We start from the raw sequence: 57,671 nt of genomic DNA, 5'->3' as shown, positions 1-57,671 counted from the left end.
ATTGGAGCACCTCTCCGAGGTGACACCTACGGATCTTGCAACCGCCAAGATTATTCACACACGGCGCGACAGCAATTTTTTTGGACAGCTTTCAAAAGCCTTTCAAAGCGCCAACGTCAAACTGAATTCCCACATCGAAGTCAGGCAGTTCACGGCGGCATGTGAATTGGCTGTAAAAGGTGTTGGGATTTCCGTGGTCAGCGAGTTGGACGCCGTCCAATATGCAGACAAGGGATTGAGCTACCGACCGTTCAAACCGCTCTTGTCACATACGCTTTCCCTTGTGCGTCCGATTTTGAAGCAACCGTCACTGGTGACGCTAGAGTTCATCGAGCAGTTCCAAGAGAGCCTAGCCCCGTTCAAGGCAGGTAAACTCCATCACTGATTGTAGGGCGGTAAACGCTAACGTTCGCTGCCTGCAGGCCTAACATTTTCTATCTTCATAGCTTGAAACCAATTCTTGAGCATTTGGAATAGCCCCCAAGATCGATCTCGCCTTATCAACCACAGTGGCGAAAGACCGAGTAGTTTTGCCGTTGAGCTTGGATAATTTAGCTCCTAATCCTAGGACACTCTAGCGCCCGCTTCGTCCCGCATTTGGTGAGTTCATAACACTCTGTATATTGCCCGTGCAGCGAACGGCAGTAATGTGGGCTGCAAACGCAGCATTCGAACATAGCGCTCAAGGTCGGCAATGGGCCGACTATACCCGTCCGCTCTTAGGCGATTGCGGAAGACACAGCAATGAAGCGGATATCAGATCGATCCCCCCAAGAAGAGGTCGGATAGTAAGATGCTAACCCAATTGAGGCGTGTTCTTTCTAGGCGCGCGAGAGAGCTTTAACCCTAGCACTGCAATCAAGACGTATGGCCAGATGAAGAGAGCGATCTGTCCAATTGTGGAAGCTGATCGCTCTTTCTCCTTCTCAATTTCGTCGGTAATTTCTCCGCTTTTGGACCGAACATCGTCGATTTTTTGTTTGAGGACGGTTTGTGCCTCTTCAAGGGCAGTGATGTGCTCTGCCATAGAAAATTCGCCGCTAAAGACCGCAGACGCTGTTCCTATCGTCACGCTATACCCGCCGAGCTGTACCAAACGTTGGGATATTCCTCTCTCTTTCAGCACGGTTTGCTCGATATCGCCGAACCTTGTCGCCAGCGGATAGTTTTCGACAAAAATGGCCCGCTCTTGTTCGATTCTCGTTCTTGCTGCAGAGCACATTTGTTGAGCAAATACGCGCTCCATTTCTTTTTGATGGTCATCAATGATTGCATCAACACCAGAGGGCTCGTCTAGGCCGAAGTCGGTAGCCCCAAAGTTAAAGCCGCTTCCAATTAAGCATGCGTCCAGTTCTGCTGCGTTCAACTCGATTTGAAGCGAACGAAACTCGGCAATTTCACGACTAATCTCGCGAACTGACTGCTCTTCGTTCTCTCGGATGAATCGGGCCGCGCCCGTTCCATTTTCGACATCGATCTCAAGCCGATCCACGGTCGACTGAGAGTCCTCTAGCTGAGATCTTAGTTCGGCCAGGTCTCGATACCCGAGAAACTCTGTGCGCTCCACTGACTGCGCGTAGAAACTGCGCGTAGAAATAGAGACAAGCTCCCAATATAGCCGATGTGTAGTAAGTTCGGTCGACGGCTTCTCCGTTCAGAGGGTTGGTTTTCGAGATCGCGAGAGAAGCCACAAAAACTGAAACGGCGACAATCACTAACGCAGTTGGGCTTCCCCCAAATAACGCGGTAAGTAGCGCGCCCATACCAAGAATTACTGCGACAAAAGCAATGCAATTTCGATAGTGAATCATGAAATTTCCTTGCTTAAAGCTCTTTTTCAAAACGAATTCGTGTGGTCTTTACCTGCGTGGTATTCGCGATGTTATTTTGACGGGAATGTGCGACTGTGTCATCATCTGAAACTGGCGATAGCCTCGCGAAAACGACTGCAAAGTCCGCTGTGAGCCCGCAGTCTAGAGTTTCGCGACCACCAATTTCGAGCATATAGAGCGAAGGTCGGCAATGTGGGTTGCTGGCGCAGCATTGAGCAACACCACTAAACGGTAGCTAAGAACCGCCTTGTTGGTGCGGATGGTTTTCCACGAGTCAGATAGTGCGGTGCATCCGAGGTCTGGAAAGAGCACAATCTGCCGGATGCTGCGCCTCGAACGAATGTCCGCTCAAAAGCTATGAACGATACCAACGCTCATGACCTGCCTAATGAAAGTTAAGGTCGATTAACTCGCAGATTTGGCGTGCTCAGCTGCCGTATCGGCGAAGATTCCAGCGAAGTCCGTCGCTTCGCGTTCCGTCTGACCGCCACTTTTCAGGAAGGCCTTGATAATCGTTTGAGTCTTTCGATTCAGCTGCATCTGCCCTGGCTGGCATCGAGCTGGTCAACATGATCCGCAAAGGTCAATTCACACCCGGACTCTCCCTGTTTCAGCAGTTTGTTCAACTGGTAAGATAATCAACCCGCCTGCGTTGCCTTATCGTCCTTCAAAGGAATTTGCGACAGAACCGTTTCGGGGAACGGGGGTTTGTGCTGGCCTCACTCGCGCCACTGTCGGGGCGAGGTTTGGATGTGCCGGATGGGCTGAGTTATCAGACACCCGATGTCTGGCAGGCCGTACAGGTGTTTGGTGCCGATATGGACCGCGTTGCGGCCAAGCCCAACACGCTGCAGACCCATGTGCTGGCGGGGTACTACTTAGACGGGTGGGACTATTGGTTCCGCTGAACTGCGGCCCATACCGGACTTTGTGATCGCATTTTTCAGATGGTCACTTGAAGTCTTAGAAAAATTAGTATACCGCCGCATACAATTCGATACCGGCAGTGGTCAGCCCGCTGAAAACCCGGTAGGCACCCACACGAAACGCTAACAGCCGGAACAGCCATGAGCCTTTATACAGATTACCTCAGCGAGATCGAAACCCGCAAAGGACAAGGGCTGCATCCTAAGCCCATCGACGACGGCGCATTGGTGAAAGAGATCGTCGCCCACATCAAGGATGTGGCAAGCGAACACCGGGACGGGGCGCTGAACTTTTTCATCTATAACACGCTGCCTGGTACAACCAGCGCTGCCGGTGAAAAGGCCAAATTCCTGAAAGAGATTATTCTGGGCGAAGCTGAGGTCGAAGAGATCTCGGTTCCTTTCGCGTTTGAGCTGCTGTCGCACATGAAAGGTGGTCCTTCGGTTGAGGTTCTGCTGGACCTGGCACTGGGTTCGGATGCCTCGATTGCGGATCAGGCCGCCGAGGTGCTGAAATCGCAGGTCTTCTTGTACGACGCCGATACAGACCGTCTCAAGGCGGCCTATGAAGCTGGAAATATTATCGCGAAGGACGTTCTGGAGAGCTATGCCAAAGCAGAGTTCTTTACCAAGTTGCCAGAGATCGACGAAGAAATCGAAGTCGTAACCTATGTCGCGGCCGAGGGTGACATCTCGACCGACTTGTTGTCGCCGGGCAATCAGGCGCATTCGCGGGCTGACCGGGAGTTGCACGGCAAGTGCTTTATCTCGGATAAGGCGCAGCAGGAGGTCGAAGCACTGAAGCTGCAGCACCCCGACAAGCGTGTCATGCTGATCGCGGAAAAAGGCACCATGGGTGTGGGCTCGTCCCGGATGTCGGGCGTGAACAACGTGGCGCTGTGGACCGGTAAGCAGGCCAGCCCCTACGTGCCATTCGTCAATTTCGCGCCGATCGTTGCGGGTACCAACGGCATTTCACCGATTTTTCTGACCACCGTGGGCGTGACCGGCGGTATCGGTCTGGACCTGAAAAACTGGGTCAAGAAGGTGGATGAAGACGGCAACGCGATCCTGAACAATGACGGCAACCCGATCCTTGAAGAGAAGTACTCGGTCGCAACCGGCACGGTTCTGAAGATCAACACCAAAACGCAAAAGCTTCTGAGTGAAGATGGCGAAGAACTGGTTGACGTGCCTTCGTCCTTCACTCCGCAAAAAGTAGAGTTCATGAAGGCCGGCGGATCCTACGCCATCGTCTTCGGCAAGAAACTGCAGGCACTTGCGGCCGAGACGCTGGGTGTTGAGGCACCTTTGGTGTTTGCACCGTCGAAAGAAGTCAGCCACGAAGGTCAGGGCCTGACCGCGGTCGAGAAAATCTTTAACAAGAATGCCGTGGGCTCAACCCCAGGCAAGACCCTGCACGCCGGTTCGGACGTACGTGTGAAGGTCAACATCGTCGGTTCGCAGGACACCACCGGCCTGATGACCATGCAAGAACTTGAGGCGATGGCCGCCACCGTCGTGGCACCCAGCGTTGATGGAGCCTATCAGTCGGGTTGCCATACCGCGTCGGTCTGGGATGCCAAAGCTCAGGCAAATACGCCTCGTCTGATGAAGTTCATGAACGACTTCGGCCTTGTCACTGGTCGTGACCCGAAAGGGGTCTATCACTCTATGACGGACGTAATCCACAAGGTGCTGAACGATATCACCGTGGATGACTGGTCGGTGATCATTGGCGGCGACAGCCATACCCGGATGTCCAAAGGCGTGGCCTTTGGTGCCGACTCGGGCACTGTGGCACTGGCGCTGGCCACCGGCGAAGCCTCGATGCCGGTTCCGGAATCGGTCAAGGTGACCTTCAAGGGTAAGATGGCTGAGCATATGGATTTCCGCGACGTGGTGCATGCCACCCAGGCGCAGATGCTGGAACAGCATGGCGACAACGTGTTCCAGGGCCGCGTGATCGAAGTGCATATCGGTACGCTGTTGGCAGACCAGGCCTTCACCTTCACCGACTGGACGGCCGAGATGAAGGCCAAGGCTTCGGTCTGTATCTCGAATGACGAGACCCTGATCGGTTCGCTGGAACTGGCCAAGTCGCGCATCCAGATCATGATCGACAAGGGTATGGAGCATGAAAACGGGATGCTGCAAAAGCTGATCGACATCGCTGATGCACGCATTGCCGAGATCAAGTCGGGTGAAAAGCCTGCTCTGACACCCGATGACAACGCGAAATACTTTGCTGAGGTTGTTGTCGATCTGGATCAGATCGTCGAGCCGATGATCGCCGACCCGGACGTCAACAATGCCGACGTGTCAAAGCGTTACACGCACGATACGATCCGTCCGATCTCGTATTACAATGCCGAAAAACATGTTGATCTGGGCTTTGTCGGATCGTGCATGGTGCATAAGGGTGACATCAAGATTGTCGCCCAGATGTTGAAAAACCTGGAAAAGGAAACCGGTAAGGTCGAATTCAAGGCTCCGCTGGTGGTTGCGGCACCGACTTACAACATCATCGACGAGTTGAAGGAAGAAGGCGACTGGGAAGTGCTCGAGAAATACTCGGGCTTCGAATTCGACGACCTGTTCCCGAAACAGAAGGCGCGCACCGAGTACGAAAATATTCTCTATCTTGAGCGCCCCGGCTGTAACCTGTGCATGGGCAACCAAGAAAAAGCCGCTAAGGGTGATACCGTTCTTGCCACGTCGACCCGCCTGTTCCAGGGCCGCGTCGTGGCAGATGCACCGGACAAAAAAGGCGAGAGCTTGCTGGCATCGACCCCGGTTGTTGTCCTCTCAGCGATTTTGGGCCGGACGCCGAAGATCGAAGAGTACAAATCCGCCGTGGAAGGCATCGACCTGACAAAGTTCGCACCGCCCGTCGCGCCGGAAGGGACCAAGTCGGCCCATTTCTAAGTTCTGCACGGCCGGTTCACCTGTCGCAGGTTGGGCCGGCCCGCTTCTTTACCAGATATGACGTCCGGGATGCTCGGCTAGCTTAGGGCGGCCGTGCGCTCAGGAACAATGTCGTGCAATCCGGGCCAAGCAATAGAAGTGTTGCATAGAATCAGGAAGTGCCTGACCAGTCCGCCCCGCAAGCGCCGGTCAAGAATCCATCGCTTAGGCGCAGGGCGGGGTCTTCCGTCGTGATCGCTTTTGCAACACCGCCTTGGGGCAAGGTCTGATCCAGACGCTGGCGGTACAGTATACAAAGTTTCGCAAACCCCTTGGATTGTGGCGACAGACGCAAGGCTGACACTCCGACCCAGCGCAATTGGTCAATTTGATGGTCGGTGCAGGCATAGCTGTCGGATAAGGTCTGTACCCCGTTCATTGCCATGAAGGGCCTGCCGTCGCCGGTCAGAACCTCGAGCCCGTCGGGGTCGTCTTCGCAAGCGAATTGGCAGTTGTCCTTGGTGCGCCCATGTAGGCGAGCGTGATAGCAGCGGCCAGAGATGGCCAGCGGTAACCGGCCGTGGCCCCAGACCTCGATCGCGATATCCAGGTCATTGGCAACCCGCGTCAATGCCTCAACTGATTCCAGGGGCAATTCCGGCGGCAGACAGACTCGATTTGCGCCGCGGGCTGCCAGCCAGTTCAGGGTGCCTTCATTGTAGACATTAACCAGCGGTCCTACCGTGAAAGCGCAGCCCTTGGGCAGATGGGCCAGGGCGGTCAAATCATTGACCTCGACCGTCACACCCATTTCGGCCAGTTCGGCGGTCAGTTTGCGTTCGCGTTTCAGCGTGATCAGCGCAAGACTGGTGAGGGAAACCTGTTTCCCGGCCTCGATCAACGCGGAAATCACATCGGGGATGCGGTCCTGGTAGAAGGGCAGGCGTTTGGAACAGACCAGCTCGCCGATCACCACACGATCGACCGGAGACTGGGTTAGGTCCTGATAAAACCCAGTCCAGAAATCGGCGGGCCAGAAGAACTGGCTGGGCCCGACTGTCAGTTCCATCGCGTTATCTCCATGTTTTCTTGTAGGCGCCGGTTGTCATGGCCTGCCCCTCGGACAGGCGGGCCAGCATGCCCTCGGGCATCGGGCGCCCGGCCTCAAGCGCATCAACCGCCGCGCGGAAATTGCGCACCACTTGCGCGACATAGGATTTCGACCGCTGCCGCCCTTCGATCTTCAGCGCCGTAACGCCCGCTTTTTGCAATTGCGGGATCAACTGCTCGGCATTCAGGCTGACCGGATCTTCGAACAGATGTCCGGTTTGGGATCCTGCGGTGAAACACCCCTTGCACAGGGTGGGGTAGGGGGCCGGTTCCCCCTTATCGACCCGGTGGATTAGATAACCGCCCAAACGCGCATCCAGAACGCCCTGATCTTCCGAGTAATCCACATGGCTGGCGGGTGAGCAGACCCCGTTCATGTTTGGTGACAATCCGGTGGCATAGGAAGAGAGCGAACAGCGTCCTTCGGCCATCACGCACAGGCCGCCGAAGACGAACACCTCAGTCTCAACCTCGGTTTCGGCATTGATGGCGGCAATCTCGGGCACGGACAGAACGCGTGGCAGGACCACACGTTTGACGCCAAACGTGTCTGCATAGAAATTGATTACATCGGCATTGGCAGCGGCGGCCTGCACAGACAGGTGCCGTCGCAATCCAGGGTGGGTGCGGGCGGTGTGGTCCAGCAGTCCAAGATCGGCCAGGATCACCGCGTCTGCGCCGCAAGTTTTGGCATCTGCTACGGCGCTGTGCCAGATCGCCTCATCCCCTGCGCGCGGGAAAGTATTGATGGCAACCAGCACTTTTGAGCCGTGTTGATGGGCGAAACTTACAGCATCGCGCATTTCGCTGCGATTGAAGTTGAGGCCCGGAAAGTTTCGGGCGTTGGTTTCATCGTTGAAACCGCAATAGACCGTATGTGCCCCCGCCTTAACGGCGGCCCGCAAGGCGGCAGGCGTTCCTGCCGGGCAGACGATTTCCATCACCATATTACTGCGTCCTCGGGTCGGGTCAGGCAGAGGCCGGTTTGACGCTCGGCCAGGGCAATCAGCTGCTGTACCGGACGCGCGAATGGCCCGGTAAGTCTGGCCGCTTCCTGCGCCAGGTCCAGTTCGGCATCGTCCACGGCATTGCGCAGGGCGAGGGCGGCGCCGGTATCGCCCTCAACCACCAGATCGCGCGAGAAAAACAGCGCATCGCCATCAAAGGCCCCGTGTACCAGACCAAGCAAGGCCGCAAGCGGACCCGAGATCCGGGCCACTCCTTTCCCCCGACCGCGAGTCAGGGTCACCTTTGGTCGACCATCGTTGGGATTGAGACACAGAACAATCGGCAGGTCGACCGGGTCGAGTACAAAATCGGTCTGCCTGTATTCGCCGAGGCGCTGAAACAGGCCGGGTGAGGTGCGGGCGATCTTGCGCGAAAAAACCGTCAGCGACAGGGACAGGGGTGCAAGCGGTACCAGTCGAAGCGCCGCCGCCAGAGGGGCGGGGCAGTGCGGTATTGTTATGTGAGGATCGGACAAACTGACCTCCGGCGGTTTAGCAGGTCCTGCTGTCGTAGGCGGGTGCAGGTGCCCGTTAATTGACTGTTGTCAATTCTGCGCGACAAAATCGTTGTTAGGGAAAGGCAGATTACCGGAGCTGTCCCATTCGCACCTTACCGAAATTTCCCACCCTTCGTGATTTTCTTGTTTGGAGCGAAAGCACCGGCCAATTCCAGGCGGTGTCCGAACCCATCTCTTTGCGCCACCAGATGACGGCCGTGCATCGCGCTGTTTTGGAAGCACAAGGGCCGGTTCTGCGGTTTGATCACCCGGTAACGGCGCAGGGCGACCGATTGGATTTTCCCGTCGTAGTCAACCTGTTCGGCACAGCCCGGCGTGTCGCCGCCGGGCTGGGCGTTACGCCAGATGGCCTGGATGAATTGGGGTCCTTTCTGGCGGCGCTGCGCAGCCCCGCGCCGCCGGATGGGTTGCGCGATGCCCTGTCACACTGGCCGATGTTGAAGGCGGCGTTGGCAGCGCGCCCAAAAACCGTTCGGTCGGCGGCGGTTCAGGATGTTGTCCACACCGGGACAGATGTCGACCTGTCTGCATTGCCGGTACAGACCCATTGGCCGGGCGATGCCGGGCCACTGATCACTTGGCCCGTGGTGGTGACCCGCCCGTATGACAGCGATGCCGGGGATGTCAGCCGCTACAATGCTGGCATCTACCGTGTGCAGGTTCTGAACCGGAGCCGATTGATCATGCGCTGGCTGCCTCATCGCGGCGGGGCGGGGCATCATCGCAGCTGGGTTCAGCGTGGTGAAAAAATGCCTGTTGCCATCGTTTTGGGTGCTGATCCGGCAACGCTGTTGTCAGCGGCGTTGCCGCTGCCGGAAACCGTGTCAGAGTTGAGTTTTGCAGGTGCCCTGAACGGCACACGACCCCGGATGATACCTGCCAAATCTGTGCCACTGTTGGTGCCGGCCGACGCCGAGATTGTGTTGGAAGGCTGGGTTTCTCCAACCGATACCGCCCCCGAAGGACCGTTTGGCGACCACACTGGATACTACAACCCGGCCGAGCCGTTTCCTGTGATGCATGTCACCGCCGTGACCCATCGTGAAGCACCAGTCTACCTGTCCACCTATACCGGTCGCCCCCCGGATGAACCTGCCATCATCGGCGAAGTGTTCACCCGGCTGTCTTTGCCTACCATCCACGCGCAGATTCCCGAAGTGCGTGACCTCTGGCTGCCACCTGCCGCTTGTTCGTATCGCATGGCGATTGTCAGTATCGACAAACGCTATCCCGGACAGGCGCGGCGAGTGATGATGGCGCTTTGGGGGATGTTGCCGCAATTCAGCTATACCAAGATGATCGTGGCTGTGGATGACGATATCGATCCGTCCAACTGGGACGACATCGCCTGGGCGCTGGCCACCCGCATGGACCCTGTGCGCGATGTGATGTTGCTGGAGAATACCCCCATGGATTACCTCGACTTTGCCTCGCCCCAACCCGGATTGGCGGGCAAGATGGGCATCGATGCCACCACCAAGATCGGCTCGGAAACCTCGCGCGAATGGGGTGAGGTCATGCGAACTTCGGATGCCGATGCGGCCTTTGCTGCTGATCTGTTGGGCCGGATCATGCCGGGGCTGAGCCAATGAGCGCTGCCCGTGTCATATTGGGGGTGTCCGGTGCATCGGGCGCAGCGCTAAGCCTTGCTGTGGCGGCCAATTTGTCGGGGTTGGGAGTTGAGATTGATCTGGTCGTCAGCCCGGCGGCCAATCTTACGTTGGCGCAGGAATGCGGTGCAGATGCTTTGGACGATCTGTGCAAGCTGGCGACCCGACACCATGCCACCGGCGACGTCGGGGCAAGTATCGCTTCCGGCTCAGTCCCGGTTGCGGGCATGATTGTTGCGCCTTGTTCGATGCGCACGCTTGCCGCGATTTCGTTGGGTCTGGACGACAACCTGCTGACCCGAGCAGCCAGCGTGCAGCTTAAGGAACGCCGCCCTTTGATCCTGCTCACCCGCGAAGCGCCGTTGACGTTAGCGCATCTGCGCAACATGACCTCTGCAACGGAAATGGGGGCCGTGATCATGCCGCCTGTGCCCGCCTTTTACCTCAAGCCGCAAAAACTGAATGACGTGATCGATCAGATTGCTGCGAGGGCTGTTGATTCCCTGCGTTTGAGTGCCCCCACCGCCGCGCGCTGGAATGCGGGTGCCTGAACAGGGCGCGATTTGGACGTTACGGAATCCATAATTCTGCCACTATGGTGCAATCTATTGGCGAGTATTGGATTTTTGGGATTCTCTTATTGTGAACGCTCTTTTTCCTGACATTTCGGCAGCACCAGTCAAAACACCCATTTTTAACGTTGAAACCGAATTGAATGGCGCCGTTCGGTCCGAGCTGCGCCAATTGGAGGCGCGCAAGCAGTTTGCGCTGAACCTGCTTTTTGCCCTGGCCTTGAGTGTCTGGGCTGCCATTTTCCTTGCTGAATCCGTGGGCACTTTCTTTGTTTTATGGCATTCGAATCTGGGCCTTTCGGCGGCTGGTGAACAACCTTGGACCGCGTTGTTCGTCGGGCTGCTATGCTTGTTCTTTGCGCGGTCGAGCGTGTTGAAAGCAGGCAGTTTCTGGGCGATCTGGACGGGCCGCGCGCCTGTTTTTCTTACCCCAACTGAGCGTGTGCCCGAGGCAGTGACTTATTCGATTGAGCAAGACCACGTCATCGCACGAGAGAAGGATTTCACCGAATCTTGGCATTTTGCGCATATCTCTAAACTTGAACGCAATGGGCGGTTCGTGATGTGGCGCAGCCCCGATATGCGGTTGCTTTTTATCCCCTTGCCGACCGAGCAAGATGCCCAACACCTGCTGCGCAAACTCAAACAGGAAAGTCGTTCGGGCAAAGGCAGTTTTGCGCTACAAGACGCACCGGATGCGGCGTTGGTGCAGAATATCTCGGCCCGGGACGCGTTTGAGGCGCTTGAAGGAGTCGCAAGGAAAACAGGAACCAAATGCCCCAATAAGTTGGATTCTGTTTTCAACTATTTGACCTTCCTGATCCTCACCGGGTTCGCTGCGCTTGGCCTGTGGTCCCTTGTGTCGGGTAATACCGTGCAGGCAGGTTTTCCGCTGTTCAATCAGCTGTGCGTCGTGCTGTTGGTCACCGCACTGATGGTGCATGCATCGTTTTTTCGAAAGCATCTGCCCCGTCTGCGGCATCTGCACTTTGCTCGGTACGGGCTTGTGCGCGGCATCGCCTGGGGACCGACCGCCGTGACCTGCGACACGTCAGGGTTAGAGATCTGGCGGGAAGGCAGGGTTTTGCGCATCGGCTGGAACATGGTGCGCGCGGTATACTGCGAAAATTATCTGACTGTTGTTGAGCTGACCGACGATCAGGTTTTCGTCATCCCTGAAATCCCCTCGGCGACAAATCTGTTGGCTGCCCACCGTACATCGCGAGGATTGGGCGCATGGGATGGCGCCAGACATGCCACCGTACCGAAACAGGGAAAAAAGAAACGGTGGTGGTCGTTCCTGATCAGCGGCGTGGTCTGGTTGGTTGTTTTCGTGACGATCTTGGGATTCATCGGCTGGCTTCAATCCAAACCCGCCGCAGCCGAGATGCTGCGAAATCCAACCCTGCCTGTATGGTACGAAGAGGTTTCGCCACAGGATCGACGGGCCGCTTTGGCAGCAGACAGATCCGTGAGCCAACCCCTGTTTGATGAGAAAATGCGGGTCGAAGAGGCCGGGTATGAAATCGTCAGACAGGGATTTTTTGTTGTTCACGACCGGTCCAGTCTTGAGGATTTCGGTGAGGTTCGCCTGACGGTGGATCCGATTTTCGAACGCGCCACATTGCATCGGCTGCGGATACATCGGAAGGGAAAGACATTTGACCAACTCGACTTGCCGTTTCGAGAATTGAGTCTGGAGCGTGAACTCAAATCCGGCGTGATGCAGGGCGATATAGAATATTTCGGCCAGATCTCCGATCTGCGCGTGGGGGATGGCCTTGAGATCATCTGGTCGAAAAAAGCGACAACACCGGTTTTTCCTGATCAGTTCCACTATTGGGCAGACAAGCCCAGAGTCAGCAGTTGGACGGAGAGGCGGATAAGCATCGACCTGCCAGCGTCGACCCGTTTTGGTCTAAATCATACCGAAGACTTCTCGATCAACCGCTACGAAGCCAATGGGCGCACGGTCTTGTCGTGGGCCTTTGGCGAGATTGAGGAGGAAGACGGAAACCTGCATGCGGCAGAGGCCTGGGATGTCTCGAATGACGGGATGCAGCTGTCCACGTTTCTCGATTGGGGGCAGATCGCACAGCGCTTTGCGACAGATTACCGACCTCGTCCTGATCTTTTGCCCGATGATCTGATCGCGATACTTGAAGAGATCGCGGCGCAATCGGACGACCCCGAATGGCGCGCGACCCAGGCCCTGCGGCTGGTTCAGGACCGTGTGCGGTATTTCAGTGTTTCCATCGGGGAAGGCGGTTGGATACCCCGTACGCCGAATACGGTCTGGTCCACAGCTTACGGGGATTGCAAGGATAAGGCGCTGTTGCTGATTTCGATGCTGGCGCATCTGGGTATTCAAGCCGATGCGGTCATCGTGGATCATGAAATCGGACCTGCCTTGCCACGCATGTTGCCGTCGCCCTTTGTTTTTGATCATGCGATTGTTCGCATTCGCGATGTACAGGGCGATTGGTTTGTTGACCCCACCGACTTGTTGCAGGGCGGAGTCGGCCGGGCCATTTCGCTGACCGATTTCACCTGGGGGCTGCCGCTGTCACCGGACAGCACCGAACTGGTCGAGATTGTGCGGCATCTTCCAGCTGAGCCCACGTCCGAAGTTCTGCAAGAGTACACTTTGTTGGATGAAGGTCCGGTGGCTGCCATTCTGGATGTGACCGAAACCTGGCGCGGTGTGAACGCAGATTACAGGCGGTGGCTTTTTGATCGTCAGGATGAGGAAAAGCGGCACAAGAATTACGAAGATTGGTATGCGGATCGCTTTCCCGGTGCCACGCATCCCGATGCGATGGTTGTTGAGGATGATCTTGACGCCAACGTCATTCGGCTGGTGCAGCGATATTCCCTGCCGCGCGACGGGTTCGAAGAAGATGGCCTTTGGACGGACCTGAGCCATTTTGGCTATGTGGTTTCGGATCAGCTTTACGAGCTTGATGATGACGCGGCGTTGGCAGGGCAATCGCAGGTTAATAATCCGATCCACGCTGTACACACAGTGGTCATGCGCAATGTGCCGGCATCCTTGAACCAACCGGTCGGTTACAGCTTTGAAAACCGCTTTGTCGATTTTGAAACCAAGGGCGAGTGGAACGAAGTTGAGGCGTCCTTGCGCTATGAGTGGGTCCTGAAAACCAAGAAAACCACACTAAAACCCGGAGATGAAGACGCCTGGCGTGAGGCGGCTGATTACGTTGAAAATCATGACATTTACAACGTCAACCTGCATCAAAACCTGTTCGGCCTGGAATTGGATAAGCCGGTCTATCTGGGGATGAACGGAACCCAGCTGATGGTTCTTCCCCTGCTTGTGTTGGTGGCCATGATGATGTTTTTGATGTTCCGCAGCGGTGTCAGAGCTGAAGTGGCAGCCAGCCGCGCAATGATGGACGCGGACCGGCGCTAACGCCCGCCCCGCCCTTGTTATCCCTCTTGCCGGGAAGACAGGATCCAATCCCGCACAATCTCGGCCTTTGGTGTCAGGGGGCGAGTTTTGGACCACACCAGATAAAACCCCTTGCCCGTTTTCCAGGCCCATTCAGGACGCGCCGCCAGCATGCCCTGCCGCACCAGCGGAGCTACGACATGATGCCAGCCAAAGGCAAAGCCCTCGCCCGCCATCGCGGCCTGCAAAACCAAGGCATAATCGTTCAGCCGCAGACCGGTACGAGGGGTGACCTCGGCGATGCCAAAGGTGCGAAACCACTGTTCCCATGTGGGGCGTTCACGGACCGGCTCCTCTAGGTGAATAAGCCGTTGATTCAGAAGGCCGGGCACATTCTTGAGCGTGACGGCGGCGGCCATGACGCGAGGTGAAGCGACGGGATAGATCACCTCATCCGATATCAAATGCGCGTCGCAATCGGGCCAATTGCCATCGCCCAACCGCACGGCAAGGCTGATAGTTTCCACATTCAGGTCCGGCTCGCGATCGCTGGATTGCAGGCGCAGCTCAATATCGGGATGATTTTGCTGAAACGATGCTATTCGAGGCATAAGCCAGTAGTTGTTGAATGCCGAGGAAGCGCTGAGTGTCACGTGATCATTGCTGGCAAATTGCCGGATCGAAGCTGCAGAATGCGACAGCAGCTCGAACGCGCGGGTGACATCTGAAAACAGACGGTTTCCTGCATTGGTCAAAGTGATCCTGCGATGGCTGCGCCGAAACAATACGACGCCAAGTGAGGTTTCCAATTGCTTGATCGAGGCACTGACGGCGGGTTGCTGCACATTCAACTCCTCTGCCGCTTTGGTGAACGATCCCGTGCGTGCGGCAGCTTCGAAGACGACCAGATGGCGAGGAGAGGAGAGGAGGGACCAGGGTTTTTGCATAACTTCAGATTATGCTAAACATCAATATTTTCAACCGTCACAGAGATGTGGTTGAGCGCTATGGTTCTTGAAGAAACATGGCGATGAGGGTTTCAATGGCACGGCGCGCTCGGACATCCAGAAAACGGCAGGACACACATATCGCTGTGCCCGCCTCACCCTTTATTCAGCGCCAGGCCCCGTTTTACGATCTGCTTGACGAGGAGCAGGTCGTTCGTCTGGAACGTCAGGTGGATTGGTTTTTGCAGGACGTCGGCATCGCCTTTCGTGACGACCCCGAGGCGCTTGCGCTATGGAAGTGCGAAGGGGCACAGGTCGACGGTGATATCGTGCGCGCCCCTGCAGATTGGATTCGCGCCCTTTGTGCCAAGGCACCGCGTGAGTTTACCCAGTTGGCCCGCAATCGGGATCGATCGGTTGTCATCGGCGGTCGAAATCAGGTTTTCGCTCCGGTCTATGGCGCCCCTTTTGTGCGTGATCTGAAAGGTGGGCGGCGTTATGGCGATCTGAACTCCTTTGAAGACCTGGTGCGCCTTACCTACCTGCACCCAAACTTGCATCACGGGGGTTTTGTGACCTGCGAGCCGTGTGATGTTCCAGTCAGCAAGCGGCATCTGGATATGTTGCTGGCCCACATGACGCTAAGCGACAAACCGCATCTGGGCGCAATTACCGAGATGAGCCGCGCTCAGGACAGTGTCGACATGGCCGAGATCGTATTTGGCGCGGATGTGATGGCGGAAAACTGTGTCATCATGGGCAACGTGAACACCAATTCACCGCTGCTGGTGGATCGGGTGGTGACGGAATCCGCGCGGGTCTACAGCAGCCGGGGGCAAGGTATGATGGTGGTGCCGTTCATCCTGTCCGGGGCGATGGGGCCGGTGTCGACCGCCGCCTCGGTGGCCCAGGCATTGGCCGAGGCGATGATGGTCTGTGCATATATTCAGCTTATCCGTCCCGGTGCGCCTTTTGTACTGGGGAACTTCCTGTCTTCGATGTCGCTGAAATCCGGCGCGCCGACTTTTGGCATGCCCGAGCCGGTGATCTCGAATTATGCGATCGGGCAACTCGCGCGACGCGTGGGCCTGCCTCTGCGCTGTGGCGGATCGCTGACAGCGTCCAAGATCGAAGATGCGCAAGCCGCGTATGAAAGCGCGGATACGATGCATTCGACCATGTTGGCCGGGGCGAATTTCGTGCTGCAATCGGCGGGCTGGCTGGAAGGTGGACTGTGCGCCGGCTTCGAAAAGCTGATCATGGATGCGGACCGGCTTGGGTCTTATCAAAAGGTTCTGGACCTGGGGCTGGACACATCAGACGAAGCGCTGGCCAGTGACGCCTATGAGGAGGTTGGTCCCGGCGGTCATTTCCTGGGCTGCGGTCACACCATTCGTAATTATCAGGATGCGTTCTATGAACCCGCGCTCAGCCACAGTGAAAACGTCGAAAGCTGGGAGGATGAAGGTGCCAAGGACATGCGCACGCGGGCTTATGAACGCTGGAACCAGATGCTGAAAGATTATGAGGCACCTCCCATCGACGTGGCGTTGAAAGAAGAGTTGGAGGCATTCGTTGCCAAACGCAAAGAAAGCTTGCCCGACGCCTGGTACTAAGTTCCCCGACCTTTCACCTATGCCGGTCAACCAAGGAAAACACGTATGCCCGAGATTCAAAAAGACGAAACAGCCACCGGCAAACCGTTGCCGTCCCACGCCAAGGTCGTTGTAATTGGTGGCGGTGTCGTTGGCTGCTCGATCCTGTTTCATCTGGCCAAATTCGGCTGGAAGGACGTGGTGCTTCTGGAACGAGATGAGCTGACCTCGGGTTCAAGCTGGCATGCGGCGGGGCAGATTCACACGATCAGCTCGGACCCGAATATCAGCCGTCTGCAAAGCTATACCATTGATCTGTATAAAGAGATCGAGGAGACCTCGGGCCATTCGGTTGGATTGCATATCACTGGAGGTTTCTACGCGGCCTCGACCAAGGAGTGGTACGACTATCTGAAACGCGAGCGGTCCAAGGCGCGCTATATGGGCCTGCATCAGGAGTTCATTTCTCCGTCCGAGTTGGCCGAACGGCACCCGCTGGTCGATCCGAAACACTACTATGCAGCGCTGTGGGATGATCAGGACGGCGATCTGGACCCGTCGGGGGCGACCTATGCATTTGCCAAATCTGCGCGCGTTTATGGTGCGCAGTATTTCACCCATTGCGGTGTCACCGCGATGTCGCAGCGACCCGACGGCTCGTGGGACTTGACCACGCCCAAAGGTCAGATCAATGCCGAACACGTGGTGAATTGTGGAGGGCTGTGGGCGCGCGAGGTCGGGCATATGTCTGGCATTCACCTGCCGGTTCAGCCAATGGAACACCATTATCTGATCACCGAGAAAATCCCTCAGATTGCTGAGCGGATGGAGATCATGGGAGAGGCGGGGCGCCTGCCCGCCGGGATCGACTATGAGGCCAACATCTATTTCCGGCAGGAACGGCAGGGGATGCTGCTGGGCACGTATGAACCGAAATCAACCCCTTGGAAGGTGAGCGGCACGCCGTGGGATTTTGGGCATGAGCTGCTGCAACCTGACCTTGACCGCATTGCCGATCGGCTGGAGATGTCGTTTGAACGCATTCCTACCATTGGTGAGGCTGGGATCAAGGATATGATAAACGGTCCCTTCACGTTTGGTCCTGATGGCAACCCAATGATCGGCCCGGTGCCGGGGATGAAGAACTATTGGGTCGCAGTGGGCGTCATGGCGGGCTTTTGCCAGGGTGGCGGCGTCGGCCTGACCATGGCTGAATGGATGATCGACGGAGAGCCTTCGATCGACGTCTGGGCCATGGATGTGGCGCGGTTTGGCGAGTTCGCAACGCCAGACTGGGGCACGATCAAATCCTCGGAAAACTACGAACGCCGTTTCGTGATGACGTTTCCGAACGAAACGCTACCCAAGGGACGGATGCAGAAAACCACCGCGCTTTATGATCGTTTGGTCGCAAAAGGCGCGCGGATGGGGCAGGGCTTTGGGTTGGAAAACGCGCTGTGGTTTGCCGATGGTCCTGAGGACGCGCATGAAGACCCGACTTTTGAGCGCAATCGCAGTCACGACTATGTCGCGCGTGAGGTGAAAGCGGTGCAAGAGGCTGTTGGTGGGATCGAGATTGCCAATTTCGCCAAACATGAATTCAAAGGCGCGGGTGCGCGGGCCTATCTGGATTACGTGCTGGCCGGGTATGTGCCCAAACCGGGGCGCCTGACGCTGACACCGATGTTGACGCCCAAGGGTAAGCTCTTTGGTGATTTGACCGTGGCCTGCTTGGCCGACGATCACTTTATCCTGTTTGGTTCAGGCGCCATGCAAGAGGCGCATCGCCGCTGGTTCGAAAAGGACCTGCCGGATGATGTGAGCTATGCCAACGTGTCGGACGATTGGCACGGAATCGCATTGTCTGGCCCCAAATCCCGCGAGTTGTTGGCGCGGCTGACGCGAGAGGATGTCTCGGCCGAGGCCTTCAAGTTCCGTGATCTTCGCCAGACCTTTGTGGCCGGTGTACCGGTGATCCTGAATCGCATCTCGTTCAGCGGCGAACTGGGCTATGAGATTTATTGCAAGCCGCAATACCTGTTGCGTCTGGCCGAAGCGATTGAAGAGGCCGGGGCCGATCTGGGCTATCGCTGGTATGGGGCCCGCGCGTTGATGTCGATGCGGCTGGAGAAAGGGTGGGGTGTCTGGACGCTTGAATTCCGCCCGGATTTCAATGCAGTCGAAAGCGGCATGGAAGCCTTCATCAATTGGAACAAAGAGTTTGTCGGCAAGACGGCGACCGCGGCGGCCCGCGCGGAAGGCGCCAAACAGAAGCTAGTGACCATGACAATCGACGTCGACGGAATTGATGTGTCGAATGATGAGGCGATCGTGAAAGACGGCACTGCCGTCGGTTATGTCTCGTCCGGTGGCTATGCGCATCGGGTCGGGGAGTCGATGGCCATGGGGTATGTTGCCGCGGACCATGCCGCGCCGGGAACGATCCTACAGGTGGAAATCCTTGGCGCGTTCTATGACGCCACGGTTCTGGGTGCACCAATTTACGATGCCAATGGAGCCAATATGCGCACCTGAGTAGTTGGTCGAAAAGCCATCCGCGCACAGGTTACAAGACCGTCATCATTTTGTTGGCTTGTAACCTGGCCTGCCATCAGCGTTCGTCAAAAGCGTTGTTCACGGTGTGATGCACCGGCTTCAGCATATAGGCGAGCAGAGTATTCTCGCCTGTGGTCATCTCTGCCACCACGGTCATTCCGGCCTGAAGAGGACGTTCATACGCGCCGCTGCCAATAGATTTTTCGGCCAACTGTATCGAAGCCCGGAAATAGGTTTCGCCTGTCATCTCATCGACAAGCGACACCGAATCCAGCCCGCCTGAGCAGATTACGATCGTTTTCATATTTTGAACCCTTGTTTTGTTACCCGGGTAGGCTGCGACCGGGATGCACCCTGTTACACACGGGGGCTAGGCGTGCCAATCCTCCATTCTCGCAATCACGCGCTTGTGGTAGATGACCCGTGGGTCGTACGGCGTGACCAGATATTCACTTGCTGTGTTCAACACCGGGTAAACTAATCGGCATGATCCTTGAAACTATCTGGAAACAAGAAATTGCACCCTCTAATCTTCCACTGACATTTGGCCGATCAACCCCGGGTTTAAGCCACCAGCAGCCGTTTTGGACCACAAGTGCGAGTCAGCGTAGGAATTGCCGTATCAATACTTGTCGCGCTTTCAATCGGCGCGTCGACTTTTGTGGTGCATTCGCTGTGGTGGACGACCGCGAGGGAAAACAGTCGGATGTTGGCGGCCGAGATCAACAGTCAAATCGCCAACACGGTGCGGATTGAAGTTGGATTGACCCTAAGATCTGCCGAAGCGGCCTGGGCCGCGGTCCGGACAATATTTGTCCAGAATGTGATTCAGACACAGCAAGCCGACAAGCGAGAGTTTGTGTTTCTGTCGCAATTGCAGGCGCAGCCCAACATATCGTGGATTACCTTCGGCTGGCCTGACGGGGACTTTTTCGCCGCCCACCGTTTAGGCGACAGTGGGCTGGAGATGATCGAAATCAACGACGAGATCCGGGATCGGAGCCTGCGTAAGGACCGTTACATCTTTATTCCGGGGGACATCCAATTCGAAGACCGCTCGTTTTCGCCAACCCAATATGATCCGCGCGATCACGCCTGGTACGGTAATTTCATTGATCGCGATACGCCGGACTGGATCGAGGTGCGCGACCTGCCGGGTAGCGACAAAACGGTCTATGCCTTTGCCGGGGCAATCGACGTGAACCGCAGACGCCAAGGCGTGTTGACGGTGGCCATTGAAACGGATCGCCTGTCGCGCTTTCTGGGATCATTGCGGCCGGGTGAGTTTGGCGCGGCCTATATTCTGAGCGCGGATGGCAAGGTGATCGCCGTACCGGACCCGGATGCAGATGAGGTCACCCCGGCGCGGATGGGTGAAGGTGAGCTGTACGAAGTTGCCAAGATGTCTGGGGAAACCCTTTTGGCGACCTCTGGTCCGAATGTCGCCGGCAGTTTGACGACCCGTGTGGTGTATGACGACGTGCCCTATGCCGTGGCACTGACCCCGCTTGGATTTTACGGGTGGCGCGTGGCCACGGTCATCCCCGAAGCCGCCTTCCTGTCAGGTATCGACCGGACGCTCGTCAATCTGATTTATGCGCTGCTTGGGGTGGTTGTTGTGGCGACCGGTCTTGCCATTTGGTTAATGCGCAAGGTTGTGGCAAACCCTTTGTCGCGCGTTGCCGAAGACCTCAGCCGAATTGAACGTTTCGATGTCGAGCAGGTCTCGCGGCGTCCCTCGCGCCTGAAAGAGCTAAATAACCTGTCCGCAGCGACGGCCAACATGGCGGCGGGTCTGTCGGCGTTTCGAAAGTATGTGCCGACCGATCTTGTGCGAATGCTGGTGGCGGCAGGTATCAAGACGCAGCCCGGAGGGGAAACAAAAACGATATCTGTGCTGTTTTGCGATGTGTCGGGTTTCACCGGCCTGACCGAAAAGCATGGCCCGAAGATTGTCGAGTTGATGGCACCTTTCTTCAGCGCTGCGTCATCGACCATTGAACGGCATCATGGAACAATCGATAAGTTCATCGGGGATGCGGTGATGGCGTTTTGGGGTGCCCCGCGAGAAAATCTCGACCACGCTGAAGATGCCTGTCGTGCTGCGCTGGAACTCGTGGACGTGGTCGAAAGTGCTGGCCTGCGAAGTGACTCTGACGATTCCCTGCGCGTCAGGGTCGGTCTGAACAGTGGTGAAGCTCTGGTTGGGAATATCGGATCGGAACAGCGGCTGAACTACACGGCAATTGGAGACGTCGTGAACGTAGCAAGCCGTCTGGAGGTGGCCAACAAGGCCTATGGCAGCGCGATCCTCATTGGACCCGAAACACGGCGAGAAGCAGGTGATGCGATCATCGTCCGGGAACTGGATACGCTTGAAATTGCCGGCCGGTCCGGAGAACTGGTCGTTTTCGAACTGATTGGCATGACTGACAGTGTCGCTGAGACCCCACCGTGGATCGAGGCTTATGAAACAGGTCTTGCCCATTACCGGGCCAGACGCATGCCCGAGGCGGTCGCGTCCTTTGAGGCCGCAGATAATTTGCGCGGGGGCGATCCTGCGTCCGTTTTGATGATCAAGCGAGCAAAAGCGTTGCTGGCGGACCCTCCGCCAGGCGATTGGACGGGCGTTGCATTCATGGATGATAAATAGTGTTTCCTTAGGATGTTTGAGGCGTGAGGCGCTCGTCACTCTGTTTTCTGGCGCCATCGCCTTGAAATTTTGTTTCGTTTTGCCGGTAAATACTGAAACATCATGACAGCGCGAGCTTGATAGTTTAGTTGTTCAATTTAAAGCAAAATTGACAATGTCTCGGTGAATATAGTGGAACACGTAACCTTCACGTTCGAGATGGGAGTGGTGTGCGCTTTGTTGGCCTTCACCGTTTTCCTTTTCGTATCGGAAATTGTCAGAATAGACCTTTCTGCGATACTGGTTTTGGTTCTGGTCGGCCTTCTTAGCTACGCTCCGGGGCTTGAGAACCTTGCCAATGTTTCGCAACTGTTCGACGGATTTGCGTCCAACGCGGTGATATCCATCATCGCGGTTATGATCGTGGGGGCAGGTCTGGATAAAACCGGCATCATGAACAAAGTTGCGGCGGTCATATTGAAATATGGCGGCACCGCCGAGAACCGGGTGCTGCCAATTGTTTCGGGCACGGTCGGCGTTATTTCATCCTTTATGCAGAACGTCGGTGCGGCCGCATTGTTCTTGCCCGTGGTCAGCCGAATTTCCTCTAGGTCCGGAATTCCGCTGTCCCGCTTGCTGATGCCCATGGGGTTTTGCGCCATTTTGGGCGGCACGATGACAATGGTGGGCTCATCACCGCTGATTTTGCTTAACGATCTCGTCATCACTGCAAACAAGGGTCTGCCCGCTGACCAGCAGATTGAGCCATTTGGTCTTTTTTCGGTTACACCAATCGGAGCGGTCCTGATCTTAACTGGGATCGCGTATTTTCTGCTGCTTGGGCGGTGGGTGTTACCGGGCGATACCGGATCTGACAGTACCGGCACAGGGCAGGGTACGCAGGAATATTTGCAACGGGTGTACGGGCTGCAGGCAGATGTTTTCGAGGTGATCGTGCCCGAAGATAGCCCGCTGGTGGGGCGCATTCTGGCTGATATCAACCACGAAGAACACCTATACATAATCTCTACGTTTTATCGTGGCAAAACGTCGATGGTTCAGGTCCTGACCGCCGAGATTGCAGCACCTTGCAGATTGGCCATCATCGGAAACCGCTGGGATGTAGAACAATTTGCACTGAAATTTGGTCTAACGGTTCTGCCGGATTTGGATATCTTCGTTGAAGAATTTGCGCCGACCAATGCCGGCATAGCCGAAGTCGTTGTGACGCCCGATAGCAAACTGATCGGAAAATGCCCGCGCGAGCTTTTGTTTCGCAAGACCTATGGCATGTCGTTGCTTGCGATTCACCGCGGTGAAGAAACGCTTAGCCATGTTGAAACCGACACGCACGAATCCACTCAGATCGGGCTCGAGGAATTTCACGCAGGGGACATGCTTGTTGCACATACAAGGTGGGACAACCTGATGCGCATTAAGCGTGATCCTGATTTTGTCGTCGTGACAACGGATTTCCCGCAGGATGAATTGCGGCCGCAGAAGGTCGGCTGGGCCTTGGCCTTTTTCGCAATTTCCCTGTCGCTGATTTTGTTCACCGATGTTCGTTTGTCGCTGTGCCTGCTGACCGGAGCCGCGGGAATGATGCTCACACGTGTACTGAGTGTGGATGAGGCCTATCGCGCGGTCGGATGGAACACCGTATTCCTGCTGGCCTGTCTCATACCGCTGGGGCAGGCGGTGCAAAACACCGGAACGGCGGCATGGATCGCCCAGCAAATCATGATCATTCTCAACGGCTGGCCGATATGGGCGCTACAGGCTGGTGTCGCGATATTGGCCACAGCCTTTTCGTTGGTCATGTCGAATGTCGGGGCCACTGTCTTGCTTGTGCCGCTTGCCATTTCGATTGCGGTGGCGGCAGGAGGCAACCCAGCTGTCTTTGCACTGACCGTAGCAATCTCGACCTCGAACAGCTTTATTATTCCAACCCATCAGGTCAACGCGCTGATTATGGGCCCTGCAGGTTACAAGGTTATGGATTTTGTGCGCTCGGGTGGGGTTATGACAATTCTGTTCCTGGTTGTTTCCTTGTTGATGCTTAACGTCATCTACTGAACTGCCCGGGCGCGCAGCCCGATCAGAGGTGCTTGTTTCTGAAAAAGGTGCTAGTTGACTAGGTAACTTGTCGGCGGACGTTTCGCTTCAGTCTGCTATTTCTTTCACGACGGAAAAACGAAAAATGTTGAGAAATCATGCTTTTGAATTCTGACTTATCATTATTCAACGCAGCGCTTCTTTTTGATCGCCAGTGTTATTGGGCCAGAATGTCGTTTGTGAATTTCACATCCGCGATTTCACCGTTAAGCGTTGCCATGCTAACCGAATGAACTTGAGCGGCATTGTGGGATTTTCCGTCCGGGCCGGTAAGCCCATATGTCCAAACAGCATCGGCTGCATAGATTGGCTGAAAGCCAAGATCAGCTGCACTGCGCGTGGTCGATTCTACGCAATGATTGGCGGTCGCACCGCACAGGATAACACGCTCGACGCCAGCGTCTTGCAGAATTGCCTGCAATGGTGTTCCCGCAAAACCGCTGCTGCCGGTCTTGACGACGATAGGCTCACCGGTGGCCGGGGCCGCGAACGGTTGAACTGCACAACCTGGGGCGTCGGGGTGAAACGGGTCCTCGGGATCCGTACCATGGTGGTGAATATGAACGACCGTGCTGCCGTCGCCGCGAAACTTGTCCAGCAGCCGGGTAATATTGCTTTCTGCCTCAGGACATGACCGTTCCGTGCCCAAAGCATCCTCGTGCGCCAGGGCCATTTGAACATCAATCACCAAAAGTGCGGTTTTCATTCTTTTCCGTCCTTAGTCCGTGGTTTCAGCCTTGCGGCTGGCCAGTATGTTTTCCACCCGCTTGCCGTATATGCGAATGTTGATCTCATCCCCGATTTCGCGGTCGGGCTGTTCGTCATAAGTCATCGTGGCCGTGATACGGGGGCGGTCACCTTCAACCTTGGTCACACCATGTAACGAGTACCCGCCGCGGAACAACGTCAGCGTTCCTGCCCCGCGCGCGAAGGTCTGGGCATGAGACAAGTCCCCATCCAACAAGCGGTCCACCGCCTCTCGGTCTTCATCCGAGTCTGTCCGGGAATTTGGAATAAAGGTGAACTCGCCACCTTTTTCGGCAGCCTGCAACAACAGCGTGACGGTGCATTCGGTCGTATCATAGTGCCAGGCATGTCCGCTTCCGGGTTGCAGTGCGACGACGTTGAGCGCCTGAAACTCATCCGCGCATCGATACAGTTGGTCTTTCATCTGCACCCGCCGCACAAACTCGGTCAAAATTTCTGACTGGTACAGCTGCTTGAGGCCGGACTCTGCCGGTATTTGATCATCTGCAAGCTGCACGGCGCTATGGATGAATTCTTTTCGGCGTGGATCATCGTCAGGCAGCGAAGGGTCAATCGCCCCCTGATAGATGTTTCGCTTCACGTGCAAAATCTCCGCCGTCGGAAGCAGGGCGTTTGCCTCTGAATTCACCTGTTTCAAAGCCTTAGAATGCAGAAAGCCATCCAGATTGCACCAGCCGTTGGTGTCGATGCTGAGCTGACATTGGGCTAATAATTCTGCACCCGGGCCATTGTCCAGATCGGCAATCGGGTAGCGGTCGAGGTCTACAAAATCCAGAGCGACATCCCGTTTGGATTGGCTGGTGTCAGTCATGATGATCTCCTTCAGGAAAACTCAACCGGTCAGTGCGCTGTCGCACACCCCGATACTATGCAGAGCAGTCTTGATCAGATAAAACGAAACAAAACGGGCCCATGAACAAAAAATTTTTATGGAAAGCTGATGCGCCACAATCTGAACCTCAACTGGTTGCGGAGTTTCGAAGCCGCAGCGCGATTGCTGAGCTTCACATCTGCGAGTCAAGAAATCGGCCTGACACAGACTGCCGTAAGCCAGCATATCAAAGCCCTTGAGGCGCAGCTGGGCGATAAGCTGTTCGTGCGCCGCCCCAAAAGTCTGCAATTGACCGATGTGGGCAAAGCTTACTTACTGCCTGTCCGCGAAGCACTGGGCACGATTGAGATGTCGACGACCGGTCTATTTGGTCCCCACGGGGCAGCAACGATCACTATACGTGCCTCGATGGCCTTCATCATGTGGTTGTCTCCAAGGTTGGATGGCTTTCTGCGCGATCATCCCGACACCAGCGTCAAACTTTTAACCTCGATCTGGAAGGATTCCTCGGAACAACACCCGGTCGATGTTGATATCGTCTTAGCGTCCAAAGACTATGCTGGCCCTAATTTGGAGCCGCTTTCGGACGAGGCGATTGTCCCGATTGTCAGTGCCGTGTCCCATGAAATGATAAAAGGACCCAAGGACTTACTGCAGCACCCCTCAATTCATATCTTGGGTTTTGACGATCATTGGGCGCGCTACCTTTCCGCCTTTTCGCTGGAATCAACGTGCCCTGGCGCGCGGCTGGTGACCGACACCTCAACCGCCGCGATCGAAATGGTTGGTGCTGGTTTGGGGTGTGCCGTGGTCATTGAACGTTTTGCGGCACGGGCGATGGCGGCCGGACAGAACATTCGTATCGCTGGCGAAGCGGTAGCATTGGAGCAATCTCATTACCTCATTAGAACAGATCACCGCGCTGCTGTTCGTCCACAAATCGAAGCGTTCAATTCTTGGCTTCGGCAGCAGTTCTGAGTTCAGCACCCTGATGTTGCCAGATGAGGTGAACTAAGCCACAGCTGACGAAGAATGAGGCCCTGCACTGTTTTTCTTAAGAAACATGGGGAAAACCCCCATGTTAACCCGCGAATCTTCACGTGAACGAATCTTGCGTAGTCAGTGATAGGGTGAGACCATCGCAGTACAGTCCGAGCAAACATGCGATAAAAGGAGTGTTTATGGAACCAGGCAATCTCAGGCTATTGCCAGTTTACAACGGGAATACACTGGCCGACCTGTTTCAGGCTTGTTCAAGCCCTTCTTTATCGTCGGCGATTTGCGGTTTGTGGGGCAATTCTGACTTCAAGCTGGGCAATCACATCATTGATCAGCCTGAACAGAGCTCGATTGTCCATCCACAATGCTTTGGCAAGGCGCTACCCTTTGTCGGATGTCGGTTTTGAGAATGGAAAGCCCAGAGGCTTTCTATATTCCGGGATACGTACACAATTCGCGTAGCCCCCAAAACTCGGATGCAGGATCACAATAATCATGCGTCTTGTGTTTGATCAAATGGCCAGTTCACGATGAGCAAAAATCTCTCTTGCAAAAATCAACCAGAGGCATCCGATGCACAGCGTTCGGCGTCAAATCTGGTCAATGTGATGAACATCGACCGCGATGACGCATTAGGTATACGCGATCAGATACGCGCAGAGTTGGCTTATTTGATTTCAAGCGGCGTACTGCAAAATGGAGCGAAATTGCCCTCCTGCAGAGCACTTGCGCGTGATCTCAAGGTGTCTGTGAACTCGGTGTTGGGTGCATATTCCAGGCTTGTTGACGAAGGTACGATCATTTCGAAGCCAAAATCTGGCTACTATGTCTCTCTCAATCTGAACCGGACGCAGGCCAAGGCAGATCAAGAGATTAACGCGAATTTCCCGAACATCGTCGAAAGAATAACCAGAAGGCGTTTACCATCCAAAGCAGGCTGTATCACGCGGCCTGCGGATTGGCCGGACTATCAGTTCCCGTTCGTGTGCAATCAGGCGGCCTCGAACAGGTTTCCTTTGGCTGAATGGCGTGAATGTTCCCGACTGGCGTTGAACATGCGCGACCTCAGCAATTGGACAGGTGACAACCAGTATCGTGATTCCGACACCTTTGTTGAACAAATCTGTAGCCGGTTGTTGCCGCATAGAGGCATCGTCGCCAAGCCTGAAAACGTGCTGATTACCATGGGTGCGCAGCAGGCCATCTATATAGTGGCGGCTTTGCTGCGTGGCTTTGGCCGCGTCGTTGCAATTGAGGATCCAGGATATGCCGACGCGCGTAACATATTCGAACAGACCTTTGATGAGGTCCGGTTCATCCCCGTCGACAGTGAGGGTCTTGTTGTCGATGAAAGACTGGCCGGATGCGATCTGGTCTATGTGACGCCAAACCGTCAGATGCCAACAGTTCTGTCTATGTCGCAGACCCGAAAACGTCAGCTGCTGGACATGGCAAAGAAGGAAGATTTCCTGATTATCGAAGACGATTATGAAGGTGACATGGACTTTGATGAGAACAGTCTGCTTCCTTTGTATAGTGGGCATTCTCAGGGGCGGGTGATCTATACTGGCAGCCTTTCAAAAAGCTTGGCTCCGGGTCTGCGGCTGGGCTATCTGGTCGCCCAGGAATCTCTGGTGCAAGAAGCGCGCGCCCTACGCGGAATGATGATCCGCCATCCACCTCACGTCATTCAACACACCGCATCTCTGTTCCTGCGTTTTGGTCATCATGAGACGCACCGGGCAAAGATGCACCGGATTTTCAACGAACGCTGGCACGTCGCATCGCAGGTCATCCAAGAGCTGTTTCCCGATTTCGAGTTGCAATACGAATATGGCAGCACGAACTTTTTCTTCCGCAGCTCCCAAGGGCACAGCGCCTATCAAATCGCGGAAGCTGCACGTCAAAGGGGCGTGATTATCGAGCCGTCTAGCGTCTGTTTTTCTGATGAAAAAAAGGGTGAAATAACCTTCAGGCTTGGCATTTCCGCCGTTCCGGCAGGCAATATCGAACAGGGTCTTCGCACCTTGCGCAGCGCCATTGATGCGCTCTAGCTGTGCCCACACTTAAATTCATCTGTGTCTATCCAACAGGCCAACAAACTTACCTTTATTGATGGGCAAGGCCAATCGGGCTGGTCTGATCGAGTCACTTGCCCACGCGAAAGCAAGTTATTTTTTTGTTGATTTACCGCGCCCATAGGTCCGTCAGGTCGAATGTAGCGAGGTGAGAGATGAATATTCTGGGGCACTTTGTATCCAACGAATTCTGGCCAGGTGCGAGCAACAGGATTTCTGAAATTGTAAACCCGGCCACCGGGGCGGTGACCGGAAAGGCAACGCTGGCCTCTGTCGAAGACGTAGACACCATCGTTAGAACAGCGGCTGAGGCGGCGCCGGGCTGGGCTGCAACACCGCCTGCCAAACGCGCGATGGTTATGTTCGAGTTTCGCGATCTTCTCAAAAAACATACCAATGAACTGGCTGAACTGCTGTCGTCAGAACATGGAAAAACTCTGCCGGACGCAAGAGGCGAGATTGCGCGCGGTATCGAGGTTGTCGAATTCGCGTGTGGGATTCCTCAGCTTCTTAAAGGCGAGTATTCAGAGGCCGTTGCAGCAAACGTAGATTGTTTTTCTGTCAGACAGCCTTTGGGCGTTGTTGCAGGTGTAACACCCTTCAATTTTCCCGCCATGGTCCCGCTTTGGATGTATCCGGTGGCCATTGCCTGTGGAAACACCTTCGTGCTGAAGCCTTCCGAAAAAGACCCCTCGGTCGTGATGCGCATCGCGGAATTACTGGCGCAGGCCGGGTTGCCACCGGGCGTTTTCAACGTCGTGAATGGGGATAAAGTGGCCGTGGATGCGCTTTTGGATCATCCATTGGTTGAAGCGGTCAGCTTTGTCGGCTCAACGGCAATTGGGCGTTACATATACTCGCGTGGCTCGGCGAACGGGAAACGCGTGCAGGCGTTGTGCGGCGCAAAAAATCATCTGGTCGTTATGCCGGATGCGGATTTGGAACAGGTTTCGGACGCGCTCATTGGGTCGGCCTATGGCTCTGCGGGTGAGCGATGTATGGCCATTTCCGTTGCCGTACCCGTTGGTGAAGACACAGCAGATCGGCTGATCGACGTACTGGCACCCAGGGTGCGGGCTTTGAAAGTTGCGCCATTTACCGACCCGTCCTCAGAACTTGGTCCCGTGATCAGCAAGCAAAGCTACGACCGCATCTATTCCTATATTGAACAGGGTCTTGAAAAGGGTGCCGAGCTTGTTGTCGACGGGCGCGAAATCTCGTTACAGGGGTACGAAGCCGGCTATTTCATCGGCGGGTGCCTGTTTGACCGAGTGACGCCTGATATGCCCATCTACAAGGATGAAATCTTTGGTCCGGTCCTTTCCGTGGTGCGAGCTGCCAGATACGAAGACGCAGTTGGTCTGATAAACGATCATGAATATGGAAACGGGACGGCGATCTTCACCCGCGACGGTGACGCTGCGCGTGATTTCTGGGCGCGCGTGCGCATAGGTATGGTCGGAGTAAACGTGCCAATCCCGGTTCCGGTCGCTTATCACTCTTTCGGAGGGTGGAAGCGGTCCTTGTTCGGCGACCATCACATCCACGGCATGGAAGGGGTGCGATTCAATACCCGACTCAAAACCATGACAACCAGATGGCCATCCGGAATTCGCACGGGGGCTGAATTCGATATTACCGGCGGAAAAGTTGTCTGAGCCAAGGCTGAGATTGAGCGGCCATTCTTAAAATTCTCGCATCGAGACATTGAGGCGCCACGTCATATTCCGGCGAGGTTCTATTATTTGAAGTTGATCCCAAAGGCCTCGTGAAAACACTAACACGTGCCTACGCAAAATCTGTGTAGCATCCTATTGCTTTTCTGAATCTCATCTTTGGATTGCAACAGGACGACGAAGAACCACCGTCTGGTCGATCCATTGAAGCAATGTGCGTTGGACGGGCGCTAACTGTTACCATCGACATTGAAATTACCCGCTTAATTTCAAGTCGATATCGAATAATATTGTTATTTTACAATGTGATAAGCATTGGATTGATCTGTGCCCATATTTTCATCGATCTGTGCCTTTCGCTTATTGGCCTGCATAATCTTAACTTGACCCGAGGAGGACGATGCAAGCCTTCTGCGAAATGAGGGGTTGCGCCTGCTCGCGTAGGGAACGCATCATATTCCTCTAGGGAAGACAGAGCTGGGTCTGCAAAGTCATTGCAACGCCTTGTTCAAAATAGGCATTTTCACGGGGAGGACAAAGCGTGCTGATGCGAGGACTTGAAGCTCTTACAGGGGCCATATCCGAATTCGCAGGTTGGATCGGATGGTTTCTGATTTTGTACTGCATGGCGTTTGGTGTTTCCGACGTTTTCATGCGTTACCTGCTCAACAACCCATCGCAATGGATCGGCACCACCTTGCAGGCCGCAATGGTGCTTTTGGCATGTGTGGGTGGTATCTATTCGCTGCAGCATGATAGCTTTGTGAAGCTTGATCTTTTCTACGCGAATGCGACAACGCGAAAGAAGGCGATCCTAGATGTGTTGACCGCGCCCATCGCGATCCTCTTTCTGGTGACTCTGATCTGGAAAGGATACGAAGCGGGTTCGCTTTCACTGATGCTCAACCAGTGGACGCCGACATCGGTGCCGATTCCGATCTACCCAATCAAATTTGCAATCCCACTCGCCGGGTTCTTTGTTCTGCTGATCGTCATCAAGAAGCTTCTTGTGGATTTGCAAACAATCTTCGGCGGCGAACCTGATGAGGCGTAAGCCGAAACCTGGCGACGTCCTAATCTGAACAAGATCAAAACGAAAAAAATCATCTCTACAAACAAGGAGGATACAAATGAAACTTGAAAAATCCATAAAGACAGCCTTTTGGGCCGGTGCTCTTGCCACCAGCGCAAGCGTTGCTTTCGCTGCAGACGGCCCGCCGGATGAGGTAACAGAATGGGTTTTCCAGCCGGCATTTGACCAAACTGACGCTGGTTGGGACAACGGCCTGATTCCTTGGGTTGAAGCCGTTGAGGAAGCAACACAAGGTACCGTTAAAATCCGTGTCGAGCCTGCTGGCGCACTGGTAAGCGGCGCCGAGGCCTTCTCTGCGGCCGCAGCCGGTCAAACAGACGGCTATGCCGGCTGGGGATCCGTCTATGGTGGTGACATGCCGGAAGGCATGCTGGCTTTCGGTATGGCAATGGGCGCCAACAACACCGAAGAAGCATGGGAAGTGATGTGGGGAAATCCTGATTATCGCGTCGGCGATATCGTTCAGGAAGCTGCCCACGCGCGTAACCTGCACTGGGCTGGTTGGACCAACCAAGGTCCAAACGCGATGTTCACCAAATTCCGGGTTGAAAAAATGGAAGACCTGGAAGGCCACAAAATGCGCGCAGGTGGTCCTCAGGCGATCTTCCACTCGACCATGGGCGGTGCACCCGTTTCCATGAACGGTGGTGAAATCTATACTGCCATCAAGCTGGGAACGATCGAAGGCACCTACTGGGATACCGGTGGGATCGACGACATGTCTTTCCAGGAAGTGATCGACTACGCGATCATGCCGGGTTGGAACCCCGCACAGCACCAGGAAATCTTCATCAACCTGCAAAGCTGGAATGCCCTGACGGACTGGCAGCGTGAGCAAATCGACGGTATTTTCGAAGAAACCTACTTTGAAACCAGCCGTATGCACGCGGAAGGCGTTGAAGAAGCGCTGCAAATCCTGCGCGATGCCGGTGGCGAAGTGATCATGCTGAGCGACGAAGAAGTGGCAAGAATGCGTGAAAAGTCCATCGCAGAAGTTTGGCCCCAAGTTGCTGCAGCATCTAAAGGAAACGCCAAAGGCGTCGAAATCTACAAAAAGTTCCTCGAAGATAAAGCTGCAGGGAACTAATCCACCGAAAATTCGTCATACGTGACGCACAAAATGACCGCTGGCTTGTTAAACGAGCCAGCGGTGCCCCGGAAAATGCCGCCAACAATACGGCATTTGGAACCGCGCATTAGCCGACGTTCCTAGGCTGCCACGTGCTAAGGAAAGACAAAAAATGAGCCTTGAACTTATCACAGCGCTGTACTTCATAGTGCTTTTCGCCATTCTTTTCATGGGTTTGCCGGTCTCATTTGGCCTTGGCGGTACAGCCGTACTGTTCGCGATGATCATAGAACCGCGAGCGCTCTTGTCGGTGCCAAGTGCCTTTTATTCGACTCCGTGGAGTTCGATTCTGGTGACCGTGCCGCTCTTCCTGTTCATGGGATCCTTGATACGATTTTCCGGAATAGCCGAGGCCGCCTATGACGCTGTCTATAAGCTGATTGGTCATGTTCATGGCGGACTGGCGATGGGAACGGTTCAGGTCTGTACCGTTTTCGCAGCTATCACTGGCATCACGCCACCTGCGACGACAACCATGGGGCAGATCGCATACCCCTCGATGATGCGATACAATTATGACCGTAGGATCGCCATCGGATGTATCGCGGCAGGTGGCGCTCTGGGCGCGCTGATCCCGCCGAGCGTTCCGTTCATCTTCTATGGTCTTTTGGCAAAAGTATCCATCGGTGACCTGTTCATGGCCGGTCTGATGCCGGGTCTGATGCTTGCCATGTTCTATACCATCTACATCGGTGTCCGTTGCCGCATTCAGCCGGAACTTGGGCCCGCTCTGCCGGCAGATCAGAAATTCACGGTGAGTGAAAAACTCACCGCCGTGCTCAGTATCTGGCCCTTTGCCCTTTTGATCGTGATCGTTTTGGGCGTTATCTGGGGCGGCATCGCAACGCCTGCCGAGGCTGCTGCGTTTGGTGCTGCGGGCGCATTCGTCATCAACTTCATCTATGGCAAACTGACCAAGGAAGTTCTGGTTGAATCGCTGGTGTCGACAGTAAAGCTCAGCGGTATGGGCCTGTGGATCTTGATTGGCGCAACTGTCTATCTCAACGTGTTCAATACCTTAGGCAGCCAGGACCTTCTGACCAATCTGGTTCTATCTATGCCAGGCGGAAGCACAGGCATCCTGTTGATGATGATGCTGATCATCTTGATCCTGGGTATGGTCATGGATGACTGGGCCATCATTCTGCTTTGCACCCCACTGTTCATCCCGATCATTGATGAACTAGGGATCGACAAACTGTGGTTCGGCGCTTTGTTCATCGTAAACATTCAGATCGCCTATCTGACCCCTCCATTCGGCTTCGTTCTGTTCTGGATCAAGGGCGTTTTGCCCAAGGACGTGAGTATGGGCGATGTTTACAACTCGGTTGGACCCTTTGTTGTACTTCAATTCGTTGGTCTCACGTTGATTTTCATCTTCCCGGAAATCGCCACCTGGCTGCCCAACGCGCTGAAATAGAGGATATCAGATGTTCAAACATATACTTGTCCCCGTAGCTCCCGGACATGAGAAAGAGTATTCGGCATCCATAGAAGCAGCTAAAAAACTGTTGGCGGACGGTGGTCGGATTTCGGTCTTGTCCATTATGGAAGAGCTGCCATCCTACATGGCGTCATATTTTCCGAAGGATCAGCTTAAGAAAGCAATTGAGGAGCTTGCGGATACTTTGACGGCAGAGCTGGGATCGGACGTGATCGATGTTCATGTTGTGTCAGGACATTCGACCAATGCAATCCTCAGTTGGCAGGAAAAGCACAAGGCGGATTGTGTCGTCGTGTCCTCACACCGGCCCGGTCTTTCTGACCTACTACTGGGATCTACGGCCGCCAGGGTTGTACGGCATTCCAATTGCAGCGTGGTGGTCCTTAGATAAGGTCAAGCAAAATCAATTGGTTGCAAAAGATGGGGTTTCCGGTTCCTCTTGGGGAGGGGCCGGAAACTTTTTTCATTCAAAGTACTGTATTGAAAAATGTAAAACTCTCAGGCGCTTGGTTTCATTTTATTGAAAGCCAACAGTTCTTGTCGGATCGCTTAATTACTGAGAATGCGCATGCTACAGATTCAGTTACTTAGGTTTTCGAGTCTTTGAGATCCGGAAACGGGCCAAAATTTCCAAAACTTAAGAACGCGACTTTCGGTTGACAGGTAGGGAATGCTTGGAAAGAGACCAAGAGAGCTTCCTTTGTGGCGCTCACGGCACGGAGATTTCTGCGGATCTACGTTTTCGTGTATTCTGCGCAGCGAATAGACCGATCATTGATCCAAGCTGAAGACTAAAGTTTCAGGAGCGCACAGATCGCGCCTATGCACGCCATGCTGAAAGGCAGGCCCTGATCCCCCGGTTTTCAATCAACCAAAGCAGCCTCATCTGACTGGTTTAAGTTGATTGTTAGTACATGATTGAACTTGGCTCTATCGGTATGATTGCTTCTGGCACGGGTGGGCTAAGTTTTCATAGAAAGAAACCCAATGACCTAGCCCAAAGGAAATGAAGTGGGGCGAGCAGGGTAACTCCAATCGGGAAGTAAGCTAGCAGCAGGCGAACCGCCTGCGCTGACGAAATTCGACCGATTGACATTGTCAGTAGCAAAGGCGGAACCAGGTATGGAAACGGCACGAGAATCCATGTTGGAACTTGCGCCGTTAAGACCCACTCAACTGGCCAGCCAGTGGTTTCTGCCAATTGTCCTGCCAGTGGCGTCATTACACCTGGCGCAGTCGGAACCGTCGTACACACCGCCACCAGTGATCCGATGGCGGCCAGAGAGGCAAATATTGCCGTATTGCTGGAAAGGTTTGCTTCATGAACATGGTCACCAGATACACTCCGGCCCAGGCATTTATTCCGGAGTGAAAAACCACAGCTCCGAAGCCAATGACCCCGGACACAAAGAAGATTGGCGCAATGTTTACTTTCTGAGGAAGATCGCTGAAGGGGATGACACCGACTACAGGTAATGCACAGATCAGAGCGGCCCCAAGTGCGATCCACGCAGGTGCGATTCCATGCCAGCTGTCTGTAACCCAAAGTAAAATGGTAACTCCGAGTATGCCGGATATGGCGACCGGGCCGAACGCGACATCCGCCATCTGGGGCATCAATTTGCCGAAATCGTTTGCCATCCAAGCCTGGCCGCCTCGCTCAGTCGCAACCTGTGCCTGAAAAAATTGGCCGAACGGGCTGTCCAGATCATCGGCTCAGAGGCGGACTGGGATCAGATGGCGGGGAATGCTGGCATAGAGTTGCCGGACCACACTGCCATGAAGGTGGGTTCTTCACTGATTGCCTTGCAGATCGTTTCCCGCGGCCAAGGCGCGGCGACTATCTCGGAGGATTTTTTGCGCAGCTACATCAAATAAGGACTGCTGGTCTCTCAACTCGATGATCGGCTGCCTACGCCCGCAGTGTTTTTTGGTCGTTCAGGTCACCTCGGAAAAACGAAACGAGGTGAACCAGTTCTGCAGGTGGCTTCAAGACTACTATAAAGCAGCGCAAAGTTTAGGACTGAGGCTAACAGTTGGAGCGTAACGCCGCCGCATGGCGTCCAAGAGGTGCAACTACTCGGCTAATGAATTGCTACAGTCTGTGTGAATCATAACTTTTCTACTGCGCGGAAGCGAACTATCCGGCGCTCATGCAGCTGTTTTCACAACGCAAGCACTTAAAGCGAGAAAATTGCCAATATGCTATCAGTTCATCGCGACCAGCAGGGGCGTTCACACCTTCACACCCGTAAACGCTCAATACGAGAATTTTCCGGGGGCAAAAAATATTGCCTTGAATAGCCGCTAAATCGTCACTGGACCCGTTGTTCCTCTGACGATGCACTCCAATTCGCAGCAGACTCTGAATGGCTCCGGATCGTCTGAGGTAATGTAGTCGGTGAACTTTTCCCCCGCCAGCGTTCCGATGGTTTCTGCCGGAATACGAATGGTCGTTAGACCCGGCTCGACGTCTGACGACCCTTTGAAATCGCCGATGCCGATAATCGACAGGTCTTCGGGAACGGTCAGGCCCAGACTCTGCGCGGCAAACAAGGCACCCTGTGCAATAACATCGTTTCCGCACAACAATGCCGTAGGGCGCGGATGTTCCGTCAAAAGGGAAATGGCAGCCTGCTTTGCCTGCGAGACACTGTAGGGCGCTTCGGAAACTCGCTTGTCCGGAAGGCAAATATCCCTTTCCGCGAGCGTATCATGTACGGCTGTGAACCGGTGCTGCGCTCGATCATTGCCATTGGTTTTGGGAAAAATCAGTCCGATGTCCCGATGCCCCAAGGCCAGAAGATGCTCGGTCGCAAGTCGCCCGGCCAGAAGATTGTCTGCCCCGACACAGGGCAAGTCTGAATCTTCGGAGTAGTTCCATATCGCCAGCCCCGGAATTTTCTGCTGTTCGATCAGGCGGGCGGTTGCCTCGGCGTGTTCCAACCCGACAAGCGCAACCCCGTCCACACGATGCTCGAGCAACTTGCGAACCATCGCGTATTCCCGGTCAAGATCGTATCCGTGCGACGCCAGCAACAGGCTGAAGCCGGCCTTGTCGATCGAATCCGAGAATGCCTGAATGACCTCAGCAAAAATGGCATGGTTGATTGTGGGCACAACTAGGCCGATGGTCCCGGACCGTTTGCCATGCATCGTCTGTGCAGCACGGTTGCGGATATACCCCAGTCTCTGAACCGCTCGGTTGATCTTTTTGCGAGTCGCTGGGTTCACCAAATTCGGGTGATTAAAGGTACGTGACACCGTGGACGGAGAGACTTTTGCAGCCTTTGCAACTGCCACAATATCCACCTTACCCTTTTGAAAAATTGACATAATTTTCTTCCACTTGGTCGATTTTATGAAAACATTTGCAAAACTATTTTCATTGCCTAACCTGATTTGTCAACAAAAGTAAAAACATGAACCGACGGGTTGGGAGGCCCTGAATGGAATTCGTTTATTACTTCGGAGACGTGTTTACCCCGCTGTCATTCATGCTGCTGCTCGGCGGTACAATTGGGGGCCTGATTCTGGGTGCCACGCCCGGGCTTTCACCGACCATGGCTGTCGCGCTGTTGATCCCGTTTACCTTCCAGCTTGAGGCGGCGCAGGGTCTGATCTTGCTGGGAGCCGCCTATACATCGACCGTGGCCGGAGGGGCAGTCAGCGCAATTCTCCTCAAGATCCCCGGCGCGCCTGCCAATATCGCCACAACACTGGACGGGCATACGATGGCCAAACAAGGCCAAGGTGCGCGCGCTTTGCAGCTTTCGTTTCTGGCTTCGGCGGTGGGGGGAATATTCGGGGTTCTGCTTTTGATCTTCCTAACCCCCGTTTTGGCCAAATGGGCTCTGGCGTTCGGTCCTTCGCATTTATTTTGGTTGGCCATTCTGGGCGTGACGGTGATCGGGACCCTGGACTCCGCGTCGGTGGTAAAGGGGCTACTGTCAGGCTGCATCGGCTTGTGGCTGGCCACTATCGGCTTTGATGACATCATGGGGGCGCAGCGTTTCATCTTTCACCCCGCTTTGGGTGGTGGAATCAACATCATTGCCGCGCTGATCGGCCTGTTTGCAATCCCACAGGTGCTGACGATGTTCGCCAAGGGGCGCCATAACGCAGGGGCCGAGGTCATTGAAGTGCAGCGCCATTCGATCGTCGCGGCATTCCGAGAGTTGTTCAGCCGCACCCGTGCGCTGGGTATCGGAACGATGACAGGCTCAATCATCGGCCTAATCCCGGGTGTCGGCGGACAAATAGCGGGTCTTGTTGCCTATGATCAGACCAAAAAGTTCTCGGCTGAAAAAGACAAGTTCGGCACGGGTCATTCCGAAGGAGTGATCGCTGCGGAATCCGCCAACAATGCCATGGTCGGCCCATCTCTGGTACCTTTGCTGACGCTGTCCATTCCCGGCAGCCCCACCGCCGCTGTTCTGTTGGGCGGCTTGCTGATTCACGGTATTTTCCCTGGCTCAGACCTGTTCGACAATCACCCCGATGTCGCCTGGACCTTCATCAACTCGATGCTGATCGGGCAGATACTGATGTGCATCTTTGGCCTTTATGTCGCAGGGCTAGCAGCCCGCGTGGCGCAGGTGCCGCAATCGGTCATGGCCGCCATCGTGCTGGCGCTGTCGGTCTTTGGGGCCTATTCGGTGCAGGGATCGATGGGCGACGTCTATGTCATGGCCTGTCTTGGCATCGGCATGTTCTTTCTGGAACGTTTCGGATTCTCTGCCGCACCCCTGGTGCTGGGGCTGATCCTTGGACCCATCGCCGAGGCCAACTTCATTCAGGGCGGAATGATCGCCGACGCCACCGTTGGCAAGGCTTCGTATTTCCTGACCGGCGGTTTGAACCTGTTGCTGATCGTCATTGTGCTGGCCTCGATCGCCTATTCGGTCTGGATGGAGCTGCGCAGCCGTCGCTACACCACCAAAGAGGAGGCGCAGGCATGAACCGCTCGCAGCATGTACTCGGATCAGGTTTGGTGTTTGCGGTTGGACTATGGGTCGCCTGGGTCAGCTATACCCAGCAACCGGCCGAAGCCTTTCTGTTCCCGCGCCTTATCGCGTCTGTTTTCGTGGTTCTGGCCGGCTGGACATTTGGCAAAGCCCTGATGGGCTTGTCCAAGGTCGGAAACGGCGTGACGCGCGCCATGTTCATCAACATGCTGCCCGGCCTGATCATCACGCTGATCTACGTGTTCTGGGCGGCAAAAACGCTTGGGTTCTACACTGCTACGACCATCGCCTTTTTTGTCCTGCTGTCGATCTACGATCCCGCGCCTCATGCCGAAGCAAAAAGCTGGATCAAACGCGGGGTCATCACAGTGGTGTTTGTGACGGTGATGTACGGGCTCTTCGCCATGCTTCTGAACGTCTACACCCCAAGGGAAATTCTGTTCTGACCGCAGCAATTTGCGGGTGAACCAAATCAGGGAGGAAACGCAAAATGAAACGATTGATCGCAGGGGCCGCACTGGTTCTGGCTGGCCTGACAGGCCAGGCAATGGCCGAGAAATACCCGGAACGACCACTGATGATGATGGTCAGCTATGGGGCCGGAGGTGCAACCGACTTTCAGGCGCGGATCGTCACCATGACGGCCGGGAACGAGGATGCGCTGGGAATGCCCATTGCCATCATCAACAAACCCGGCGCAGGTGGTCGCGTTGGCTGGAACTGGTTTGCCACGCAGGCCGACCCGGACGGTTATACTTTGGCCGCCTACAACGTTCCCCACTTCATCGCCCAATCGATCAAGGGCGGCGTCGAATACTCGACCGACAGCTTTGAGCCCATCGCCAATTGGGGGGCCGATCCTGCTGTGTTCGTGGTTGGTGCGGACAGTGAATTTAATTCAATGCAGGATGTTGTCGCCTTTGCGAAGGAAAACCCCGGCAAACTGACCGTTTCGGGTGCAGGATTGTTTGTAGGCCACCACATTGCTGCACTGCAACTCGACAAGGCCGCCGGGACCAAAATGGCCTATATCCCGACCAAAGGTGGCGGGGCCGCAGCAATGAAAGCGGTGATCGCGGGCGAAGTCATGGGCGGCATCAACAACCTGTCTGACGCGTTCCGCGCCCAAGAGGCGGGTAACGTCAAAATCCTGGGCGTCGCCGATCTGGAACGCAACGCCTTCCTGCCGGATGTTCCGACGATGATGGAACAGGGGCTCGAGGTCGACAATTCGTCGGTCAACTTCCGGGGTGTGATGGTGCCCAAAGGAACTCCGCCGGAGGTGATCGAGAAACTGGCCGCCACCGTGCCCGAGATGTTCGCCAATTCCCGCGTCGCCAAAAAGATGGAGGCAGGCGGTTCGCCAATGCACATCATGACACGGGACGAAGTGATCGAAATGTGGGCTCAACGCCAACAGACACTGAACGAATTGCTGGCCGGCCTCTGATCCGGCGATCATAGCGGGGCGGAACGGGTCCGCCCCGAACAACCATTCGAGGACCAAGATGAACGCTCAGGACGGGATTTCCCCCGAAATTGCTGAAATAGATCGTATTGTCGCACGCGCGCGAAAAGCTCAGGCGGCTTTTGAAGCCGGTGCTAGCCAGTCGCTTTACGACAAAGCGGCACTGGCGGCGGGCTGGGCCATCATGGAACCGACGCGCAATCGGGCGCTTGCCGAGGTAGCCGTCGAAACCACCGGACTGGGCAATGTGCCCGACAAGATCACAAAGAACCACCGCAAGACACTTGGCCTGTTGCGGGATATCGCGAGCGTTAAAACCCAGGGCATTATCAGCGACGATCCGGCCACCGGAATTACCGAGATTGCCCGGCCGATCGGGGTCATTGGCGCGGTCGTCCCTTCGACCAACCCTGCCGCCACGCCCGCGAACAACATCATCAATGCGCTCAAGGGTGGCAATTCCATCGTGGTGGCACCGTCGCCCAAGGGTGTGGCTTCTTGTGAGCTGCTAGTGGGTTACATCCACGCTGAGTTTGACAAACTGGGGCTGGATTGTGATCTGGTCCAGATGATCGCAGCGCCCGGGTCAAAGGCGAAAACCCAGCGGTTGATGGAGACCGTTGATCGGGTGATCTGCACTGGCAGTCAAAACAACGTCCAGCGCGCGCAGTCCTGCGGCACGCCTGCGGTGGCGGTTGGCGCTGGCAACGTAACTGTGATTGTCGACGAAACCGCCGACCTGCAAGATGCCGCAGCCAAGATCGCGGCGTCTAAATGTTTCGACAATGCAACGTCCTGCTCTTCCGAGAATGCTTTGGTCGTGGTGGATGCGGTTTATGACGCATTCGTCGCCGCGATGGCGACCGAAGGCGGCGTTCTGGTACCGTCTTCGGAAACAGACGGTATCATCGCGCGGCTCTGGCCTGACGGTCACCTCAACCGGTCCGTTATCGCGCAGGACGCCGACAAGATGCTAGACGCCTTGGGGATGGCAGGCAAAGTCCCTGAAGGAACCAAGTTTCTTGCGGTTGAGACCGACGGTATCGGCGCGGATCATCCATTGTCTGGCGAAAAACTCAGTCGGGTTCTGGCACTCTATCACGCGGCGGATTTCGACGACGCTAGGGAAATTGCAACCCGAATTCTGGCGCATCAAGGGGCGGGGCATTCGGTTGGCATTCATACGAATGACGATGCGCGTGCCATCGGTATGGGGCGTGATCTGCCCACCTGCCGGGTGATCGTTAATCAAGCACATACCTTTGCCACTGGCGGCAGCTTTACCAACGGGATGCCTTTTTCGCTGTCGATGGGCTGCGGCAGCTGGGGCGAGAACTCAATCGACACCAATTTGCACTGGCGTCACTTCGTCCAGACCACGAAAATTGTGCGTGAAACGCCGCCGCGCGAACCCGGGCTTGATGAGATTTTCGGGGCCTACTGGTCGGAGGTCGGACAATGACCAACCCGCCCGAAGGCACCATCCGTGATTGGCTGGACTACCGTGCGATCCAAGGTGGGACCGGCTTCGTCTTCCCGGACGGCACGGCGGACCTGACTTGGAGCGAGTTGCGCGAAACCGCGCGTCGTGTTGCCGTCATGTTGACCGATCTGGGCGTGGAAAAAGGCGAAAGTGTCGCCATCCTCTACCCAAATTGTCGCGAAGCGTTGGAGGTTCTGTTCGGTGTTCTCTATGGCGGATTTCGGGCAACGATGATCAACCTCGTCGCCGGAGACAGCGCCGTTACCTATGCTCTGGAGCACAGCGATGCACGTTATGGGTTCGTGCATTCCGACCAAACGGACCTGTTTGCCCGAACAGCCGATCCGGCAGCGATTACAGCGCTGCATGTATCGGACGCCAAAGACACCGGCAGCAACCTGCATGGCATCTCATCAAGCAGTCATGCGCTGTTGATGTACACTTCGGGGACGACCGGGCGTCCTAAGGGGGTAGTTCACACTCACGCCAGCTTGTTGGCGGGCGGTTGGACAACTGCGGTCGCGCACCAATTGACTGACGCTGACCGCGGGTTTTGCGTCTTACCGATCTACCACATAAACGGGCTGTGCGTGACGGTGATGGGAACATTGGTATCGGGTGGTTCGCTGGCCATGTGCGAAAAGTTTTCGGCCAGCAGATTCTGGGACAATCTTGGCAAGGTCGGCGCAACTTGGTTCTCGGTGGTACCAACCATCATTTCTCATCTGCTGCACTCGGACACCAGTCCGGATGCCAATACCCGACAGCGCGTACGCTTCGGACGATCCGCATCTTCAGCATTGGCGCCGGACGTTCAGCGCAGTTTTGAAAACCGCTTCGAAATTCCGATCATAGAAACGATGGGCCTGACTGAGACGGCGGCGCAGATTCTGTCGAACCCGCTGCCTCCGGGTGTTCGTAAGATCGGGTCGCCCGGGGTTGCCTTTGGAAACGAAGCGGCAATCCTGGACGCCAGTCTTCAACCTGTGCCGCGCGGAACCGAAGGCGAATTGGTCATTCGTGGTCCCAATGTGATGCTGGAATACCTCAAGGACCCCCGCGCGACGTCGGGAACGTTTACGGTTGATGGCTGGTTGCGCACCGGCGACCTCGCGCGCATGGACAAGGACGGATATGTTTTTGTGACAGGACGCTTGAAAGAGTTGATCATCAAAGGCGGTGAGAACATCGCGCCGCGTGAGATCGATGAAGCGCTTTATTCCCACCCAGACGTTGTCGAAGCGGCAGCTTTCGCACGCCCCTGCGCCAGCTATGGTGAAACCGTAGAAGCCGCTGTTGCAATTCGCGAGGGGTCTCAAGTGACCTCTATGGATCTATCGAAAATTTGCGAAGCGCAGGTCGGCCGGTTCAAATCGCCCGATCGCGTTCATTTTCTGCTGGAACTGCCAAAAGGGCCATCTGGGAAAATCCAACGAAACCGTATACTTGAGATCGTTAACGAGAGAGCTGGTGACCCAACTACCTGAACATCCGCGACATCGTTAATTAGATTACCAGTGTTCGCGCTGGCGAAGCCGCGCTGCAGCACCAACAGAGTTGTCACTTGACGACATTGAACCTCAGTCCCAGCTTGTAATCAGTGACTTCGTTTCGATTGGCTGATACCGAAGATGGCAACTCATATTATTTTTCGCGTAAGAATGTGTGAATTGTTTCTGTGGCTTCGAAAGGGGACCTGATCCAGAAACTTCTCAAGGGCATCGAAACCGGTGATGCGGCAGCTGCGGCTGTCGCAAACGAGGTACGCAACATGACCCGAGGCTGCAGCCGACAAGTCGCTGTAGAAGCATTCAAAAAGCGCAAAAATCTTAAGGTGTTGAATTCAATGGGTGACGAGTCTCAATTATTCGGTCCCATTATTTACGTACTCCGACAATTCTTGTTGGGCCACCTGATTGGTGAGACAATCTCTTCCGGCTTCGGTCGCTTGTTCGCCATGTGGTTCCTCCATTTTCTTAACCATAGCGGCGGACCACTTCAGAGGGGGAGGATCAACACAAAGTCAGCTTGATATCGGCGGTTGGAGATACTGTTGAGCAGCTTCATCTGACTGGTCCAAGTTTCCCAGACGTTGATTTTCCGGATTTAAACTGCATCCCAAAGGGTTACGACACAAACCTGTTATTCAATAGCGCTTAGTGTTGCCAATTGAGTTAACCTTATAGGAGTAGTTGTTTTTCTTAGTCTGCGGTCATTCGATCTCTCCGAAAAACGCCGCAAAACAGATAGGTTTCAAGCCGTGGTGCCGCGAGAATGGCGGCTGTCTATGTGTCGATCAACAAGGTTTAGGTCGTTAGCGAGGAGGCCGTGGGCTAGTTGGCTGTTCGTTTCAACGCCATTTACGGTGCTCACCATTCTGGCGACAGCTGAATCGGCCTGCGACTACAGACAATCTCCGCTGTTATTGAATAACAATTCACACAAGCTCTATTATCGGATTTGGATGTTGGCTTATCGAAGACTATGGCCTCTATTTCTGTGTTTTGAATTGCTAGAAAGATGCTTTTATGAAGCGAGCTGTATTGGCAATATCTATTTTGATGTTGGCGGGATGCGTATCAACCAACCCTCCTCCATCTGCACCTATCCCAAATCCCGGTCGCGCAAGCGCCCCCGTCAGTTCACAGCAGGCACAAGTAAGGTTTCGGCAGGTCGCCGCACGGATAGAACCCGTGGCAGAGCGAGAATGCCGCCGCCGTACTCGGGGAGTGAATTGCGATTTCTTGATCCGCATTGATCCAAACAAAAAAGCACCCTCAAACGCATATCAGAGCTTAAGTAAGTCGGGGCGCCCGGTGATCACAATGACCCAAGCGCTGACACGAAGTGTGAACAATACCGATGAACTTGCATTTGTAATGGCGCATGAAGCCGCTCACCATATTCAAGGGCATTTGGCGCGTCGCGCTCAAAATGCGGCGGCTGGTGCAGTAATTTTGGCTGGTCTGGCAACAATTGCCGGGACCGGGCCGAATGATATTGCCGCTGCACAAGATCTTGGAGCGTTTGTCGGCGGGCGCAGCTATTCAAAGAACTTTGAATTGGAAGCTGATCAACTAGGCACGGTAATAGCCCATAAAGCGGGCTATGATCCACTCAAAGGTGCGCTGTACTTCGCGCGAGTTCCTGATCCTGGTGATCGTTTTCTGGGCACACATCCTCCCAACGCACAAAGGTATCATGCGGTTCAAGCTACGATGACTCAGATTGGCGGCTGATTCATTAGGTCAATAGGTAGTCGCAGAGTCACAATGCTAAAGTTCGTGCAAGCCTTGATACCGCAGTTTCAGTGAATGGCCGCTTCGACAGGGTGCGCCGCAGCACCAGTGGGCAAAGCCAATGTCGGCTCAGAGCCGAATGATGGCGTGGCGGCTGCTCAACTGCGGTTGCGGACAGCCATTAACCAGGACTCCCTTGCGCGAACATAACGCAAAAGCAGCCTCAGTCGTTTCTGGCAATGTGATAGACTGCCGTGAAACAGAATGGGCCCCAACATGATATCGCACGAGAACAAGCGCAGGCTCTTTGAAGTTGTTGGTGAAAATCCAAAAGCCCATTTGAGTCCGTACTGCTGGCGCAGTCGCATGGCGCTGGCGCATAAACAACTAAGTTTTGACTCAGAGCCATGGCGCATAACCGAAAAGCAACGGATCGCAAGATCCGGGGGTGTGACGGCGCCGGTTCTGGTGGATGGCAATCAGTGGGTCCGGGACAGTTGGTACATTGCCTCTTATCTGGATGACACCTATCCGGGCCATCCACTGTTTGCCAGCCCATCCGACAAGGCAAAGTCGCTATTCGTCAATCACTGGGCAGACAACACGCTGCACCCTCTGATCTTTCGTGCTGTCATAGCGGAGCAATTTCCCCTGACGGCGAAGTGCGACAAGGATTACTATCGTGAACGAACCCTGCGCAAATTCGGCCAGACCGTCGAAGAAATCGGAGCTGACCCTGAATCCGCACGTCACGCGACCAAACAAGCACTGATCCCGCTTGAGGTAACTCTCGCCGAAACGCCTTTCCTGGGCGGCGTAGCACCAGATTATTCGGACTATATATTGTTCGGTACATTCCAGTGGCCCCGGGTTGTCAGTCTGACGACATTCTGGCCACCAGAGAGTGCTCTGCACCGTTGGTTCGAAGAACTGCTCGGCGCATTCGATGGAATGGGGCGGGCACAACTGCCGCGCAGCGCTCTTTAGGGCAGTAACTCTGATCGATGGGTGCGAATATAATCTGCCGTGCGAAACACTAACGCAGCCAGCGTAGCCGTCGGGTTGATGGCGCCGGGCGTTGGAAACAGGCTTGCGCCGGCGACAAACAGATTGTCGATCTCATGCACCTGCCCATATGAATTCGTGACCGATGCCGATGCATCGTCGCCCATGATTGTTCCGCCCATCATGTGCATAGGATTTCGCGGGCCCGCCCAGGCATCAGTAGCCCCCGCCGCATTGAAGATACGGAGACCCTCGGCCCTGGCCAGATCTGATCTGGAGGCATTTGCCTGTGGAAGAGAGTTTTGCACATGGGCTTGCGGTAACCCATATCGATCTTTTTTTGATGGATCGAGCGTGACGCGGTTTTCCGGAATACTATCTTCCTCGCACAACACAGTCATATTGCCATAATGCAAACTGGCTTGACGCAAATATGCGTCCAGAGCCTCGCCGCACAATTCGGGTTTGGCCAGAGCAATTCCCAACAGATCGTTGGGTTTTGCAGCCTGTCCAACAAGCCACGCGCGGCTGCCAAAGGTATCCTTTGCCGGTTGTTTGTCGTCATAGCCATCCAGGCAGAGCGTATTTGCACCGGACACACCCAAATGGGGCTCCGTTTCCTGAGAAAAAAGCCCGTGGATGGTCGTTAGCGCGTGAGACGTAAAATAGCGTCCCAGGGTTTTGCTGCCATTGCCAAGCCCATTAGGATGCTTGTCGCTGGCGGACAGCATCAGCAACCGTGCATTCCAGATTGTGTGGCACGCCGAGATAACAATTTCGGCAGGTTGCAGGTTTTCCCGACCCTGCTCATCGACATATAAGACTGCGGTTGCCTTAGATCCCGCAGGGTCAGTTTCAATTCGTGCAACATAGGCGTTGTGGCGTAGATCAACCCCAGCTTTTCGGGCCCGTGGCCATTGCAGAACTAGTGGATTTGCCAACGCCCCGATTGGGCAGCCCGCGTCGCACCAGCCGTCAAGCAGGCATCCTGACCGGCCATCATAGGGAACGGAGTTTACTGCCAATGTGTTTGTCGTGAGTTTCAGCCCCTCTGCTTCAAACCCGGGCTTGATGGTCTGTGACTGTTTGGAAATTGAAATGGCAGGCATGGGATAGGCCTCGCCGGGCGGCGCATTAGTATCTTCATCGCCAGAAACGCCAAAATAAGACTGCGCACGGTCATACCATGGCCGCAGGTCTTCATAATCAATGGGCCAGTCTAGACTGCGCCCGTACAAGGATTTGACGTGAAAGTCGTCCGGATGCAGCCGGTACCAATTTGCGTACCAATGCAAACCGGCCCCGCCGGTCCCCCAACCCATGGCGAAGTTTGCGGCCCCCACAAGATCGCCTGACTCCCGGACCTCCGGCCCTGCCCATCTGAGCCGCCGGGACCAGATCTGCGAGCTGATCATATCCGAAAGCTGGCGCTCCGGCCCGGCTTCCAGGACCAGCACGGTGAACCCCGCCTCACCCAGCTCCGCCGCCATCGTGCTGCCGGCGATGCCAGAGCCGATGATCACGACTTCGACCTTATCATGTGAGATTTTGGTCATTGGTTCTCTGTGTTTTGGGTTTCTCCTAGGTTAGCAGAATTGCTACCAAGGCCGGGGTGGCGGAATATGCGCGAGATAAGGAATATTCAAATCCGCAAATCCCGCCTGCGTGCCATAAACAACATCCACCGCGTCGCTGCGTGAAATGAAATAAAAGAAATTCGGATCTGGATCGGTCCAGACTTGCATCTTCGAGGCTATCGCAGCCTCAACCAATTCCAGTCGGTTACCGGCATCCGCCCGTGCAAAGGACAAACCAAACCGGTGCAGGTATTCTTTTTCAATGCCCAAGATCCCATTGCGGTAAAATCCTGCCATGTCGCTGGCATCAAGGTATCTGAGAAGTAACAAGGACGCGCCCTGATCTCCTGCGAGGTTTTCGTCGACAAACCTAGCGACCCCGGCCTGGTCTGCGCCGGACACGATCGCCGCGCACCAGGCAGCCAGAGTCTCTACTTCGGCTGCCGTGAGTACCTTGTAGCTTGTGTTTTCGACGGTCTTTGCCTCCGCGTTTATGGAAAGGCTACGCATTACGATGTTTGCCCAGAACGTGGTCGGGATCACACGAGTCAAAAAGCGTCGTCTTCCCGTCATTCGACCTGTCTCCACCTATTGCAAACAGATGCCCTGATCACCGGGCTGGGCCCACCTTATCAGTTTCCGTTCAATCCGTCATACACGTCTAACTACCGGCGATATCCAAACTCGGTGGCAAAGATTGCGGGAGACATCCCATTGAACAGATCGCCCAGCTTTTCAAGCTCAGCTTGAGGGCCATGTAATTCGACCCCGGTGATCTCGACCAGCTGTTGCGTGAGCTCAAAGATGTGGTTGCCCAATTCCATATGGCGGATCACTGCATCGGCGTTGTCATAGTCTTCGCGGGATACAACTTTTCCACCGGCACCGAAACTGTAGGCTGACGCCAAATGGCCGGGTTCTAGCCTACGCAGTTCAATCATTTTGAACATTTTTCTCTAAATGCCGCTGCATGTGATTCTAGGATCGTCATATAGCCAACGACAGTTACAATCTGCGGGACGGACACGGTAACTTCTCCTACAATTCGATTTTGAATACACCACAAGAATAATTGTATTCCGCCTGCAGGTAAAATGGTGGTGGGTACTCTAGTTCGGACACCAAGGAACACAGATGTATTCGCCCATGAGTAAAATCGTACATGCATAACAAAAACATCCAGCACTGGTTACCACCTTACTCCCAATCTCTGGGTCTCGAACTAGTGTCCGTTTCAGTGGAGGAGGTGGTGGCGAAACTGCTCGTCCGAGAAGACATGGGCAACCGAAACGGGGTGATGCATGGTGGTGCGATCATGGGGGCGGCAGACTCCATAGGAGGAGTAGCTGCGGCAGTGAACCTTGACAAAGATGCCAGTACAACAACCCTGGAGAGCAAGACGAACTTCATCCGATCTGTGCGGATTGGCGACGAGATCACTTTGACCTGTATTCCCCTGCATCGCGGTCGAAAAACAATGATTTGGCAGACCACGATTACCCGACCCGATGGCCGTACTGCGGCGATCGTGACCCAAACGCAACTCACTCTGGATTGGAAAGGTTAAACCACCAGGTTCATAGCTGGCTGAGCTTGCAATCGGAAGCCATAACCAGGATTTGTCCGTGATCTGTGAGTTTGGTGCTTTCATAATTCGCACGTTCAGTGATAGTCAGCAAAGCGGGCTGCGCGCGCAGCAACTATGCACCTCACTGAGTGACCGGATTGGGCCGTCCGTAAGGCCTGTGTGATGTGGGGCAGGGGGCAATGCTGCACTGGCTCTGATGGCCGCCTTGAGCCCTAAGTACCACTTTCTGCATATTGCACGAATGGCGCTTGCTTCAAAATAGCAGACATCCACAAGTGTTTCTTGTTGAGGATAAGTTGCCCCTCGGGTTAGGTCATCGGTCGCCGCGCACTGGTGACCATGAAGCCTGGTCCGGCCGTCCAAGCTTCGGGGTTACGGATGATCGAAAGTGCTTCGGTCAGCATGCCTTCGGTCATAAAACCGCCACCGATCAATTTAGGCGCCAATGTTGCCAATGTTAGTGACCAGGTCTGCGCTTCAGCCGCTCCTGCGGTATTCCCGGAGAGATTTAAAATGGGCTGAATGTGCCGTGCATCAATTTCCGTAAAGCCGGTTTTGGCAAGAAAGCCCGGTAACGTTGCACCAAACTCTAAATTCCACCCTTGAGATGCGGTGAATTCGAGATACGCGGTCCAGAACGTAGCCCAAAAACGGCTCGGACCGGAAGCAACTCGCCTGAAGTCCATTTCAGTAACAACAAATGCGCCGCCGGGTTTGAGCGACTTCAGGATCGCTGACAAAACCTCTGTTCGGGTCGGTAAAAAGCACAACACCGCGCGACAGTGAACCAGGTCATACAATTCTGAACCAAGCTCATCGGCTCGCAGATCGATCTCCTCCAGGGCTATGTTGGGTAAGGTGTTTTCTTTCACGGACGACACGTCCAGATCGCTGGCGATGACTTTTGCGTGGGGCAATGTCTCGGCCAGCCAGATCGCGACGCTTCCGCGCCCGGCACCTATATCCAGGCAATGCGCATTCTCTGGAAGGTTCAGTCTTTCAATTGTTGCAAAGGTATCGGGGTCGTGCGCACGTGACATGCGATCAAGCCGCTCGGCCTCAGTCGGCAATGTGTGAGGTAATAGATCTTCGTACATCTGGTGCCTCCCATATCTATCCAGAAAATACACTGTATTCACGCATGTTAATACCCGGGCGCACGGTCTCCCTGCTTGTGGTAGGATTAGTTGACTTCATGTTTTTGTGGTGAATCACGTGTTCGAAAAAGCGCATTCGTCATGAACAGGCCTGTTGCCCTCGACTATCTGTTATTGGTCGGGATCAGTCTGATTTGGGGGTCTCAGTTTGTTCTGAACGAACTGGCCATTCAGAGTTTTTCGCCGTTGGTCGTGGCGACCGGGCGGGTGCTGATCGGATTTGTCACCCTGACGATCATCGCCGCTGTGATGTACGGACGTTCAGCGGGATCTTCGATAAAAGTCGGCAGACAGCCTTGGTCGCTTTACTGTGCAATCGCGGTAGCTGAAGCAATCTTGCCGTGCTTTCTGATCCCCTGGGGGCAGCAACACGTCGACAGCAGTATTGCTGCCATCCTCCTTGCCACAGTGCCAATCTTTACCCTGATACTGGCCCCGTTTTTCGTGAAAGACGAGCATTGGAGTTTGATCGCAGCGCTGAGTGTCGCTGTCGGCTTTGTAGGGATTCTGGTTCTGATCGTTCCAAGTATCAAAGGCAGCTGGCTGGCGGACATAATCGGCGAACTGGCGATCCTGGGCGGCGCACTGAGTTTCTCGGCAAGCCTGATCATGATGAAACATCTGTCAAACGTGCCACCTGTTCTTGCGATGCGAAACGTCTTTATGATCGCGTCCGCAGTACTGGTGGTTTTGACGTTGATCCTCAGTTCCGCGTGGAAGCCGGACCCGTCGTGGCAAAGCGTAACAGCGCTGGCAGGCCTAGGCGTCTTTTGTGGCGGCATAGCCTATGTTCTGTTCATCTATATGGTTGGTCGAACCGGCCCGACCTTTACTGCCCTTTCCGGTTATCTGATCACGCTGGTTGGCGTTTTCATCGGCATTGCGTTTCTTGGAGAGCGACTACAGGCGAATGACATCCTTGCGCTTATTCTGATCGTCGCGGCGCTGATCATTGGCAAGTTCAAGTCTTAGTATGCCGCCATTGTACGTTTGCCTTGTACCTACCTTGGAGCGATGAAGACGTCCTGCTTCGGGAGCTTTTCGACAACATCCAGTTTCTGATCAAAATGCGCGGCAAGCAGGTAGTTGGGATTACCTGCAATCCATTCTGAAAGGTCGATTGCCTGATACTCACCGGTGTTAAACGCGATCAGTATTCGGGCTTTTTCCTCACCAGCATTTTCAATCGAATGCCCATAACCCTGAGGAATATATCCCACATCCCCCTTGTTCAGAGATTCTGTGGCGAAGCGGCCGTTTGCACCAAATATGGTAATTCCGATGCTACCGCTCATTACGTATTGCCATTCATCCGCGTTCGGGTGCCAGTGGAACTCCCTCATCCCCTTAGGCTCAAGTTCCAAAACCACGCCCGTTACCGTGGTTGAGATGGGGAATTCCGATTGGCTGACCAGCCATTCTCGACCGCCTGGGAAAGAAGAATTCGGCTCTTGGTCGAGCAGCCTGTATTTATGCGTATTCCGAGGTGTTGCCAGATGCCCCTGATGAGGCAAAGCAGGTTCTTCCGGCGGCGGGTCGCCGTGAACGAAATAAACTTCGCTCTTGGGAAAAGAATCAAACGCTGCTGCGGGCAAGCCAAGGGATTTTGACAACAGGTCTTTCGGCGCGTGGCCAATCCAGTCCGTGATGCTGAATGTACCGAATTCAGAGAAATACCCATTGTCGAATATCAGAATGAAGTGGCAGGGCTGGTTGCCCAGACACTGTATCGAATGCCCGTAACCACGCGGGAAATACCATACGTCACCTGGTTCAAAATCGTTCGTTTCGGATTTTCCAGCCGGGTTGATGACTGTTGTCCGGCATCGCCCCTCCATGACAAATGCCCATTCCGCAGCAGTGGCGTGCCAGTGCAATTCACGGGCGACACCGGGTTCCAGTTTCATTGAGACACCGGCGATTCCCGTTGAAACCGGAAGTTGGCGCACGGTGGCTTCTTTTCCGAAACTGCCACCGTCTTCACGCCCTTTGGATTTTTCCAGTTCAAACTTGAAGTTTGGAAGCTCTTGCTTGGAAAGTTCTGGATCAGGAACATTGTTCCAAAAAGGGCCCGATGGAAACTCTGCGGCTGAAACTTGCATCGCAGCAGTTCCTCCGAGACCCGTTGCTGCGGCTGCTTTAAAGAATTCTCGCCTGGATGAACTAACCATATTGGCCTCCTAATTCTCGGGGAGAAGTCTCAAAAGTGTAACACAGGATATTTGGCTCTCTAAACTTGCCACAAATTGTTTGGCACGGTCGAATAGCGAGACACCCGTGCCATCTCATCTTCTATGTGTAACCACCTGTGTAGCTGTGCTTTAGATGACGCAAGGCACGGGAAGTGGACCTTTGCCGCGGCCGCACCAAAATCTCCCGTCACTTCAGAAAGCGGACGTTGAAGATTTAGATCGTTGCCTTTGTGTTTATGCCACCACTGAAGCGTAGTGCCGGCAATTTTCCGAACAACTCGACTTTCTAATCACTTAAGGTAACCTGTCATTGAGGTTTTAGTCCCCCGACACACAGCCGTTCAGTGTTCGGTGCCTTCTGTCTCAGGCAAAATGACCCTCCATTACAGAATCGATTGCCCGGTCGACTTCCAATCATTGAGAAACTGCTCAATGCCGGTGTCGGTTAGCGGATGCCTGACTAATTTGCGGATAACGGACGGGGGGACCGTGGCTATGTCTGATCCGGCCAAGGCCGCCTCTGTAATATGATTGGGGCTTCTGATGGATGCTGCAATGATTTCAGTTTCAAAACAATAGGTGTCGAAGATGCTTCGGATATCACGGATGAGATCGGCTCCGTCCAGATTGATGTCATCCAATCTGCCAATGAAAGGTGATACATAGGTCGCGCCCGCCTTTGCCGCCAAAAGAGCCTGATTGGGTGTGAAGCAAAGCGTGACGTTTGTTCTAATACCCTGCCTCTTGAAATGAGCACTGGCTCTCAGGCCATCCAAGGTCAGCGGCAGTTTGACAACCACGTTGTCTGCGATCGCCGAGAGGTACTCTCCCTCCGCAATCATTCCTGCGGCATCTAAAGCTGCGACTTCTGCCGATACGGGCGTATCTGTCAGAGTGCAAATTTCAGCAATGACCTCTTTGAAATCGCGGCCAGACTTGGCGACAAGGCTTGGATTCGTGGTAACACCGTCCAGTAGTCCAAAGTCTATCAGGTCTTTGATGTCGTTTACTTCTGCGGTGTCCACGAAGAACTTCATAAGCTTCCCTCATCGTGTATGGGATGATGTTAATTGCACTGAAAAACGCCAGGACGAGTTAGTATCAACGGATCGCTTCTGCGTCGGTTGAACCGGATCAAAACGCGTAACGCATTCCGAATTCGGTGTAATTATGGTTCAATGTCAGATCAGCCTTCCTGCTCTCTCTGATGACAAGTTCAGCATTGGGCAGATCATTCGTTGTGGCGCGTTGCAGCGCGGATTTTGGGTCAAAGCCATGCTTGATCCAGCGGCGTTGCAGCCTGCATTTAAGCTCCTCTAAAGTTGGGCTGACAAATACTGTTGCGGCATAGACATCTGCCAATGTTCTCCACGGGTCGCTATTCATCAGAAGGTAGTTTCCCTCAACGACGATAGTCGGAGTTTCTGGGTGAACAGCAATCGCGCCTGCAATGGCCAGATCCATTTGGCGGTCGAATTTGGGGTGAAAGGACTCATGTCGCGCCGACTGCAGTCCTCTGATTGCCTTGCAAAACCCAACTCCGTCGAAGGTTTCTGGTGTCCCTTTTTTATCCAACAAACTACGCGTCTCAAGTACCCGATTGTCCAGATGATAGCCGTCCATGGGTACCAGCGTGGCTAACGGAACCGCAGAACTCTGATGTGCATTCAGTGATTGCACAACGTTATCTGCCAGCGTCGACTTGCCGGATGCAGGGGGGCCGGCGATTGCGACAATCGTCCGAACCCCAACTTGCCTCCGGGACGAGATCAGGTCGCAAACGCGCATTATGTCCTGCCCGATCACGCGGCGTCCTCTTTCGGGGGCTCTTTGGCACCAGTCATGAAGGCCACGGCATCGGACATTGTGTAGTCCTTGGGATCGATTGTGCAGAGCCTTTTGCCCAGCCGGTGCACATGGATGCGATCGGCGACTTCGAAGACATGCGGCATGTTGTGGCTGATAAGTATGATCGGAATGCCACGCGCGCGCACATCCTGGATGAGTTCGAGAACTTTCCGACTCTCTTTCACCCCCAGTGCAGCCGTTGGTTCGTCCATGATGATGAACTTGGTCGCAAAGGCTGCGGCGCGCGCCACGGCAACACCTTGGCGCTGACCGCCCGACAGTGTCTCAACCGCTTGATTGATCGACTGAACGGTCATGAGGCCAAGCTCGGTCAGTTTTTCACGGGCGAACTTCTCCATGGCGGGTCGGTCAAGTTGACGCAGATATTGCCCCATGAAGCCCTGTTTGCGGATCTCACGACCCATGAACATATTGTCCGCGATTGACAGAGCGGGCGACATGGCAAGTTGCTGATAGACGATCTCGATCCCCATGTTCCGGGCGTCGATCGGAGAGGTAAAGTTAACCTTCTTGCCTTCGATGAGGATTTCGCCTTCATCCGGGATCGTGGCTCCGCAGATCGCTTTGACGATGGATGATTTTCCGGCGCCGTTGTCCCCAATGACCGCAAGGATTTCTCCCTGACGCAATTCAAAATCGGAATGGTCGATGGCGGTGACGTGGCCATAGCGCTTCACGATTCCGCGGCCTTGGACGATTGGTGTTGTGTCTGACATTAGCCCGAAACCTTTCTAATCCACTGGTCGACTGCGACCGCTGCGATGATGAGGAGACCGATGAGCAGGAAGGTCCACTGCGCATCTGCGCCCAAGAGCCTCAGCCCAAGAGTAAACACGCCAACGATCAGTGCTCCGAACAACGATCCCAGAATGGATCCTCGCCCGCCGAACAGTGAGATGCCACCGATCACAACCGCGGTGATACTTTCGATGTTGGCCAGTTGGCCAGAAGTTGGAGAGACTGAGCCGATGCGGCCGATCAGAGCCCAGCCGGCGAAGGCGCAGATCAGCCCGGAGAGCATATAAACTGACATCAAGGTCTTGTGGACGTTGACACCGGACAGTTCGGCCGCTTCTGGATCGTCGCCCACCGCATAGACATGACGGCCCCAAGCTGTGTGTTTGAGTGCATAGGCCAGCACAAAAATCAAGACGAGCATGAATATGACGCCAACTGTAAAAGTCGCTCCACCGATGCTAAATTTTGTGCCGAAAAACTGAAGGAAGGGGGCGTTTGCCTCTATGTCCTGACTACGAATGGTCTCGTTTGCGGAATACAGGAAGTTGGTTGCCAGAACGATCTGCCACATTCCAAGTGTGACAATAAAAGGGGGGAGTTTAACGCGGCTGACAAGCCAACCGTTGAGGGCTCCGATCATCGTTCCGACAGCCAGACCGCACATGACGGCTAATGGCACAGGAATGCCATATCGGAAGGTGAACTGACCCATGATAACTGAAGAAAAAACCATGATCGCACCGACACTCAGATCGATGCCAGCGGTCAGAATAACAAGGCTCTGCGCTGCTGCCACGATGCCGACGATCTGAACCTGTTGAAGGATCAAGGTCATAGCGAAGGGCGAGAAAAATTTTGAACCCAATAGCAGCCCAAAAACCAACATCGCTCCGACTAAGACAATAAGTGGCACAAAGGACGGATTGACATGGAGAAGGTGCTGCAACTTCCCCAGGGCGCCGCGCCGGTGATCCTCAAACTCCGCGACGGTTTCCGCCCTGCTTGCTGCGGCTTCAAATTCCGGGGTGCCTCGGTTTGTTTCAGACATATCTCACCCTTTCGTGGCTTGCATTGGGGTCACGAGATCAGTTTACAGGAAGTATCGGATTGCTGGTTAAAGCAATGGAGAGGCGCTCATATGAGCGCCTCTCCAAATGGGCTTGTACTTAGCCCCAGCAGAGTTCCAGGCCCTCTGCGACTGAAATCGATTCAACACCATCGGCGGGTTGATCAGTAATCAGCGCCACACCGGTATCATAGAAGTCTTTTCCAGGTGTGTTTTCGGGCTTCACGCCTTCGTCTGCCCATTTCTTTACGGCTTCAACACCAAGCGAAGCCATCAGCAAGGGGTATTGCTGGCTTGTGGCGCCGATTACACCGGCCTGAACGTTTTGTACGCCGGGACAGCCGCCATCGACTGAAACGATCAGAACATCGTTTTCACGTCCAATGGATTTCAGGGCCTCGTAAGCGCCCGCCGCTGCCGGTTCATTGATCGTATGCACAACGTTGATCGTCGAGTCCTTGGCCAAAAGGTTTTCCATGGCGCGGCGCCCGCCTTCTTCGTTGCCGTCGGTCACGTCACTACCAACCAGCCGCGCGTCCGTTTCGTCGCCAATGACATTGGGATCAGCCAGGTCCACTCCGAATCCGTCAAGGAAGCCCTGATTGCGCAGAACGTCTACTGTTGGCTGGCTGACATTCAGATCAAGCGTCGCGATTTTTGCGTCTGCTGCAGCGTCACCCATTTTGGCCCTTGCCCATTGCCCGATCAACAGTCCGGCCTTGTAGTTATCCGTTGCGAAAGTTGCATCAGCTGAATCGATCGGGCTGAGCGGTGTGTCCAGCGCAATAACCAAAAGTCCTGCATCCCGCGCTTGTTGGACCGCTGGAACAATCGAGCTCGTGTCCGATGCCGTTAGTAGAATTCCCTTTGCACCGTCGAGGATGCAAGTTTCAATGGCCTGAACCTGAGTTTCGTGGTCGCCGTCAATTTTACCAGCAAAGGCTTTCAACGTCATGCCAAGCTCTTCAGCCTTGGCTGTCGCGCCTTCTTTCATTTTTACAAAGAAGGGATTGGTGTCAGTCTTCGTGATCAGGCAGACGGTTTCTCCGGCTGCCTGAGCAGAGGCCGCTGCCATCGTGAGCACAGTCGCAGATGCGGCAATCTTGAATAGATTTCTCATATTTGTCCTCCCAGAAAATATTTGTTGCCCCGAGCGGCGTACCAACGAGGCCTACCTCCATCCTCTAATGAAGGTCTCATTCAAGAAACTGTGATTCTGGTCTCTCTGTCAATAAATAAATAAAGTTTATTTATTAATTTGATCGACCGCCTTTCCATAGTAAAACAAGGTGGTTATGTTTTGAGTTATGGAGAAAGACGCGCTGAGAATGCTGACAGGAGGCGTAAGTCAAAGCGGTGTTCGAGACCACAACGAACGTCTGATTTTGACAGTTTTACAACGGCATGGGCCTACGGCGGGTGCCGACGTTGCGCGGTTGACAGGTCTGTCTCCACAGACTGTTTCAATCATTTTGCGCAAGCTCGAAAAAGACCAGATTCTCAAACGCGGAGCCCCGTTGCGAGGAAAAGTTGGAAAGCCCTCGATCCCAATGGAGTTAAATCC

General features: G+C 54.7%; 47 protein-coding genes and 2 pseudogenes (2 of these 49 cut by a window edge). 29 read left to right on the top strand and 20 right to left on the bottom strand.

Annotated elements, in window-relative coordinates; genetic code table 11:
- On the top strand, window positions 1–385 hold the 3' end of the coding sequence (locus ACR0B0_RS14415; protein ID WP_170351217.1) for a LysR substrate-binding domain-containing protein. Its footprint begins 530 nt before the window's first position; the window shows 385 of its 915 coding nt (coding positions 531–915); its start codon lies off the left edge, out of view; its stop codon occupies window positions 383–385.
- A gap of 411 nt (window positions 386–796) precedes the next feature.
- On the opposite strand, the gene ACR0B0_RS14410 is transcribed toward ACR0B0_RS14415, so the two are convergent.
- On the bottom strand, window positions 797–1,492 hold the full coding sequence (locus tag ACR0B0_RS14410; RefSeq protein ID WP_170351218.1) for a hypothetical protein: 696 nt from the start codon (window positions 1,490–1,492) through the stop codon (window positions 797–799).
- Window positions 1,493–2,347: 855 nt separating this feature from the next.
- Here ACR0B0_RS14410 and ACR0B0_RS14405 point away from each other — a divergent pair.
- From ACR0B0_RS14405 to ACR0B0_RS14395, 3 genes and pseudogenes are all read left to right on the top strand, one after another.
- Window positions 2,348–2,470, top strand: a pseudogene (locus tag ACR0B0_RS14405) (IS6 family transposase); the annotation flags it as partial.
- Between the two features lie 72 nt (window positions 2,471–2,542).
- Window positions 2,543–2,740, top strand: coding sequence for a hypothetical protein (locus ACR0B0_RS14400; protein ID WP_170351219.1), 198 nt, complete (start codon window positions 2,543–2,545; stop codon window positions 2,738–2,740).
- A gap of 159 nt (window positions 2,741–2,899) precedes the next feature.
- Window positions 2,900–5,686 carry a bifunctional aconitate hydratase 2/2-methylisocitrate dehydratase gene (locus ACR0B0_RS14395; RefSeq protein ID WP_170351220.1) on the top strand — a complete coding sequence of 929 codons (2,787 nt, stop codon included), beginning with the start codon at window positions 2,900–2,902 and terminating at the stop codon, window positions 5,684–5,686.
- Window positions 5,687–5,837: 151 nt separating this feature from the next.
- Here the strand turns inward: ACR0B0_RS14395 and ubiV are convergent, their stop codons facing one another.
- The 3 genes from ubiV to ubiT are packed head-to-tail and all read right to left on the bottom strand — an operon-like array spanning window position 5,838 to window position 8,258.
- Window positions 5,838–6,734 (bottom strand): ubiquinone anaerobic biosynthesis protein UbiV, encoded by an 897-nt coding sequence (gene ubiV, locus ACR0B0_RS14390; RefSeq protein ID WP_170351221.1) that lies wholly within the window; start codon window positions 6,732–6,734, stop codon window positions 5,838–5,840.
- A 4-nt stretch (window positions 6,735–6,738) separates the two neighbouring features.
- Window positions 6,739–7,716: a ubiquinone anaerobic biosynthesis protein UbiU gene (ubiU, locus tag ACR0B0_RS14385; protein ID WP_170362716.1), complete on the bottom strand. Its 978-nt coding sequence runs from the start codon at window positions 7,714–7,716 to the stop codon at window positions 6,739–6,741.
- A complete protein-coding gene (gene ubiT, locus ACR0B0_RS14380) occupies window positions 7,716–8,258 on the bottom strand; it encodes a ubiquinone anaerobic biosynthesis accessory factor UbiT (protein ID WP_170362670.1) in 543 nt (180 codons plus the stop codon). The genes ubiU and ubiT overlap by 1 nt, the downstream gene beginning before the upstream one ends.
- 125 nt (window positions 8,259–8,383) lie before the next feature.
- On the opposite strand from ubiT, the gene ACR0B0_RS14375 reads away from it, so the two are divergent.
- The 3 genes from ACR0B0_RS14375 to ACR0B0_RS14365 all read left to right on the top strand — a co-directional run bounded on the left by ACR0B0_RS14375 (window position 8,384) and on the right by ACR0B0_RS14365 (window position 13,915).
- Entirely contained in the window at window positions 8,384–9,892 is a 1,509-nt protein-coding gene (locus ACR0B0_RS14375; protein WP_480648442.1) for a UbiD family decarboxylase, read from the top strand.
- Window positions 9,889–10,461 carry a UbiX family flavin prenyltransferase gene (locus ACR0B0_RS14370; RefSeq protein ID WP_480648351.1) on the top strand — a complete coding sequence of 191 codons (573 nt, stop codon included), beginning with the start codon at window positions 9,889–9,891 and terminating at the stop codon, window positions 10,459–10,461. Before ACR0B0_RS14375 ends, ACR0B0_RS14370 begins: the two co-directional genes overlap by 4 nt.
- 91 nt (window positions 10,462–10,552) lie before the next feature.
- A complete protein-coding gene (locus tag ACR0B0_RS14365; protein WP_480648349.1) occupies window positions 10,553–13,915 on the top strand; it encodes a DUF3857 domain-containing transglutaminase family protein in 3,363 nt (1,120 codons plus the stop codon).
- Between the two features lie 17 nt (window positions 13,916–13,932).
- On the opposite strand, the gene ACR0B0_RS14360 is transcribed toward ACR0B0_RS14365, so the two are convergent.
- Window positions 13,933–14,841 carry a LysR substrate-binding domain-containing protein gene (locus tag ACR0B0_RS14360; protein WP_480648347.1) on the bottom strand — a complete coding sequence of 303 codons (909 nt, stop codon included), beginning with the start codon at window positions 14,839–14,841 and terminating at the stop codon, window positions 13,933–13,935.
- Window positions 14,842–14,936: 95 nt separating this feature from the next.
- Between ACR0B0_RS14360 and ACR0B0_RS14355 the strand changes: the two genes are divergently transcribed.
- Together ACR0B0_RS14355 and ACR0B0_RS14350 are read left to right on the top strand one after the other, a co-directional pair.
- On the top strand, window positions 14,937–16,457 hold the full coding sequence (locus tag ACR0B0_RS14355) for a trimethylamine methyltransferase family protein (protein WP_480648345.1): 1,521 nt from the start codon (window positions 14,937–14,939) through the stop codon (window positions 16,455–16,457).
- 45 nt (window positions 16,458–16,502) lie between these two features.
- Window positions 16,503–18,971, top strand: a complete 2,469-nt coding sequence (locus ACR0B0_RS14350) for a GcvT family protein (protein ID WP_480648342.1) — start codon at window positions 16,503–16,505, stop codon at window positions 18,969–18,971.
- 76 nt (window positions 18,972–19,047) lie between these two features.
- On the opposite strand, the gene ACR0B0_RS14345 is transcribed toward ACR0B0_RS14350, so the two are convergent.
- A complete protein-coding gene (locus ACR0B0_RS14345) occupies window positions 19,048–19,296 on the bottom strand; it encodes a hypothetical protein (protein WP_170351229.1) in 249 nt (82 codons plus the stop codon).
- A gap of 291 nt (window positions 19,297–19,587) precedes the next feature.
- Between ACR0B0_RS14345 and ACR0B0_RS14340 the strand changes: the two genes are divergently transcribed.
- Complete coding sequence (locus ACR0B0_RS14340) at window positions 19,588–21,645, top strand: adenylate/guanylate cyclase domain-containing protein (protein WP_368039748.1); 2,058 nt, start codon at window positions 19,588–19,590, stop codon at window positions 21,643–21,645.
- A gap of 171 nt (window positions 21,646–21,816) precedes the next feature.
- Window positions 21,817–23,700, top strand: a complete 1,884-nt coding sequence (locus ACR0B0_RS14335; RefSeq protein ID WP_437436691.1) for an SLC13 family permease — start codon at window positions 21,817–21,819, stop codon at window positions 23,698–23,700.
- A gap of 196 nt (window positions 23,701–23,896) precedes the next feature.
- Here the strand turns inward: ACR0B0_RS14335 and ACR0B0_RS14330 are convergent, their stop codons facing one another.
- A complete protein-coding gene (locus tag ACR0B0_RS14330) occupies window positions 23,897–24,445 on the bottom strand; it encodes an isochorismatase family protein (RefSeq protein ID WP_480648340.1) in 549 nt (182 codons plus the stop codon).
- 12 nt (window positions 24,446–24,457) lie between these two features.
- Window positions 24,458–25,318, bottom strand: a complete 861-nt coding sequence (locus ACR0B0_RS14325) for a HalD/BesD family halogenase (protein ID WP_480648338.1) — start codon at window positions 25,316–25,318, stop codon at window positions 24,458–24,460.
- A 129-nt stretch (window positions 25,319–25,447) separates the two neighbouring features.
- On the opposite strand from ACR0B0_RS14325, the gene ACR0B0_RS14320 reads away from it, so the two are divergent.
- The 7 genes from ACR0B0_RS14320 (at window position 25,448) to ACR0B0_RS14290 (ending at window position 34,149) form a co-directional block, all read left to right on the top strand.
- Window positions 25,448–26,317: a LysR family transcriptional regulator gene (locus ACR0B0_RS14320; RefSeq protein ID WP_480648336.1), complete on the top strand. Its 870-nt coding sequence runs from the start codon at window positions 25,448–25,450 to the stop codon at window positions 26,315–26,317.
- Window positions 26,318–26,946: 629 nt separating this feature from the next.
- The gene (gene pdxR / locus ACR0B0_RS14315) at window positions 26,947–28,392 is read left to right on the top strand and encodes a MocR-like pyridoxine biosynthesis transcription factor PdxR (RefSeq protein ID WP_170351233.1); all 1,446 of its coding nucleotides are present in this window, start codon (window positions 26,947–26,949) and stop codon (window positions 28,390–28,392) included.
- Between the two features lie 179 nt (window positions 28,393–28,571).
- Window positions 28,572–30,074, top strand: a complete 1,503-nt coding sequence (locus ACR0B0_RS14310) for a CoA-acylating methylmalonate-semialdehyde dehydrogenase (protein WP_480648334.1) — start codon at window positions 28,572–28,574, stop codon at window positions 30,072–30,074.
- A 565-nt stretch (window positions 30,075–30,639) separates the two neighbouring features.
- Window positions 30,640–31,146: a TRAP transporter small permease subunit gene (locus ACR0B0_RS14305; RefSeq protein WP_170351235.1), complete on the top strand. Its 507-nt coding sequence runs from the start codon at window positions 30,640–30,642 to the stop codon at window positions 31,144–31,146.
- Window positions 31,147–31,222: 76 nt separating this feature from the next.
- Window positions 31,223–32,272 (top strand): TRAP transporter substrate-binding protein, encoded by a 1,050-nt coding sequence (locus ACR0B0_RS14300; protein WP_170351236.1) that lies wholly within the window; start codon window positions 31,223–31,225, stop codon window positions 32,270–32,272.
- Window positions 32,273–32,426: 154 nt separating this feature from the next.
- Window positions 32,427–33,734 carry a TRAP transporter large permease gene (locus ACR0B0_RS14295; protein WP_170351237.1) on the top strand — a complete coding sequence of 436 codons (1,308 nt, stop codon included), beginning with the start codon at window positions 32,427–32,429 and terminating at the stop codon, window positions 33,732–33,734.
- A 10-nt stretch (window positions 33,735–33,744) separates the two neighbouring features.
- Window positions 33,745–34,149 (top strand): universal stress protein, encoded by a 405-nt coding sequence (locus tag ACR0B0_RS14290; RefSeq protein WP_170351238.1) that lies wholly within the window; start codon window positions 33,745–33,747, stop codon window positions 34,147–34,149.
- An 830-nt stretch (window positions 34,150–34,979) separates the two neighbouring features.
- Here the strand turns inward: ACR0B0_RS14290 and ACR0B0_RS14285 are convergent.
- Together ACR0B0_RS14285 and ACR0B0_RS14280 are read right to left on the bottom strand one after the other, a co-directional pair.
- Complete coding sequence (locus ACR0B0_RS14285) at window positions 34,980–35,399, bottom strand: hypothetical protein (protein WP_170351239.1); 420 nt, start codon at window positions 35,397–35,399, stop codon at window positions 34,980–34,982.
- A 666-nt stretch (window positions 35,400–36,065) separates the two neighbouring features.
- Complete coding sequence (locus ACR0B0_RS14280; protein ID WP_480648332.1) at window positions 36,066–37,094, bottom strand: LacI family DNA-binding transcriptional regulator; 1,029 nt, start codon at window positions 37,092–37,094, stop codon at window positions 36,066–36,068.
- 113 nt (window positions 37,095–37,207) lie between these two features.
- Here ACR0B0_RS14280 and ACR0B0_RS14275 point away from each other — a divergent pair, with 113 nt between their 5' ends.
- The 7 genes from ACR0B0_RS14275 (at window position 37,208) to ACR0B0_RS14245 (ending at window position 45,902) form a co-directional block, all read left to right on the top strand.
- Window positions 37,208–38,719: a tripartite tricarboxylate transporter permease gene (locus ACR0B0_RS14275; RefSeq protein WP_480648330.1), complete on the top strand. Its 1,512-nt coding sequence runs from the start codon at window positions 37,208–37,210 to the stop codon at window positions 38,717–38,719.
- On the top strand, window positions 38,716–39,171 hold the full coding sequence (locus tag ACR0B0_RS14270) for a tripartite tricarboxylate transporter TctB family protein (protein ID WP_480648328.1): 456 nt from the start codon (window positions 38,716–38,718) through the stop codon (window positions 39,169–39,171). Before ACR0B0_RS14275 ends, ACR0B0_RS14270 begins: the two co-directional genes overlap by 4 nt.
- A 44-nt stretch (window positions 39,172–39,215) precedes the next feature.
- Window positions 39,216–40,175 carry a Bug family tripartite tricarboxylate transporter substrate binding protein gene (locus ACR0B0_RS14265; protein ID WP_480648326.1) on the top strand — a complete coding sequence of 320 codons (960 nt, stop codon included), beginning with the start codon at window positions 39,216–39,218 and terminating at the stop codon, window positions 40,173–40,175.
- 58 nt (window positions 40,176–40,233) lie between these two features.
- Complete coding sequence (gene sauS, locus ACR0B0_RS14260) at window positions 40,234–41,655, top strand: acylating sulfoacetaldehyde dehydrogenase (RefSeq protein WP_170351244.1); 1,422 nt, start codon at window positions 40,234–40,236, stop codon at window positions 41,653–41,655.
- Window positions 41,652–43,163 carry an AMP-binding protein gene (locus ACR0B0_RS14255; RefSeq protein ID WP_480648324.1) on the top strand — a complete coding sequence of 504 codons (1,512 nt, stop codon included), beginning with the start codon at window positions 41,652–41,654 and terminating at the stop codon, window positions 43,161–43,163. The genes sauS and ACR0B0_RS14255 overlap by 4 nt, the downstream gene beginning before the upstream one ends.
- 1,041 nt (window positions 43,164–44,204) lie before the next feature.
- Complete coding sequence (locus tag ACR0B0_RS14250; RefSeq protein ID WP_170351246.1) at window positions 44,205–44,915, top strand: M48 family metalloprotease; 711 nt, start codon at window positions 44,205–44,207, stop codon at window positions 44,913–44,915.
- A gap of 264 nt (window positions 44,916–45,179) precedes the next feature.
- Entirely contained in the window at window positions 45,180–45,902 is a 723-nt protein-coding gene (locus tag ACR0B0_RS14245) for a glutathione S-transferase N-terminal domain-containing protein (RefSeq protein ID WP_480648322.1), read from the top strand.
- Here the strand turns inward: ACR0B0_RS14245 and ACR0B0_RS14240 are convergent.
- The 3 genes from ACR0B0_RS14240 to ACR0B0_RS14230 form a co-directional block, all read right to left on the bottom strand.
- Complete coding sequence (locus tag ACR0B0_RS14240) at window positions 45,899–47,476, bottom strand: GMC oxidoreductase (RefSeq protein ID WP_480648320.1); 1,578 nt, start codon at window positions 47,474–47,476, stop codon at window positions 45,899–45,901. The genes ACR0B0_RS14245 and ACR0B0_RS14240 overlap by 4 nt on opposite strands.
- A gap of 42 nt (window positions 47,477–47,518) precedes the next feature.
- Window positions 47,519–48,070 (bottom strand): gluconate 2-dehydrogenase subunit 3 family protein, encoded by a 552-nt coding sequence (locus ACR0B0_RS14235; RefSeq protein ID WP_480648318.1) that lies wholly within the window; start codon window positions 48,068–48,070, stop codon window positions 47,519–47,521.
- Window positions 48,071–48,162: 92 nt separating this feature from the next.
- Window positions 48,163–48,447: a hypothetical protein gene (locus ACR0B0_RS14230; RefSeq protein WP_480648316.1), complete on the bottom strand. Its 285-nt coding sequence runs from the start codon at window positions 48,445–48,447 to the stop codon at window positions 48,163–48,165.
- A 212-nt stretch (window positions 48,448–48,659) separates the two neighbouring features.
- On the opposite strand from ACR0B0_RS14230, the gene ACR0B0_RS14225 reads away from it, so the two are divergent.
- Window positions 48,660–49,064 (top strand): PaaI family thioesterase, encoded by a 405-nt coding sequence (locus ACR0B0_RS14225; RefSeq protein ID WP_170550969.1) that lies wholly within the window; start codon window positions 48,660–48,662, stop codon window positions 49,062–49,064.
- Between the two features lie 329 nt (window positions 49,065–49,393).
- On the opposite strand, the gene ACR0B0_RS14220 is transcribed toward ACR0B0_RS14225, so the two are convergent.
- Window positions 49,394–50,182 (bottom strand): class I SAM-dependent methyltransferase, encoded by a 789-nt coding sequence (locus tag ACR0B0_RS14220; RefSeq protein ID WP_480648314.1) that lies wholly within the window; start codon window positions 50,180–50,182, stop codon window positions 49,394–49,396.
- A 141-nt stretch (window positions 50,183–50,323) separates the two neighbouring features.
- Here ACR0B0_RS14220 and ACR0B0_RS14215 point away from each other — a divergent pair, with 141 nt between their 5' ends.
- Window positions 50,324–51,214 (top strand): DMT family transporter, encoded by an 891-nt coding sequence (locus ACR0B0_RS14215; RefSeq protein ID WP_170351253.1) that lies wholly within the window; start codon window positions 50,324–50,326, stop codon window positions 51,212–51,214.
- A 29-nt stretch (window positions 51,215–51,243) separates the two neighbouring features.
- Here the strand turns inward: ACR0B0_RS14215 and ACR0B0_RS14210 are convergent, their stop codons facing one another.
- The 6 genes from ACR0B0_RS14210 to ACR0B0_RS14185 form a co-directional block, all read right to left on the bottom strand.
- Window positions 51,244–52,413: a cupin domain-containing protein gene (locus ACR0B0_RS14210; protein ID WP_480648313.1), complete on the bottom strand. Its 1,170-nt coding sequence runs from the start codon at window positions 52,411–52,413 to the stop codon at window positions 51,244–51,246.
- Window positions 52,414–52,817: 404 nt separating this feature from the next.
- A complete protein-coding gene (gene fsa, locus ACR0B0_RS14205; RefSeq protein ID WP_170351255.1) occupies window positions 52,818–53,471 on the bottom strand; it encodes a fructose-6-phosphate aldolase in 654 nt (217 codons plus the stop codon).
- A gap of 97 nt (window positions 53,472–53,568) precedes the next feature.
- The gene (locus tag ACR0B0_RS14200; RefSeq protein WP_170351256.1) at window positions 53,569–54,240 is read right to left on the bottom strand and encodes a nucleoside/nucleotide kinase family protein; all 672 of its coding nucleotides are present in this window, start codon (window positions 54,238–54,240) and stop codon (window positions 53,569–53,571) included.
- A complete protein-coding gene (locus ACR0B0_RS14195) occupies window positions 54,237–55,019 on the bottom strand; it encodes an ATP-binding cassette domain-containing protein (protein ID WP_170351257.1) in 783 nt (260 codons plus the stop codon). Before ACR0B0_RS14195 ends, ACR0B0_RS14200 begins: the two co-directional genes overlap by 4 nt.
- Window positions 55,019–56,089, bottom strand: coding sequence for an ABC transporter permease (locus ACR0B0_RS14190; protein WP_480648311.1), 1,071 nt, complete (start codon window positions 56,087–56,089; stop codon window positions 55,019–55,021). Before ACR0B0_RS14190 ends, ACR0B0_RS14195 begins: the two co-directional genes overlap by 1 nt.
- 118 nt (window positions 56,090–56,207) lie before the next feature.
- Window positions 56,208–57,182 carry a substrate-binding domain-containing protein gene (locus ACR0B0_RS14185; protein WP_480648440.1) on the bottom strand — a complete coding sequence of 325 codons (975 nt, stop codon included), beginning with the start codon at window positions 57,180–57,182 and terminating at the stop codon, window positions 56,208–56,210.
- Between the two features lie 232 nt (window positions 57,183–57,414).
- On the opposite strand from ACR0B0_RS14185, the pseudogene ACR0B0_RS14180 reads away from it, so the two are divergent.
- Window positions 57,415–57,597, top strand: a pseudogene (locus tag ACR0B0_RS14180) (winged helix-turn-helix domain-containing protein); the annotation flags it as partial.
- 60 nt (window positions 57,598–57,657) lie between these two features.
- Window positions 57,658–57,671, top strand: partial view of an ROK family protein gene (locus ACR0B0_RS14175; RefSeq protein ID WP_413247492.1) — the beginning only. Its footprint extends 943 nt past the window's final position; the window shows 14 of its 957 coding nt (coding positions 1–14); it begins with the start codon at window positions 57,658–57,660; the stop codon falls past the right edge of the window.

It is taken from the genome of Ruegeria sp. BA12 (assembly GCF_056539625.1).
This window is presented reverse-complemented; position numbering and strand designations above follow the sequence as displayed.

Coding starts and splice junctions, on each gene's coding strand:
- ACR0B0_RS14395 (WP_170351220.1), top strand. CDS start 2,900: ATGAGCCTTTATACAGATTACCTCAGCGAGATCGAAACCCGCAAAGGA.
- ubiV (WP_170351221.1), bottom strand. CDS start 6,734: ATGGAACTGACAGTCGGGCCCAGCCAGTTCTTCTGGCCCGCCGATTTC.
- ubiU (WP_170362716.1), bottom strand. CDS start 7,716: ATGGAAATCGTCTGCCCGGCAGGAACGCCTGCCGCCTTGCGGGCCGCC.
- ACR0B0_RS14370 (WP_480648351.1), top strand. CDS start 9,889: ATGAGCGCTGCCCGTGTCATATTGGGGGTGTCCGGTGCATCGGGCGCA.
- ACR0B0_RS14360 (WP_480648347.1), bottom strand. CDS start 14,841: ATGCAAAAACCCTGGTCCCTCCTCTCCTCTCCTCGCCATCTGGTCGTC.
- ACR0B0_RS14355 (WP_480648345.1), top strand. CDS start 14,937: ATGGCACGGCGCGCTCGGACATCCAGAAAACGGCAGGACACACATATC.
- ACR0B0_RS14350 (WP_480648342.1), top strand. CDS start 16,503: ATGCCCGAGATTCAAAAAGACGAAACAGCCACCGGCAAACCGTTGCCG.
- ACR0B0_RS14345 (WP_170351229.1), bottom strand. CDS start 19,296: ATGAAAACGATCGTAATCTGCTCAGGCGGGCTGGATTCGGTGTCGCTT.
- ACR0B0_RS14330 (WP_480648340.1), bottom strand. CDS start 24,445: ATGAAAACCGCACTTTTGGTGATTGATGTTCAAATGGCCCTGGCGCAC.
- ACR0B0_RS14325 (WP_480648338.1), bottom strand. CDS start 25,318: ATGACTGACACCAGCCAATCCAAACGGGATGTCGCTCTGGATTTTGTA.
- ACR0B0_RS14320 (WP_480648336.1), top strand. CDS start 25,448: ATGCGCCACAATCTGAACCTCAACTGGTTGCGGAGTTTCGAAGCCGCA.
- pdxR (WP_170351233.1), top strand. CDS start 26,947: ATGAACATCGACCGCGATGACGCATTAGGTATACGCGATCAGATACGC.
- ACR0B0_RS14310 (WP_480648334.1), top strand. CDS start 28,572: ATGAATATTCTGGGGCACTTTGTATCCAACGAATTCTGGCCAGGTGCG.
- ACR0B0_RS14305 (WP_170351235.1), top strand. CDS start 30,640: ATGCGAGGACTTGAAGCTCTTACAGGGGCCATATCCGAATTCGCAGGT.
- ACR0B0_RS14300 (WP_170351236.1), top strand. CDS start 31,223: ATGAAACTTGAAAAATCCATAAAGACAGCCTTTTGGGCCGGTGCTCTT.
- ACR0B0_RS14295 (WP_170351237.1), top strand. CDS start 32,427: ATGAGCCTTGAACTTATCACAGCGCTGTACTTCATAGTGCTTTTCGCC.
- ACR0B0_RS14290 (WP_170351238.1), top strand. CDS start 33,745: ATGTTCAAACATATACTTGTCCCCGTAGCTCCCGGACATGAGAAAGAG.
- ACR0B0_RS14285 (WP_170351239.1), bottom strand. CDS start 35,399: ATGGCAAACGATTTCGGCAAATTGATGCCCCAGATGGCGGATGTCGCG.
- ACR0B0_RS14280 (WP_480648332.1), bottom strand. CDS start 37,094: ATGTCAATTTTTCAAAAGGGTAAGGTGGATATTGTGGCAGTTGCAAAG.
- ACR0B0_RS14275 (WP_480648330.1), top strand. CDS start 37,208: ATGGAATTCGTTTATTACTTCGGAGACGTGTTTACCCCGCTGTCATTC.
- ACR0B0_RS14270 (WP_480648328.1), top strand. CDS start 38,716: ATGAACCGCTCGCAGCATGTACTCGGATCAGGTTTGGTGTTTGCGGTT.
- ACR0B0_RS14265 (WP_480648326.1), top strand. CDS start 39,216: ATGAAACGATTGATCGCAGGGGCCGCACTGGTTCTGGCTGGCCTGACA.
- sauS (WP_170351244.1), top strand. CDS start 40,234: ATGAACGCTCAGGACGGGATTTCCCCCGAAATTGCTGAAATAGATCGT.
- ACR0B0_RS14255 (WP_480648324.1), top strand. CDS start 41,652: ATGACCAACCCGCCCGAAGGCACCATCCGTGATTGGCTGGACTACCGT.
- ACR0B0_RS14250 (WP_170351246.1), top strand. CDS start 44,205: ATGAAGCGAGCTGTATTGGCAATATCTATTTTGATGTTGGCGGGATGC.
- ACR0B0_RS14245 (WP_480648322.1), top strand. CDS start 45,180: ATGGGCCCCAACATGATATCGCACGAGAACAAGCGCAGGCTCTTTGAA.
- ACR0B0_RS14240 (WP_480648320.1), bottom strand. CDS start 47,476: ATGACCAAAATCTCACATGATAAGGTCGAAGTCGTGATCATCGGCTCT.
- ACR0B0_RS14235 (WP_480648318.1), bottom strand. CDS start 48,070: ATGACGGGAAGACGACGCTTTTTGACTCGTGTGATCCCGACCACGTTC.
- ACR0B0_RS14230 (WP_480648316.1), bottom strand. CDS start 48,447: ATGTTCAAAATGATTGAACTGCGTAGGCTAGAACCCGGCCATTTGGCG.
- ACR0B0_RS14225 (WP_170550969.1), top strand. CDS start 48,660: ATGCATAACAAAAACATCCAGCACTGGTTACCACCTTACTCCCAATCT.
- ACR0B0_RS14220 (WP_480648314.1), bottom strand. CDS start 50,182: ATGTACGAAGATCTATTACCTCACACATTGCCGACTGAGGCCGAGCGG.
- ACR0B0_RS14215 (WP_170351253.1), top strand. CDS start 50,324: ATGAACAGGCCTGTTGCCCTCGACTATCTGTTATTGGTCGGGATCAGT.
- ACR0B0_RS14210 (WP_480648313.1), bottom strand. CDS start 52,413: ATGGTTAGTTCATCCAGGCGAGAATTCTTTAAAGCAGCCGCAGCAACG.
- fsa (WP_170351255.1), bottom strand. CDS start 53,471: ATGAAGTTCTTCGTGGACACCGCAGAAGTAAACGACATCAAAGACCTG.
- ACR0B0_RS14195 (WP_170351257.1), bottom strand. CDS start 55,019: ATGTCAGACACAACACCAATCGTCCAAGGCCGCGGAATCGTGAAGCGC.
- ACR0B0_RS14190 (WP_480648311.1), bottom strand. CDS start 56,089: ATGTCTGAAACAAACCGAGGCACCCCGGAATTTGAAGCCGCAGCAAGC.
- ACR0B0_RS14185 (WP_480648440.1), bottom strand. CDS start 57,182: ATGGCAGCGGCCTCTGCTCAGGCAGCCGGAGAAACCGTCTGCCTGATC.